Origin of the sequence: Streptomyces sp. Tu 3180 (genome assembly GCF_009852415.1) — a bacterium.
GTDB lineage: Bacteria > Actinomycetota > Actinomycetes > Streptomycetales > Streptomycetaceae > Streptomyces.
The window spans coordinates 8,026,470-8,083,105 of the sequence record NZ_WOXS01000002.1 but is presented as its reverse complement, the minus strand read 5'-3'; the positions used below and the strand labels follow the sequence as shown (position 1 = coordinate 8,083,105).

At 73.4% G+C, this 56,636-nt stretch carries 52 protein-coding genes and 4 pseudogenes (1 of these 56 only partly in view); 32 read left to right on the top strand and 24 right to left on the bottom strand.

What is annotated here, in order from left to right:
• The 4 genes and pseudogenes from GL259_RS36350 to GL259_RS36335 form a co-directional block, all read right to left on the bottom strand.
• Nucleotides 1–901: the 5' portion of a GH1 family beta-glucosidase gene (locus tag GL259_RS36350; protein ID WP_159537925.1), read on the bottom strand. It extends 539 nt beyond the left edge of the window; the window shows 901 of its 1,440 coding nt (coding positions 1–901); it begins with the start codon at nt 899–901; its stop codon lies off the left edge, out of view.
• 83 nt (nt 902–984) lie between these two features.
• Nucleotides 985–1,908 carry a carbohydrate ABC transporter permease gene (locus tag GL259_RS36345; RefSeq protein ID WP_159537923.1) on the bottom strand — a complete coding sequence of 308 codons (924 nt, stop codon included), beginning with the start codon at nt 1,906–1,908 and terminating at the stop codon, nt 985–987.
• A gap of 12 nt (nt 1,909–1,920) precedes the next feature.
• Nucleotides 1,921–2,918, bottom strand: a pseudogene (locus GL259_RS36340) (sugar ABC transporter permease).
• Nucleotides 2,919–3,013: 95 nt separating this feature from the next.
• A complete protein-coding gene (locus GL259_RS36335) occupies nt 3,014–4,321 on the bottom strand; it encodes an extracellular solute-binding protein (protein WP_159537921.1) in 1,308 nt (435 codons plus the stop codon).
• Nucleotides 4,322–4,623: 302 nt separating this feature from the next.
• On the opposite strand from GL259_RS36335, the gene GL259_RS36330 reads away from it, so the two are divergent.
• Both GL259_RS36330 and GL259_RS36325 read left to right on the top strand, forming a co-directional pair.
• Nucleotides 4,624–5,637, top strand: coding sequence for a LacI family DNA-binding transcriptional regulator (locus tag GL259_RS36330; RefSeq protein WP_159537919.1), 1,014 nt, complete (start codon nt 4,624–4,626; stop codon nt 5,635–5,637).
• Between the two features lie 74 nt (nt 5,638–5,711).
• Nucleotides 5,712–6,098: pseudogene (locus GL259_RS36325) on the top strand (transposase family protein); the annotation flags it as partial.
• Between the two features lie 63 nt (nt 6,099–6,161).
• On the opposite strand, the gene GL259_RS36320 reads toward GL259_RS36325, so the two are convergent.
• Nucleotides 6,162–6,887, bottom strand: a complete 726-nt coding sequence (locus tag GL259_RS36320) for an alpha/beta fold hydrolase (RefSeq protein WP_159537917.1) — start codon at nt 6,885–6,887, stop codon at nt 6,162–6,164.
• Between the two features lie 182 nt (nt 6,888–7,069).
• Between GL259_RS36320 and GL259_RS36315 the strand changes: the two genes are divergently transcribed.
• On the top strand, nt 7,070–7,468 hold the full coding sequence (locus GL259_RS36315; protein ID WP_159537915.1) for a helix-turn-helix domain-containing protein: 399 nt from the start codon (nt 7,070–7,072) through the stop codon (nt 7,466–7,468).
• 330 nt (nt 7,469–7,798) lie between these two features.
• Nucleotides 7,799–8,044: pseudogene (locus GL259_RS36310) on the top strand (hypothetical protein); the annotation flags it as partial.
• A gap of 402 nt (nt 8,045–8,446) precedes the next feature.
• Here the strand turns inward: GL259_RS36310 and GL259_RS36305 are convergent.
• Together GL259_RS36305 and GL259_RS36300 are read right to left on the bottom strand one after the other, a co-directional pair.
• The gene (locus GL259_RS36305; RefSeq protein ID WP_159537913.1) at nt 8,447–8,851 is read right to left on the bottom strand and encodes a Rid family hydrolase; all 405 of its coding nucleotides are present in this window, start codon (nt 8,849–8,851) and stop codon (nt 8,447–8,449) included.
• Nucleotides 8,852–9,063: 212 nt separating this feature from the next.
• Nucleotides 9,064–9,477 (bottom strand): SRPBCC family protein, encoded by a 414-nt coding sequence (locus GL259_RS36300; protein ID WP_159537911.1) that lies wholly within the window; start codon nt 9,475–9,477, stop codon nt 9,064–9,066.
• 312 nt (nt 9,478–9,789) lie between these two features.
• Here GL259_RS36300 and GL259_RS36295 point away from each other — a divergent pair, with 312 nt between their 5' ends.
• The 9 genes from GL259_RS36295 to GL259_RS36255 all read left to right on the top strand — a co-directional run bounded on the left by GL259_RS36295 (nt 9,790) and on the right by GL259_RS36255 (nt 22,849).
• Entirely contained in the window at nt 9,790–10,131 is a 342-nt protein-coding gene (locus tag GL259_RS36295; RefSeq protein WP_159537909.1) for a CU044_2847 family protein, read from the top strand.
• Complete coding sequence (locus GL259_RS36290; protein ID WP_159537907.1) at nt 10,128–12,224, top strand: trypsin-like peptidase domain-containing protein; 2,097 nt, start codon at nt 10,128–10,130, stop codon at nt 12,222–12,224. The genes GL259_RS36295 and GL259_RS36290 overlap by 4 nt, the downstream gene beginning before the upstream one ends.
• 160 nt (nt 12,225–12,384) lie before the next feature.
• On the top strand, nt 12,385–13,419 hold the full coding sequence (locus GL259_RS36285; protein WP_159537905.1) for a MoxR family ATPase: 1,035 nt from the start codon (nt 12,385–12,387) through the stop codon (nt 13,417–13,419).
• A 112-nt stretch (nt 13,420–13,531) separates the two neighbouring features.
• Nucleotides 13,532–16,597: an SAV_2336 N-terminal domain-related protein gene (locus tag GL259_RS36280; protein WP_279578644.1), complete on the top strand. Its 3,066-nt coding sequence runs from the start codon at nt 13,532–13,534 to the stop codon at nt 16,595–16,597.
• Between the two features lie 71 nt (nt 16,598–16,668).
• Nucleotides 16,669–16,890 (top strand): hypothetical protein, encoded by a 222-nt coding sequence (locus tag GL259_RS36275; RefSeq protein WP_159537903.1) that lies wholly within the window; start codon nt 16,669–16,671, stop codon nt 16,888–16,890.
• 129 nt (nt 16,891–17,019) lie between these two features.
• Nucleotides 17,020–18,294, top strand: a complete 1,275-nt coding sequence (locus GL259_RS36270) for an FxsB family cyclophane-forming radical SAM/SPASM peptide maturase (RefSeq protein WP_243762498.1) — start codon at nt 17,020–17,022, stop codon at nt 18,292–18,294.
• Between the two features lie 83 nt (nt 18,295–18,377).
• Complete coding sequence (fxsT, locus tag GL259_RS36265; RefSeq protein WP_159537899.1) at nt 18,378–21,362, top strand: FxSxx-COOH system tetratricopeptide repeat protein; 2,985 nt, start codon at nt 18,378–18,380, stop codon at nt 21,360–21,362.
• A gap of 18 nt (nt 21,363–21,380) precedes the next feature.
• A complete protein-coding gene (locus GL259_RS36260) occupies nt 21,381–21,563 on the top strand; it encodes a YxD-tail cyclophane-containing RiPP peptide (RefSeq protein WP_159537897.1) in 183 nt (60 codons plus the stop codon).
• A 26-nt stretch (nt 21,564–21,589) separates the two neighbouring features.
• On the top strand, nt 21,590–22,849 hold the full coding sequence (locus tag GL259_RS36255; protein ID WP_243762497.1) for an FxsB family cyclophane-forming radical SAM/SPASM peptide maturase: 1,260 nt from the start codon (nt 21,590–21,592) through the stop codon (nt 22,847–22,849).
• 78 nt (nt 22,850–22,927) lie between these two features.
• Here the strand turns inward: GL259_RS36255 and GL259_RS36250 are convergent, their stop codons facing one another.
• Both GL259_RS36250 and GL259_RS36245 read right to left on the bottom strand, forming a co-directional pair.
• Nucleotides 22,928–23,362, bottom strand: a complete 435-nt coding sequence (locus tag GL259_RS36250; protein ID WP_159537895.1) for an ester cyclase — start codon at nt 23,360–23,362, stop codon at nt 22,928–22,930.
• Nucleotides 23,363–23,591: 229 nt separating this feature from the next.
• Entirely contained in the window at nt 23,592–25,295 is a 1,704-nt protein-coding gene (locus GL259_RS36245) for an IclR family transcriptional regulator C-terminal domain-containing protein (RefSeq protein WP_159537893.1), read from the bottom strand.
• A gap of 226 nt (nt 25,296–25,521) precedes the next feature.
• Here GL259_RS36245 and GL259_RS36240 point away from each other — a divergent pair, with 226 nt between their 5' ends.
• The 5 genes from GL259_RS36240 (at nt 25,522) to GL259_RS36220 (ending at nt 31,054) form a co-directional block, all read left to right on the top strand.
• Complete coding sequence (locus GL259_RS36240; protein WP_159537891.1) at nt 25,522–26,268, top strand: aquaporin; 747 nt, start codon at nt 25,522–25,524, stop codon at nt 26,266–26,268.
• 28 nt (nt 26,269–26,296) lie between these two features.
• Nucleotides 26,297–27,766, top strand: a complete 1,470-nt coding sequence (locus GL259_RS36235; protein WP_159537889.1) for an aldehyde dehydrogenase family protein — start codon at nt 26,297–26,299, stop codon at nt 27,764–27,766.
• 284 nt (nt 27,767–28,050) lie between these two features.
• Nucleotides 28,051–28,674 (top strand): hypothetical protein, encoded by a 624-nt coding sequence (locus GL259_RS36230; protein WP_243762496.1) that lies wholly within the window; start codon nt 28,051–28,053, stop codon nt 28,672–28,674.
• 321 nt (nt 28,675–28,995) lie between these two features.
• Complete coding sequence (locus GL259_RS36225) at nt 28,996–29,565, top strand: hypothetical protein (RefSeq protein WP_159537887.1); 570 nt, start codon at nt 28,996–28,998, stop codon at nt 29,563–29,565.
• A 523-nt stretch (nt 29,566–30,088) separates the two neighbouring features.
• Complete coding sequence (locus GL259_RS36220; protein WP_159537885.1) at nt 30,089–31,054, top strand: YihY/virulence factor BrkB family protein; 966 nt, start codon at nt 30,089–30,091, stop codon at nt 31,052–31,054.
• A gap of 139 nt (nt 31,055–31,193) precedes the next feature.
• Here GL259_RS36220 and GL259_RS36215 read toward each other — a convergent pair whose 3' ends face one another.
• Nucleotides 31,194–31,433 (bottom strand): hypothetical protein, encoded by a 240-nt coding sequence (locus GL259_RS36215; RefSeq protein ID WP_208026565.1) that lies wholly within the window; start codon nt 31,431–31,433, stop codon nt 31,194–31,196.
• A gap of 76 nt (nt 31,434–31,509) precedes the next feature.
• Between GL259_RS36215 and GL259_RS36210 the strand changes: the two genes are divergently transcribed.
• The 5 genes from GL259_RS36210 to GL259_RS36190 all read left to right on the top strand — a co-directional run bounded on the left by GL259_RS36210 (nt 31,510) and on the right by GL259_RS36190 (nt 35,568).
• Nucleotides 31,510–32,391, top strand: a complete 882-nt coding sequence (locus GL259_RS36210; protein WP_159537883.1) for an NAD-dependent protein deacetylase — start codon at nt 31,510–31,512, stop codon at nt 32,389–32,391.
• 36 nt (nt 32,392–32,427) lie between these two features.
• Complete coding sequence (locus GL259_RS36205; RefSeq protein WP_159537881.1) at nt 32,428–33,036, top strand: TetR/AcrR family transcriptional regulator; 609 nt, start codon at nt 32,428–32,430, stop codon at nt 33,034–33,036.
• The gene (locus tag GL259_RS36200) at nt 33,033–34,094 is read left to right on the top strand and encodes an EamA family transporter (protein ID WP_243762495.1); all 1,062 of its coding nucleotides are present in this window, start codon (nt 33,033–33,035) and stop codon (nt 34,092–34,094) included. Before GL259_RS36205 ends, GL259_RS36200 begins: the two co-directional genes overlap by 4 nt.
• Nucleotides 34,095–34,428: 334 nt before the next feature.
• Nucleotides 34,429–34,842 (top strand): WhiB family transcriptional regulator, encoded by a 414-nt coding sequence (locus GL259_RS36195; protein ID WP_159537879.1) that lies wholly within the window; start codon nt 34,429–34,431, stop codon nt 34,840–34,842.
• Between the two features lie 288 nt (nt 34,843–35,130).
• Nucleotides 35,131–35,568, top strand: coding sequence for a glutaredoxin domain-containing protein (locus GL259_RS36190; protein WP_159537877.1), 438 nt, complete (start codon nt 35,131–35,133; stop codon nt 35,566–35,568).
• A 219-nt stretch (nt 35,569–35,787) separates the two neighbouring features.
• Here GL259_RS36190 and GL259_RS36185 read toward each other — a convergent pair whose 3' ends face one another.
• Complete coding sequence (locus GL259_RS36185; protein WP_159537875.1) at nt 35,788–36,345, bottom strand: hypothetical protein; 558 nt, start codon at nt 36,343–36,345, stop codon at nt 35,788–35,790.
• A 228-nt stretch (nt 36,346–36,573) separates the two neighbouring features.
• On the opposite strand from GL259_RS36185, the gene GL259_RS36180 reads away from it, so the two are divergent.
• Nucleotides 36,574–37,170 carry an NAD(P)H-dependent oxidoreductase gene (locus GL259_RS36180; protein ID WP_159537873.1) on the top strand — a complete coding sequence of 199 codons (597 nt, stop codon included), beginning with the start codon at nt 36,574–36,576 and terminating at the stop codon, nt 37,168–37,170.
• A 115-nt stretch (nt 37,171–37,285) separates the two neighbouring features.
• Here the strand turns inward: GL259_RS36180 and GL259_RS36175 are convergent, their stop codons facing one another.
• The 3 genes from GL259_RS36175 to GL259_RS39435 all read right to left on the bottom strand — a co-directional run bounded on the left by GL259_RS36175 (nt 37,286) and on the right by GL259_RS39435 (nt 39,616).
• The gene (locus tag GL259_RS36175; RefSeq protein ID WP_159537870.1) at nt 37,286–38,482 is read right to left on the bottom strand and encodes a cytochrome P450; all 1,197 of its coding nucleotides are present in this window, start codon (nt 38,480–38,482) and stop codon (nt 37,286–37,288) included.
• Between the two features lie 340 nt (nt 38,483–38,822).
• Complete coding sequence (locus tag GL259_RS36170; RefSeq protein WP_159537868.1) at nt 38,823–39,488, bottom strand: NUDIX domain-containing protein; 666 nt, start codon at nt 39,486–39,488, stop codon at nt 38,823–38,825.
• A complete protein-coding gene (locus GL259_RS39435; RefSeq protein WP_279578643.1) occupies nt 39,485–39,616 on the bottom strand; it encodes a hypothetical protein in 132 nt (43 codons plus the stop codon). The genes GL259_RS36170 and GL259_RS39435 overlap by 4 nt, the downstream gene beginning before the upstream one ends.
• 40 nt (nt 39,617–39,656) lie before the next feature.
• On the opposite strand from GL259_RS39435, the pseudogene GL259_RS36165 reads away from it, so the two are divergent.
• Nucleotides 39,657–40,400: pseudogene (locus GL259_RS36165) on the top strand (bifunctional helix-turn-helix transcriptional regulator/GNAT family N-acetyltransferase); the annotation flags it as partial.
• Between the two features lie 106 nt (nt 40,401–40,506).
• Here the strand turns inward: GL259_RS36165 and GL259_RS36160 are convergent.
• Nucleotides 40,507–41,376: an alpha/beta hydrolase gene (locus tag GL259_RS36160; protein ID WP_159537867.1), complete on the bottom strand. Its 870-nt coding sequence runs from the start codon at nt 41,374–41,376 to the stop codon at nt 40,507–40,509.
• A gap of 297 nt (nt 41,377–41,673) precedes the next feature.
• Here GL259_RS36160 and GL259_RS36155 point away from each other — a divergent pair, with 297 nt between their 5' ends.
• Entirely contained in the window at nt 41,674–42,555 is an 882-nt protein-coding gene (locus GL259_RS36155) for an alpha/beta hydrolase (protein ID WP_159537866.1), read from the top strand.
• Between the two features lie 114 nt (nt 42,556–42,669).
• On the opposite strand, the gene GL259_RS36150 is transcribed toward GL259_RS36155, so the two are convergent.
• Nucleotides 42,670–43,350, bottom strand: a complete 681-nt coding sequence (locus tag GL259_RS36150; protein ID WP_208026564.1) for a beta-glucanase — start codon at nt 43,348–43,350, stop codon at nt 42,670–42,672.
• Nucleotides 43,351–43,648: 298 nt separating this feature from the next.
• The gene (locus GL259_RS36145) at nt 43,649–43,891 is read right to left on the bottom strand and encodes a hypothetical protein (RefSeq protein ID WP_159537864.1); all 243 of its coding nucleotides are present in this window, start codon (nt 43,889–43,891) and stop codon (nt 43,649–43,651) included.
• Nucleotides 43,892–44,235: 344 nt separating this feature from the next.
• Between GL259_RS36145 and GL259_RS36140 the strand changes: the two genes are divergently transcribed.
• The gene (locus GL259_RS36140) at nt 44,236–44,628 is read left to right on the top strand and encodes a DUF393 domain-containing protein (RefSeq protein ID WP_159537863.1); all 393 of its coding nucleotides are present in this window, start codon (nt 44,236–44,238) and stop codon (nt 44,626–44,628) included.
• A gap of 192 nt (nt 44,629–44,820) precedes the next feature.
• Here GL259_RS36140 and GL259_RS36135 read toward each other — a convergent pair whose 3' ends face one another.
• The gene (locus GL259_RS36135) at nt 44,821–45,684 is read right to left on the bottom strand and encodes a hypothetical protein (protein WP_243762493.1); all 864 of its coding nucleotides are present in this window, start codon (nt 45,682–45,684) and stop codon (nt 44,821–44,823) included.
• Nucleotides 45,685–45,930: 246 nt separating this feature from the next.
• Here GL259_RS36135 and GL259_RS36130 point away from each other — a divergent pair, with 246 nt between their 5' ends.
• The 4 genes from GL259_RS36130 (at nt 45,931) to GL259_RS36115 (ending at nt 48,801) form a co-directional block, all read left to right on the top strand.
• Entirely contained in the window at nt 45,931–46,161 is a 231-nt protein-coding gene (locus GL259_RS36130; protein ID WP_159537861.1) for a hypothetical protein, read from the top strand.
• A gap of 230 nt (nt 46,162–46,391) precedes the next feature.
• Nucleotides 46,392–46,892 (top strand): N-acetyltransferase, encoded by a 501-nt coding sequence (locus tag GL259_RS36125; protein ID WP_159537860.1) that lies wholly within the window; start codon nt 46,392–46,394, stop codon nt 46,890–46,892.
• 316 nt (nt 46,893–47,208) lie between these two features.
• Nucleotides 47,209–47,766: a pyridoxamine 5'-phosphate oxidase family protein gene (locus tag GL259_RS36120; protein ID WP_159537859.1), complete on the top strand. Its 558-nt coding sequence runs from the start codon at nt 47,209–47,211 to the stop codon at nt 47,764–47,766.
• A 270-nt stretch (nt 47,767–48,036) separates the two neighbouring features.
• Entirely contained in the window at nt 48,037–48,801 is a 765-nt protein-coding gene (locus tag GL259_RS36115) for a sulfite exporter TauE/SafE family protein (protein WP_159537857.1), read from the top strand.
• 144 nt (nt 48,802–48,945) lie between these two features.
• On the opposite strand, the gene GL259_RS37835 is transcribed toward GL259_RS36115, so the two are convergent.
• The 6 genes from GL259_RS37835 to GL259_RS36090 form a co-directional block, all read right to left on the bottom strand.
• A complete protein-coding gene (locus tag GL259_RS37835) occupies nt 48,946–49,113 on the bottom strand; it encodes a hypothetical protein (protein ID WP_166461608.1) in 168 nt (55 codons plus the stop codon).
• Nucleotides 49,114–49,267: 154 nt separating this feature from the next.
• Entirely contained in the window at nt 49,268–49,843 is a 576-nt protein-coding gene (locus tag GL259_RS36110) for a DUF6328 family protein (RefSeq protein WP_159537855.1), read from the bottom strand.
• Nucleotides 49,844–50,017: 174 nt separating this feature from the next.
• Nucleotides 50,018–50,563, bottom strand: coding sequence for a 2'-5' RNA ligase family protein (locus GL259_RS36105; RefSeq protein ID WP_243762492.1), 546 nt, complete (start codon nt 50,561–50,563; stop codon nt 50,018–50,020).
• A gap of 153 nt (nt 50,564–50,716) precedes the next feature.
• The gene (locus GL259_RS36100) at nt 50,717–52,375 is read right to left on the bottom strand and encodes a SpoIIE family protein phosphatase (RefSeq protein WP_159539230.1); all 1,659 of its coding nucleotides are present in this window, start codon (nt 52,373–52,375) and stop codon (nt 50,717–50,719) included.
• Between the two features lie 841 nt (nt 52,376–53,216).
• Nucleotides 53,217–53,714, bottom strand: a complete 498-nt coding sequence (locus tag GL259_RS36095) for a hemerythrin domain-containing protein (protein ID WP_159537853.1) — start codon at nt 53,712–53,714, stop codon at nt 53,217–53,219.
• Between the two features lie 253 nt (nt 53,715–53,967).
• Nucleotides 53,968–54,426: an ATP-binding protein gene (locus GL259_RS36090; RefSeq protein WP_159537851.1), complete on the bottom strand. Its 459-nt coding sequence runs from the start codon at nt 54,424–54,426 to the stop codon at nt 53,968–53,970.
• Nucleotides 54,427–55,184: 758 nt separating this feature from the next.
• Between GL259_RS36090 and GL259_RS36085 the strand changes: the two genes are divergently transcribed.
• Nucleotides 55,185–56,630, top strand: coding sequence for a PHB depolymerase family esterase (locus GL259_RS36085; RefSeq protein WP_243762491.1), 1,446 nt, complete (start codon nt 55,185–55,187; stop codon nt 56,628–56,630).
• Nucleotides 56,631–56,636: the final 6 nt, after the last annotated feature.

The window sequence follows — 56,636 nt, the reverse complement described above, 5'->3', positions numbered from 1 at the left end:
GCGGCTGACGGATCTGCTCCAGGTCCCCGTCGCGCACGAAGGACCAGTCGGTCAGCGCGGCGGTGTCCTTGAGCAGGTCCTCCGGGTAGGCGCCCTGCAGCATCGGGCCGGTGAAGACCCGGTTGGCGAGCGCGTCGATCCGGCGGACCGCGTCGGCGTCGGCGTCGCTGCCGGTGAGCGGGCGGACGTGGTGGATGTTGAGCGTGACCGAGCACTGGGCGGCGGCGGGGATGCGGTCGCGCAGTGCCTGAACGGCCAGGCCGTGGGCCAGGTTGAGGTGGTGGGCGGCGCGCAGGGCGGCGACCGGGTCGGTGCGGCCGGGCGCGTGCACGCCGGAACCGTAGCCGAGGAAGGCGCTGCACCAGGGCTCGTTGAGGGTGGTCCAGGTCTTCACCCGGTCACCGAGGGCGTCCGCGGCGAGGGCCGCGTACTCCGCGAACCGCTCCGCCGTGGCGCGCTCGGGCCAGCCCCCGGCGTCCTCCAGCTCCTGCGGCAGGTCCCAGTGGTAGAGGGTGGCGACGGGCTGGATCCCCTTGTCCAGCAGTTCGTCGACGAGGCGCCGGTAGAAGTCCAGGCCCTTCTGGACCGCGGGACCGCGGCCGGTGGGCTGGATCCGGGGCCAGGCGAGGGAGAAACGGTAGGCGCCCAGACCGAGTTCGGCCATGAGCGCGACGTCCTCGCGCCAGCGGTGGTAGTGGTCGGTGGCGACGTCACCGGTGTCGCCGTTGCGGACCCGGCCGGGGGTGCGGGCGTAGGTGTCCCAGATGGACGGTGTGCGGCCGTCCTCGGCGGCGGCCCCCTCGATCTGGTAGGAGGCGGTCGCGGAGCCCCAGAGGAAGCCCTTGGGGAAGGTACGGGCGGCGTCCGGGGCGGACGCGGTCTGCTGTGCTGCGGTGACCACGTATGTCCTTTCTGGAGAGGGGCTGTTCGCGGGGGCGCGAAGGCCATGAGGGGTGCGGGTTCGCGCCAGGCCGGCGCGGCGGGTCAGCCCTTGACGGCGCCCGCCATGATGCCGCTGACGATCTGGCGGCCGAAGACGATGAACATCGCCAGCAGGGGCAGCGTGCCGAGCAGCGCGCCCGCCATGATCAGCGACTGGTCGCGGACATAGCCCGCGCTGAGCTGGGTGAGTGCGACGGGGACGGTCGGGTTGGTCATGTCGAGCACCACGAACGGCCAGAAGAAGTCGTTCCACGCGTGCACGAACGTGATCATGAACAGGACCGCCATGGCGGGCCGTGCGACGGGCAGCACGATGCTCCAGAAGATCCGCAGCGAGTGCGCCCCGTCCACACGTCCGGCCTCGACGAGCTCGTCCGGCAGCGCCTCGGACAGGTACTGCCGCATGAAGAAGACCCCGACCGCGCTCACCAGCGTGGGGAAGATGACGGCGGGCAGCTGCTGCGACCAGCCCAGCTCGGACATCATCATGAACAGCGGTACGACACCGAGCTGCGGCGGCACCATCATGGTGCCGATCACCAGCATGAGCAGGACGTTGCGCCCCTTGAACCGCAGCTTGGCGAAAGCGAAGCCGGCGAGCGTCGCGAACATCACCGTGGACAGGGCGATCACCCCGGCCACTACGAGGCTGTTCATCATCGCCTTGCCCAGCGCCGCCTCGTCCCAGGCCCGGGCGAGGTTGCTGAACAGGTTCGGGCCGGGCAGGAACGGCGGCGGTGTCTGGCTGACGCGGGTGTTGTCGGTGGAGGCCGCCACCATCGTCCAGTACAGCGGGAAGATCGACAGCACCGCCATGATGACGAGCAGGACGTAGGCGAGCGGGCCCGCGTGGTGCTGGCGGCCGGCGCGCTGGCGCAGCAGCCGGCGGCCGCCACGACCGGCCGGTTTCTCGACGGAGGTCCGGGCCGGGTCGTCCGTCCGGGCCGGGAGGCTGTGGGTGGTCATGACGACTCCAGGTCAGGACGTACGGGCGCGCAGCCGCTTGATCAGGCGCTGCACGACGAAGACGAGGACGAGCAGCAGGAACATCGCCCAGGCGACGGTCGCCGAGCGGCCCATCTGGTAGTTCTTCCAGCCCTCCTCGTACAGCAGCAGGCCCAGCGTCTGGTACTGGTTGTCCGCGCCGCCGGTGACACCGTTGGGCCCCTGGCCGAAGATCAGCGGTTCGCCGAACAGCTGGGTGGCTCCGATGGTGGAGAGCACGATGGTGAAGACGATGGTGGAGCGGATCCCGGGCACGGTGACGTGGGTGAACTGCTGCCACCGGGAGGCGCCGTCGAGGGAGGCCGCCTCGTACCGGTCGGCGGGATGGCCTGCATGGCGGCCAGGTAGAGCAGCGCGTTGTAGCCGGTCCAGCGCCAGATGACGATGGTGGAGATCGCTACCTGGGCGGGCCATTTGTCGGCCTCCCAGTCCACCGGGTCGATGCCGACCGAGCCGAGCGCCCAGTTGATCATGCCGAAGTCGCGCTCGAAGATCATGGTGAACACCAGGGCCGCGGCGGCGACCGAGGTGGCGTACGGGACCAGCGAGGCGACGCGGAAGAACAGCGACGCACGCATCCGGTAGTTGAGCAGGTGCGCCAGGCCGAGCGCCATCAGCAGCTGCGGCACCGTGGAGATGACGCCGATGGTGATGGTGTTCTGCAGTGCGTTCCAGAACCGTGAGTCGCCCCAGAGCTCGAGGTAGTTGTCGAACGCCACCCACTCCATGACGTCGAGGGTGGCGAGTTCGACCCGGTGCAGGGAGATCCACGAGGTGTAGACGAGGGGGTAGAAGCTGAAAGCGAGGAAGACGACGAAGAACGGCGCGACGAACGCGTACGGCGCGCCCTTGATGTCCAGGCGGTGCAGCAGCGCGCTGCGTCGCCGTGGGGCGCTTCCCTCGCCGTCCGTCTTGCGGGGCGGGCCTGGCGGCTCCTCGCCGGCCAGGGCCTTGGTGGTGGAGGTGGCCACCGGACTTCCTTCCTGAGAGCGGATGTGTGAGCCGGGCCCCGGGCCCGCCCGCCGGCGAAATGCGAGCGAGCCCGGGCGGCCGCGGGGGCGACCGGTCAGCCGACCGCCTTCTCGATGCGCTCCGTGGTGGTCTTCCACGCCTCGTCACGCGAAGTGCCCTGCTCGACCAGGGCCAAGCCCTGGGAGAAGGTGTCCTTGATCGTGCCGTCCTTGCGGCCGAGGACCTGCTTGTCCGGGATCTCCTGGGCGGCGGCGCCGAAGATCTGGCCGATCGGCGCGTTGTTGAAGTACTCCGACGTCGCGTTCTTCACGTCGGCGGCGTCCAGCGCCTTCTGCGAGGACGGGATGTTGCCCAGTTCCTTGAAGATGTGGGCCTGCTGCTCCGGCGCGGTCAGCCAGGCGACGAGCTTCTTGGCCTCCTCCTTCACCGGGCTCTTCTCGATCACGCCGAGGAAGGAACCGCCCCAGTTGGCGCCCTTGGGCGCCCGGGCGACGTCCCACTTGCCCTTGTTCGCCGCACCGGCCTTCTCGCTGATGTGGCTGAGCATCCAGGCCGGGCACACCGCGGTCGCGAACGTGCCGTTGGCGAGCCCGGGGTCCCAACCCGGCTGGAACTGGCGGAGCTTGGCGGAGAGCCCGTCCTCGGCGGCGTCGGCCGCGAGGTTCCAGGCCTCCTTGACGGCCGGGTTCTTGTCGTAGATCAGCTCGCCCTTGTCGTCGTAGTACTGCTCGGGGTAGCCGTAGACCGTGGCGTTGAACAGGCCGCTGGCCGCGTCCATGTACGCCACGCCCTTACCCTTGAAGTCCTTCTTGAAGGTGCGGCCGACCTCGACGTACTTCTTCCAGTCGCCCTCCCACAGCTTGGCGACCTCCTCGCGGTCGGTGGGCAGGCCCGCCTGCTCGAAGTAGTCCTTGCGGTAGCAGACGGCCATCGGGCCGATGTCGGTACCCAGGCCGAGCACCTTGCCGTCCTCGGTGCTGATCTGGGACTCCTTCCAGGGCAGGAAGTGCTCGGTGCCCGCCATGCCGGCGAAGTCCGCGAACTTGTCCGACTGGGTCTCGGTGATCTCCTTGGCCCGGCCGATCTCGATGCCCTGGATGTCCTTCAGACCGTTGCCTGCGGCGAGCCTGGTCTGCAGCGCGGTGTAGTACGTCTGCTCGTCACCGGCGATCTCGGCCTTGATGTCGACATCGGGGTTCTCCTTCTCGTACTGCTCGAGGAGGCCCGTCTCCTTGATGCCCATCACGCCGTACAGGCCCATGGTGATGACGACCTTGCCGTCCTTCTTGCCACCACCGGTGACCGCATCGTCGCTGCTGCTGCAGCCGACGACGAGCGCCAGCGCGCCGGTGGCCGCGACTGTTGCCACCGCCCTCGTGCGCAACGAACCGAAAGTGCCCATGGATTTCCTCCTAGCGACGGCGCTGACACATCGGAGTGACGAGGTCTGCGATGACTACAGCGGCTCTGACGATCAAGTGGGAACGTGCCCAATCAATAGTGGGCACGTTCCCACCGGCGCATCGAAGACTCGTAGTCGAGAGCCGATCTGTCAATAACTTGAAACCAACTCCTCGTCCGGCCCCGCTGTCCGGCACCCGGTTCGAAGACTTGGGGAGTGCTTCGCCCACGGCGGCATCTGCAACAATTGCCGCTGGTCACCCACGCGGCGGCACCGCCGCGGTTGCCGAGGGAGGGGAGCGCATGGCTGGGAATCGCCGGCCCACGATCAAAACGGTCGCCGCCCGTGCCGGCGTCGGCCGCACCACGGTCTCCCGCGTGATCAACGGCTCCGATCTGGTCAGCGCCGACGCCCGCTCCAGGGTCCTGGCGGCGATCAAGGAGCTCAACTACGTTCCCAACTCGGTCGCCCGTGGCCTGGTCACCAACCGCACCAACGCCGTGGCCCTGGTGATCCCGGAATCGGAGAGCCGTCTCGGCTCGGAGCCGTTCTTCGCCGCGTTGATCCGGGGCGTCAGCGGCGCCCTCGCCGAAAGCCAGACCCAGCTGCAGCTCATGCTCGTCCGGGACCAGGCCGAGCGGGACCAGCTGACCGAATCGGTGGCGACGCGCCGCGTGGACGGCGTCCTCCTGGTCTCCGTTCACTCCGAGGACCGGCTGCCCGGCATGCTGGAGGAGATGGGCCTGCCCACCGTACTGGCCGGCCGCCGGGACGCGGGCGAACAGCTGAGTTACGTCGACTCCGACAACTCGGGAGGGGCCGCCGAGGCCGTCCGGCACCTGCTGCACAGCGGCAGGACGAGGATCGCCACGATCACCGGTCCCCAGGACATGGACGTCGGCCGCAGCCGGCTCGCCGGCTGGCGCACCGCCCATGACGAGGCGGGTCTGGCGGCGGACGAACTCCTGGTCGAGACGGCGGACTTCACCGAGGAGGGCGGCAGCCGCGCCATGCGTTCGCTTCTTGAACGCGCCCCGGATCTGGACGCCGTGTTCGCCGCCTCGGACCTCATGGCGGTCGGCGCCCTGGCCGAACTGCGCCGCCAGAAGCGGCAGGTGCCCGGCGATGTCGCCGTCGTCGGATTCGAGGATTCCATCCTCGCCCGTCACACCAACCCGCCTCTGACGACGGTACGTCAGCCGGTGGAGGAACTGGGGCGGACGATGGCCCGCATCCTCACCGACATCACCCAGTACGGCGCGCCCCGGCAGCAGATGACGCTGGCGACGGAATTGGTGGTCCGCGAGTCGTCCTGAAGAGCGCTGCAGAAGGCCGTGAACTGGTCATCTCCGTTGTATGGCTGGGGTGTTGAAGGCCGAGCGGGTGTGGGTGGAGACGTTCACGGAACGCGCAGGTCATCGTGGACGCCGAGTTCCGCCTGGTGGTGGCTGCGGCCCGGCCGGTGCCCGGCACGACCGCGGACGCGAAAGCCCGGCGGGACTCCGGCCCGGCCGAGCACTGCGAGGGCGTGACGGTGCTCGGCGACGGCACCCACGTCAACACCGGACCGATCGTCCCGCACCGCAAACGCCCCGGACGACCCCTGCCCAAGGACGAGGAGGAGGACAACGCGCAGCATCGCGAGGTCCGCGCCCGCGTCGAGCACACCTTCTCCCCCATGAAGAACCACGAGATCCTCCGCGACCGCCGGCAACGCGGCGACGGCCTCCACCACGCCGTCCAGGCCGTCGCCCGCATGCACAACCTCGCCCTCGCCGCATGGACCGGCAGACCAGCCACCCGCTCCAGCCCGCGCGCTCACGGCCTTCCGCAACGCCCTTCAGGAGAGCTTGAGAAGCAGTTCGCTGAGTTCGCCCGGCATGGTGATCATGCAGTCGTGGCCGGTCGGCAGCTCCCATACCCGGGCGGCAGTGCCGTTGGGCTGGACCGGGGGGACGGGGCGACGGGTGACGCCCGCCGGCATGGCGCCGACATTGTGAATGTGCGTGCGCGGGATCGCGTTGACGGCCGGGTTGCCCAGGCGCACCGGCTGCCGCAGACAGCGCACCGGCTGGTCCGAGAGCATCCCGCGCAGCCAGGCCACGTCGGCCGGGTCGGTGACGCCGAACAGGCCGAAGGGCGCGGGCTGCTCGGGCATCGGCGGCACGCGCCAGCCGCTCCCGGACTTCTCGGCGAGCTCGATCAGACGCCGTGTCACGGGCTGGACGTCGACTGCGGACTCGCCGTCCTCCGGGACCATCGCGTCGAGGTAGACCAGGTGCGCGATGCGTTCCGGAATCCGGTTGGCCGCGGAGGAGATCACCAGCCCTGCGTAGCTGTGGCCGACGAGTACGACGTCGCTGAGGTTCTCCTCGGTGATCAGCCCGACCACGTCGTCGACGTGTGTATCGAGGCCCACCTCCGGACCGAGCAGGTGTGCCTTGTCGCCGAAGCCAGTCAGGGACGGCGCGAACACCCGGTGCCCGGCAGCCTCCAGCAGCGGTACCACCCGCTCCCAGCACCGTCCGCTGTGCCAAGCACCGTGTACCAGCAGAAACGTGGGCATGAGTGAATCGATCCTCCTTCGCAGGAGCAGAAGAGCACGGTCACGCGCGTGCCGCTGGTTCGCGGCCCTGGCGGTTATCTTTCGCGCCTCAGTACTGTTTGAGTACCAAGAGCATGCTGGTGCACACGACGCGCCGCGGGCAATGAGGCACTTTTCGGTGACCCGGTTCTCTGGAGGTAACCATGGACGCGGCACAGGGCGATCCGCAGTCGGCGGCGCGGTCCAGCGATGCGTGCCGGACCCGGGTGGTGCTCGACATCGTCGGAGACAAGTGGTCGCTGCTGGTCGTGCGCAGTCTCAGGGACGGACCGCGCCGTTTCACCGAGCTCAAGAGGGCCATCGACGGAATCAGCCAGCGCATGCTCACCGTGACGCTGCGCAGCCTGGAGCGCGACGGAATCCTGACCCGCACCGTCCACGACGTGATGCCGCCGCATGTCAGCTACGAGCTCACCGAGATGGGCATCACCCTGCGCGAGGCCACCGCGCCTCTGCTCGAATGGAGCGTCGCGCACCTCGCCCGGATCGACGATGCCCGCGCCGCCTACGACGCCCGCACGGATCCGCCGATGACCTCATAGCGGGACGGCAAACCGAGTGTCACCCGACAATCCCACTTCGAAGACACGGCCCAGGAGACGGCCGGCACCACGTCGAAGGGCCGAGCCGAACCAGCCCGCGGATCGGCGAGACAGACAGCGCGCAAGCTGCAGTAGCGATGGTCGCCGATCGTCTGCCATCACCCTGCGGCCCGGCCTTCATCGGCAACGCGGAGGAGCTGGCCGCCTACGAGAGATCACGGGACAACGGGGGGATACTGAGCCGCCGACTTCGCGCCGGCGGCTCAGTAGGCACCTTTGAAGACGGGCCCTGGAGTGAGACGGTGACCTCTCCGCAGGAAGATCCGTGGAGTGCGCCTGGACCTGTCCCGGGCGATCACCGAGCATCCGGTCGTCGACATCGAGCTGCAGCTCGGGACAGGCGGGGCCAGGATCACGGTGCCTCGCGATGCGGTCGTCGACGTCGGGGGTGTGCGCACCGAGTGGAAGGACCTGCGCCACAGGGCCCGGCGGCGTTCCCGCCCCGGCGGGCCGAAGATCCGGATCTCCGCGATCATGGGATTCGGACGGTTGAGGATTCGCCACGCCCGGCGTTGAGGCCCCGTCCGGCGAGCCGGTCGACGCGGGCGCGGACCCTGCGGCGGACGGCTCGTCCTCGTGCACGGCGAACATCCGCCGCACGCGTCGGCGCACGGTCCGGTCACGGCACGGCGCGTCGCGGAAGGACCCGGCGATGCCGGCGAACGGGTCCGGCGAGGGCTCATGGTCGAGGGCCCGCGCCCTCCGTACGGCCCAGGTCTGGTTCCGCACCTGAGCGATCCCACCGGTGGCGGCCCCTCCGCTGTGTGCGGCGGCTCAGCAGCCGCATCCCCGCCGCCCCGCCCCGGTGACCGCACGCCGGCCGCCCTCCTCCGGCGCCGCAGCGACGCGCCCCGTCGAAGGAGGGGATCACCTCGGCCGGGCGGGCCGGCGAGTACGCCGGCCCGCCCGGGAAATCCGCTACGGCCGCACCGCCACCGCGTCCACCTCGAACAGCATTCCCGGCAGCGCGAGCGAGGCCACGCCGCTCAGTGTCTGGGCCGGGAGCCTGTCACCGAAGCGGGCGTGCAACGCCTTGCCGAGGATCTCCAGCTTGTCGAGGTCGTGGTCGACGATGAAGGTACCGAGGCGGACCACGTGCTCATACCGGAGGCCCACCCCCTCCAGCGCCGACCGCAACCGGTCGAAGGCCAGGTCCACCTGGGTCGCGAAGTCGCCGGGCACCGGGGCGCCGGTGGCGTCGGAGGCGTACTGGCCGCCGATGAAGACGAGTTCGCCGGGTGCCGAGACCGCGTGGCTGTAGCCGAACGGTGTCGGGTCGTGAAGAGCGGCCGGGTTGGTGATGGTGCGCTGATCGTTCGTCATGTCTGTTCGAACACCCCGCGCCGGCTCGTCCATTCCGGGGGCATGGTGCCGGTCCGGTGCTCGGCTCCGGTGCGGCACCGGCCCGTCGGCGTCCGGTCCGGGCCCGGTGATCGGCCGACGGCTGCGGCGGTCGAGCAGGTCGTCGAGGTGTGCGGGTCCGGCGGTGCGCCGCAGCGGAGCTTCACGGGGGTGGTGCCGTCGACCGGGCCGGATCAGTGTTCGGCACGCTCCACGGCGGCCTTGATGCCGCGCAGGGCTTCCTGCAGACCGTGATCGACCTGGTCGCCCTCGACCTTCTGCGTGTGGAGTTCGAGGGCGAGCCGGGCCTTCCCCGGCTCGTCACCGGCTTCGACGTGCAGGCGTCCGCGGTAGTCGTGAGGGCCCGGTGCGCCCCACTCCAGGCTCTTCCCCTCTTCGACGACGTGGATCCAGGCCTCGCTGGTGACGTCCTGTTCGGGAGCGTCCTCGGGATCGATGTGAGCGGTGACGGTGACCCGGTCGCCGTCGTGGGGCCCGGCGGACGTCAGCCGGGGCAGGTAGGCGGGCAGGTTCTGGACGTCGGCGAGGTAGGAGAAGAGACGCTCCGGCGGAACGTCCACGGAGATCGAGTTGTCGTAGTCACCCATGCCTCCGGCTGTTCCCCCGGACGAAGGGCGGCAAAAGGGAATCCGGGGTCCGTCGCGCTGATGGCGGCTCGGGAAGGGTGTCCCCGGCCGGTTCGGACGGGGCAAGGACGACCCGTACGGGTGGTCATGGCCTACGGCCCGACGGGTGACCACGCGACCCGGGCGCCGGCCCGCGGGCCGGCGTGACGAGCGGACCCTCCACGAGTGGGCGGTGGGACGGCGGTCGCGCGAGAGCCCGCGCACGGAACTCTCGTGCTGCCGCCCCCCGAGAGGTAACCTGATCAGCCGTCAGTCACACGGGGGAGGTGTGTCATGGGGGACAACGTCGTACCGATCACACTGCCGGACGGCACCGCCGTACGGGCCAGGGTGTCTCGGCTGGTCGAGCCCGGCGACGACGACTACGGCACCCAGTGGGAGGACGTCGGCCTGTGGGACGAGGTCACCACACGGGTCGAGGGCCTGAGGAGCCTGGTCGACGGAGTCGCCACCTCCGTGCGCGAGGCGGCCTCGGCGGCCCGGCCGGACGAGTGGAGCGTCACCTTCGGCGTAGAGATCTCCGCCAAACCCGGCAGGGCGGTCGCCCTCCTCGCCGACGGAGAGGCCAAGGGCAATCTGTCGATCACGCTCACCTGGCGGGACTCCGGCCGGTGACCGCCGCCGCCGGAAGCGGGGAGGCGGTCGGCAGAGAGCAGTTCGACGAACTCCGGCGCCTGGCGCGGGAGGCGACCGTGGGCGTCCGGGGCCTGCCCGGCGCCGAGGGCGCCCGGCCGCGCGGCTGGGGCAGCGGCTTCCTCGTCGCACCCGGCTGGGTGCTCACCTGCGCCCATGTCCTGGTGCACGCGGACGGCCGGCGCCGGGGCACCGGGCCCGGGGAGGAACTGGGGATCGTCCACGGCGACCGGATCTACCGCGGCCGGCTCGCCTACCACCTGGCCGGGCCCACGGCCGCGGCACAGGCCCGCTGGACGGACGGCACGGAGGAACCCTCCGTGCCGTCCGCGCTGGCCATCCGGCCCGACCTCGCGCTGGTGGGACTGCTGGAGGAGATCCCGGCGCAGCCGTGCGTGTGGCTGACCGACCGCTCCGGCGTACCGGTCGGCGCGGCCCATCTCTTCGGCCGCCAGGACGGCGCACTCCCCGCAGCGGAGCACTGGAACGCCAGCTGCCGGCTCGTCGGGCAGGAACGCGAGCAACTGCTGCTGGACGCGGACGCCCGGGTGCCCCGGGGCATCTCCGGCGGCCCGTTGGTCGATCTGGAGCTGGGCGAGGTGTCCGGGGTGGTCAAGGCCCGCAGCGACACCGGCACCACCGTGCTCGCCGTACCGGTCTCCGCGCTGCGCGCCCTCACCCCCGCCCATCACCTCCCCGGCACACCGGACCTGGGTCCGCACCCCTACGACGCGCTCATGAGGCTGCACGACCGCTGGCACGCCGACCGGCAGCGGGCCGGCCAGGGCACCACGCGCACCTGGTCCGACGTACAGCTGAAACTTCCGGCCGCCGAGGGCCGCAAGCGCACCGTGCTCGACCGGCTGCGGGTCCTGGACCTGCTGGCGGCGCTGCCGTCCCCCCGGCCGGCCGTCGTCGGCCGGATCACGGCGGAGACCCTCGGCACGCCCGGCAGGACGTTCAGCCCGCGGCTGCTGACCTGGCGGGACGGCCAGGGCATGCTCTACGCACCGGACGCGGCACGGGAACTGAGGGCCTTCCTGCACTTCGCACTGCTGATCGCCGCCGAGTTGGACCGGACCCTGCGGGACACCGGCGACGCCGAGGGCACCCGGCACGTGGAGGCGCTGCGCGACTGGGCGCTGTGGCGGTCGGGGGAACTGGGGCCGGAGGACCGGAAGGCGCTCGGCACCGCCGCCCGGGCGCTGCCCTCGGCGGTCCTGGTCGAATTCCTGCCCGTGCCGTACGACGACGGCACCCCGGTGTTCGACTGGACCATCAGCCTGGGCTACGGCGGCGGCACCTGGACGCCGGCCGTGGCCGGGGACGACCCCTGGGGGCTGTCCTTCGAACGGGCCGTGTGGAAGGTCGAACGGCACCTCCTGGACGCGCTGGAGGACGCCGACGGCCCCGGCGGCACCTCCACCCGGCTCGAGGTGGCCCTGCCCCCGGAGCGCCTGGGCACCGCGGTGCACGACTGGCTCGCCGCCCGGGGCACACCGGTCGGCCTCGGCCGGGCGGTGGTGGTGCGGGACGCCGCACGCCGGGACAGCGGCGCGGACCCCTGGGCGGCCGGCCGTGACGCGGACGCCCGCCACCGCTGGCACGACCGCTGGCACCGGGTCACGCGCGCCCGCAGGCTGCACACCGTACGCCTGTCCGGTGAGGGGTCGGTGCTCGGTCTGGACGCGTTGCGCGAGCAGCCGGCCGGCGCGGTCCCGGTGCTGTGCCTGGCGATCGACTCCGGCCCCGGCTCCGAAGCCGCCTCGACCGTGCTGGAGAGCGGCTACGCGGTCGCCGTCTGGTCGGTGGACGGACACCCGCCGGGACCGTGCGGAAAAGAGTGCGACACCTTCCACACCCGGGTGTCCGATCTGCTCGGCCGCCGCGCGGGACAGCCGCCGGAAGCCGTGACCATACGTGAACTTCCGCAAAAGATAATGGAGTTGAGACGCGAAGCGCGAGGCGGGAACGCCGGGGCGGCCTGGGCCGGGCAGGTGGTGCTGCTCTATGACGATCCCGGCAATCCGCTGCCGCCGTCCGCTCCGCCGCGAGTAGAATTCCCACCTTCATGAGGCCGGTGGCGGCCGGATGGGGGAGTCGTCAGCACGGCCGTGAATGGGTAACGTCTTGGTGTCGCGTCCTGCCGGGGGCTGCTGGGAGCGGGGCGGGACCGCCCCGCCGTTCCGACCCGCGACGACAACCCGCCGGACTACCGGAAACGAGGAGAGCGACGTGAGCGAGTGGCTGATCTACCGTGGGGCCGGTGTCCCGCACGACGGGATCGCTGAACTTCCTCCGCCGCCGCCCTGGCGGGACTTCGACGGGGCCCCGCTCGTGCCGCCCGCCCCGGCCCTGGAGGCCGCCTCCACGCGCCGGCTCGGCGTACGCGGCCGCCAGGGAGCCCTGCACCGCCCCAGCACCCGGGAACAGGAACTGGTCAACGCGGCCCTCTACCTGCGCCGCCCGCTGCTGGTGACCGGCGAACCCGGCAGCGGCAAGAGCACGCTCGCCCACTCGGTCGCCCACGAACTCGGGCTCGGCCGGGTCCTCACCTGGCCCATCGTCAGCCGCACCACCCTGCGCGACGGCCTCTACCAGTACGACGCGCTGGGCCGGCTGCAGGACCTGCAGATCGAACGCGGTCTCACCGCCCCGCCGGAGCACACCGAGACGGACCCGCCGCGTGCGCAGGACATCGGCACGTACATCCGTCTGGGGCCGCTGGGCACCGCCCTGTTGCCCTCCGCACGGCCGCGCGTGCTGCTGATCGACGAGCTGGACAAGAGCGACATCGACCTGCCGAACGACCTGCTGAACGTGCTGGAGGACGGCGAGTACGTCATCCCGGAGCTGGAGCGGATCGCGGAACGCGCGCCCGAGGTGGACGTGCGGTGCGACGACGGCACGAAGGTGACGGTACGCGGCGGCAGGGTGCGCTGCCGGGCGTTCCCCTTCGTCGTCCTCACCAGCAACGGGGAGCGCGACTTCCCCGCGCCCCTGCTGCGCCGGTGCATCCACTTCCGGCTCGACCGCCCCGACAAGGAGCAACTGGCCGGCATGGTGCGGGCGCACTTCGGAGAGGACGCCCCCGGCCGCTACGAGTCGCTGATCGACGCGTTCGTGTCCCGTTCCTCCGGGGACGTACGGGCGGTCGACCAGCTGCTGAACGCCATCCACCTGATCGACGAGGCGGGCTGGACGGACGAGGAGGAGACGCGCGAGCGGCTCACGGCGGAACTGCTGCGCCCCCTCGACCGGACCCGGTAACGCCCGTGCCCGGCAGCACCGCAGGAGACGACCACCGGCCGCTGTCCGACCTGGTGGCCCGCTTACGGTCGGCCGGCGTGTCCCTGGACGCCCGGGGCCTGGCCGACGCCCTGTGGCTGGCCGGCCGCATCCCCCGCGGCCCGGCCCGCCGCCCGGCGGGGCCGGTGACACCCCCGGGACCGGCACACCACCGGCTGCACCGCCCTCCGGGGGAGCCGGGTCCGCCGTGCCGCCCGTCCGCGATCCGGTGACGGAGGCCGGGCCCGGGCGCGCCGCGGTCGATCTGCTGCCCGTACGGGAGGGCGTCGCGGCACGCACCGCGCCGCGCCAGGACATCGCCGTCCCCTCCGCGTCGGCCTTCCCCGCGCTGCTGCCCCTGCAGCGTGCGCTGCGTCCCTTCCGGCGCTACCGGCTGTCGGCCGTGCCCGGCCCCGGCGAGGTCGACGAGACGGCGACCGCCGACCGCGCGGCGGACTGCGGTCTGGTGTGGCCGGTGCTGCGCCCGGTCCACGGCCGGGAGGCGGACCTGCAGCTCCTCGTGGACTCCTCGCCTTCCATGACCGTGTGGGAGCAGATGGTGCACGAGCTGCGGGAGGTGTGCGAATGGGTCGGCGCCTTCCGCAGTGTGACGGTACGCCACCTGCGCCCGGACGGCACGGGTGTGGCCGCGAGCGCCCTGCCGCACCTCAACGCGCCCCGGGTGCCCGCCGAGCAGCTGCTGGAACCCGGCGGCCGGCGTGTGACCCTGGTCGTCAGCGACTGCGCGGGCCCGCTGTGGCAGGGCTCCGCCATGCGGGAGCTGCTGCACCGAGGAGTGCGCGGCGGTCCGCTCGCCGTCCTGCAGCCGCTGTCGCAGCGGCTGTGGGCGCGCACCCGGCTGCCGGCCGAGCCCGGCACCCTGCGCCGCCGCCCCGGCGGGTACGGCCCGCTGGAGTTCACCCCCCTGCGCCGCACGGCCCGGGACGCCGGCGCTCCGGCCGCGCTGCCCGTGCCGGTGCTGGCCGCCAGTCCCGGGGCCCTGTCGACGTGGGCGCGGCTGGTCACCGGGAACACCGGGGTACGGCTGCGCGGGGCCGCCGCCTGGGTCGGCGGGCCCGGCACCACGGGTCCGGGCGCCGGGCCGGCCCGCCCGGGCGGCTCCCCGGCGCGGGACGCCGCCCAGCTCCTCGCCGCCTTCGAGGCGTCCGCCTCGCCGCTCGGCCGCCAGCTCGCCGTGTACCTGTCCGCCGCCCCGCTCTCCCTTCCCGTCATGCAGCTCGTCCAGCGCGCCATGCTCCCGCAGACCGGCCCCGCCGAGCTGTCCGAGGTGCTGCTCAGCGGCCTCGTCGTCCAGGCCCCCGGCCCGGAGGGCACCGAGGCTCCGGGGGCGTACCGCGGCGAGCCGTGGTACGAGTTCCTGCCCGGCGTCCGCGACCTGCTCATCGACCGGCTCAGCGCCGGTGAGGCCGCCCTCGTCCTCAAGCACTGCTCGCTGTACGTCGAGAGGGCCTTCGGCCGCAGCGCCCGCAACTTCCCGGCCGTCGCGGTCGCCTACCTCATGGACGTCGGCACCGACCCGGAGATCGGCCCGGACGCCGTACCCGAGCCCTTCGCCCGGGTGTCGGAGCGGGTGCTGCGCCGCTTCGAGCCCGAACCCGCGCTGCTGCGCCACACGTCCGCCGCGCCCGGTGCCGGAGAACTGGGCCGCACCCTGCTCGACCGCTACGAGCGCGAACGCTCCCCACGCGATCTGCTGGCCGCCGCACGTCTGCTGCGGGCGGCGGCCGACACCGGCCCCTCCGGGGAGCTCCTCGCCCGGCTCGCCGATGCGCTGCGGCAGACCTGGCAGGAGTGGGGTGGTGAGGACGTCCTGGACGAGGCCGAACGGGCGGCACGCGGCGCGCTCGCCGCGGACCGCACCCTGAGCACCGGACTCGCGCTCGCCCGGGTCCTGGACGCCCGCGCCCGGGCCGCGCTCGCCGCGGGACGCGCCGCGCAGGCCGTCGCGGGCCTGCGGGAGACCGCCGGGCACTGCCGCACCGCCCTGGAGGAGGCGGAGGGAAACGGCGACGAGGCCCGCCTGGCGTGCGTCCTGCTGCTCGCCGAGGCGCTGCGCACGCTGTCCGCCACCGCTCCCGGGGGCCCTCGTCCGGCACTGCTGGAGGAGGCCCAGGAGGCGCTGACCGCGCAGGCCCGGCGGTGGCCCGCCGGCCGGGTTCCGCCGCCCCTGCTGCTCAGCCGCGGCCATGTGCTGCTCGACCTGGCCCGGCTGAGCGGCGAGCGCGGCTTCGCGCTGCGAGCCGCGGCCGACCTGGCCAGTGCCGTCGAAGGGCTGCGCGAGGACCCGGACGCGCGCCACGACAGCCTGCCGACCGCGCTGACCGGTCTCGCGGAGGCGCTGTCCGCACCGCCCGACGGGCAGGGCGGCGACGAGGCGCACGAGCTGCTGACCGAGGCCGCCGCGCTCGCCCGGGAGGCCGCCGACCCGCTCGCCGAGGCGGCCTGTCTGACCCTGGCCGCCCGCAACCGCCGCGACCACCACGACCGGACCGGGGACCTCGACGCCCTCCGGGCGGCCGACGAGGCCTTCACCCGGGCCCGCCGGCTGGTCCCGCCCGACACCCACCGGCACGTGGACCTGCTCACCGAGTCCGGTGAACTCGCCCTGCGGCGGGCGGAGTCGGAGCCGGAGTCGACCCAGCTCGCGGCCCGTGCCGTGCAGTTGCTGCGGGAGGCCAACGGCCGGACCGGTTCCGACGATCCCCGTGCCGGCCACCGCCGCCTGCTGTTCGGCCGCGCCCTGCGCCTGCGGCACGAGCAGCAGGGCGGGGTCGCCGACCTGCACGAAGCCGCCTGGACCCTCACCCTCGCCACGCGCGACGACGGCGGGACCGGCGCGCAGGCCTGGCTCGAACTGGGTGACGTCCAGGCCCTGCTCGCGCGGCGCACCGGTGTCTTCCACCACTACGCCCAGGCCTCCACCGCCTATCTGCGGGCCGCCACCGGCACCGGGGACGCCCTGACCGCGGCCCGGGCCCGGCACCGCCGCGGCGAGGTCCTGGAGCACACGGCGGGACCCGCCCGCGCGCTGGAGTCGTACCGCCTGGCCCGCGCGCTGTGGGAGGAGCTGGACGCGACGGACACCGAGGAGGCCCGGCGCACCATGGACCGGATCGCGCGGCTGGAGGCACGGCCGTGACCGTGGGCACGTTTCCGGCGCGGCCGGTACGGGCAGCCCCGTGCAGAACGACATCCCTTGAGGAGTGCAGAGTGCAGAGTCCTCCGCCGGGGCCGGAGACACGACCGCAGGACCGACCGCTCCCCGACCTGTCCGGGTACGACGCCGGGCTGCTGCGGACCACGGCCGGGCATCCGGTGCTGCGCGCCGTCGTGGCCGAGCTGCTCGGCCACTGGCCGGCGCCGGAGGAGGCGGCCGCCTACCACGACGACAACCCGCAGCCCAGACCGGCCGCACGCCAGGAGCGGTTTTGAGCCGGATTTGACCTGGTGGCGGGTGACGCACCACCCGATGCTGGAACGGCACGTCCGCCGCGAGACCACCGCCCCGGCGACCGTCCGGCGGGCGTCGCGGTCGGTCCGGACCGCATGAAGGGTGGCAGCGTGACCCGTGACCGCAGCACTTTCCCGTCCCCCGTCCCGCGGGCCGGGGCGGAGGTGAGCCAGCCCGCCCCCTGGCCCCTGGACCTGCTGGACGTCCCCGCGCTGCGGCGGTCCGGCACCCGCCCCGCCCCGTTGCGCCAGTTCGTGCTGAAGACGCACAGCCGCTGCAATCTGGCCTGCACCTACTGCTACATCTACGCGGGTCCCGACAGCACCTGGCGCGACCGGCCCGTGCACATGGCGGACGCCACCCTGCTCCGGACCGCCGAGCGCATCGCCGAACACGTCCGGCGGCACGGGCTGCGGGAGGTGCGGGTGGACTTCTTCGGCGGGGAGCCCCTGCTCACCGGACCGGACCCGCTGCTGCGCGCCGCCGAGGCGCTGCGCGGAACGCTCCCGGCCGGGACCGGACTGGACCTCGCCGTGCAGACCAACGGGGTGCTGCTGACCCGGCCGGTGCTGGACCGGCTCGCCCGGGCCGGGATCCGGGTGGGCCTGAGCGCGGACGGCGGCAACGCCGCCCTGAACCGCCGCAGGGTCGACCACGCCGGGCGCCCGTCCTGGCCGGCCCTGGCCCGCGCGGCGAGACTGCTCGGGGAACGCCCGGACAGCTACTCCGGTGTGCTGTGCACCATCGACCCGTGCAGCGACCCGGTGGAGGTCTTCACCTCGCTGCTCGACCTGCACCCGCCCTTCCTGGACCTGCTGCTGCCGCACGCCAACTGGTCCAGTCCGCCCCCGGCGGGTCCGGCCGGGCCCGCGCCCTACGGCCGGTGGCTGCGCGCTGCCTTCGACCACTGGTGGGACGCCGATCCGCCGGGCCCGCCGGTGCGGATCTTCCAGGAGATCATCGGGCTGCTGCTGGGCCGGCCGAGCGGCAGCGAGACGGTGGGGCTCTCCCCGATGGTGGCGATCATCGTGGACACCGACGGCGCCATCGAACAGGTGGACTCGGTGAAATCGGCCTACCACGGGGCGAGCGCGACGGGGCTGAACGTGTTCACCGACAGTTTCGACGCCGCTCTGGACCACCCCGGCGTGGTGGCCCGCCAGATGGGACCGGCCGCGCTCGCACCGCAGTGCCGCGCCTGCCCGCTGACGGCCGTGTGCGGGGGCGGCAACTACGCGCACCGTTACCTGGCGGGCAGCGGATTCAGGCACCCGTCGGTCTACTGCGCCGACCTCGAGCTGCTGATCCGGCACATCGCCGACCGGCTGCTCGCCGCCCTGCCCGCCGGGGCATCCGGCGCGCCGCCGCCGGGCAACATGCCGTGAGCTGCCTATTTTTGATGCCGCGACAGATGCTCTAAGGTGCCGAATGTCACATTTCCGCGGGGTCGTCCGAGGGAGACGGTTGTATGGCTGAGCAAGCCTGGCCCAGTGCCCCGGGCGAGCACTTCACCATCAGCTACGCCGGATTCAACCGCCCCTGGGCCGCCTGGATCTCCCACCAGCTGGAGCAGCTGGGGTACCGGACCACCACGCTGCGCTGGGACCCGGGCCCGGCGGGCCCGCTGACCGACGCGCTGCTCGATCTGCTGCGGGCACCCGGACGGGTGCTCCTGCTGCTGGACAACTGGTACTTCCGGCTCGGCCCGCGCACCAGGGCGGAGTGGACCGCCGCTCTGCGCGAGGTGGTGCCCTCGAACGTGGACCGGCTCGCCGCGGTGAGCGTGGCGACCGACCCCCTCCCCCCGACGGTCGCCGCGCTGCGCCCCGTCGACCTGCGGGACCTGGCCGCCACGGAGGCCCGTCGGCGGATCCTGCGCCTGCTCGGCATCGACCCCGCGCTGCAGGGCCCGGCGGGCACGGACGAGACCGGACCGCGCTTCCCGCACGACCCGCCGGCGATCCGCAAGGTGCCCCGCCGCAACGACAGCTTCACCGGCCGCGACCCGGTCCTGGAGGAGCTGCACGAGGCGCTGAGCAGCGCCGGCGACGAGGGCGCCCGCTGTTCGCTGTACGGCATCTCCGGGGTGGGCAAGAGCCAGATCGCCCAGGAGTACGCCCACCGCTTCGGCAACGCCTACGACGTCGTCTACTGGATCAACGCCAACTACCGGGGCACGGCCCGTGAGCAGCTCGCCGCGCTGGCCGCGCGGCTGGAGCTGTCCGTGGGCCAGGAGATCGGCGACCGCATCCGGGCCGTGCACGAGGCGCTGCGCACCGGGCGGCCCCACGGTCGCTGGCTGCTGGTCTTCGACGGCGCCGATTACATGGACCAGGTCGACGACCTCGTCCCCGAGGGCCGCGGGCACGTCCTGCTGACCAGCCTCACCCGCGACTGGTCGGCCGCCCGGCGCGCCCGGGAGATCCGGGTGCAGCCGTTCCTGCGCGAGGAGAGCATCGCCTACGCGCTGCGCCGGGCCCCGCGGCTGACCCGCCAGGAGGCGCACGACCTGGCGGACGCGGTCGAGGACCTGCCGCTCATCCTCGCCCAGACCACCGCCTGGCTGGACACCAACCCCATGCCCGCGCGGGACTACATCGCGCTGATCCGGCGCGGCGAGCCCAGCAAGGTCGGCATCGGGCTGAGCGAGCAGTACTCGATGAGCTTCCAGACCAGTTGGTCGATAACGCTGAACACGCTGCGGGAGCGGGCCGAGAGCGCCGCCGAGCTGCTCAAGCTGCTGGTGTTCTTCTCCCCGGAGAACATTCCCGTACGGCTGATCCAGTCCGCGCGGGCCCGGGACCTGCCGCCGCACCTGGCCGCCCTCGCCGCGGATCCCATCGGCTGGCACACGGCCCTGCGCCGGCTCTCCGAGGCGACGGCGGTCCGGCTGGACTACGAGACCTCGCCGGGTCAGGAGACGGTCGTCGACAGCGTCCAGATGCACAAGCTGTACCACGGCTTCCTGCGCAACGACCTCAGCGAGGCGGAACGCGACGTGCTCTCGGCGACGGCCTGCCGCATCCTCGTCGACGCCGATCCCCGTCAGCCCAACGAGCCCAACCACTGGCACCGCTACGCCAACCTCTTCCCGCACCTGAAGCACTCGGGGGCGCTGGACAGCTCGGACGGGGACGTCCAGGAACTGGTGCTGAACTGCATCAACTACGCCCGGGCGCGGGGCGAGTACCGGACCGGTCTGTCCCTGTGCGAGCAGGCTCTGGCCCACTGGCGCTCCTTCATGTCCCCCACCTCCCGGGTCATGCGGCTCGCGATGCTCCAGCACTCGAACCTGCTGCGCCGGTCCGGCCGCTACCAGGAGGCCGAGGCGGTGGGCCGGGAAGGCGTCCGCGCGTTCGACGGCCGTCCGCCGGACGATCCGGACCTGCTCAGCGCCCGCAACGCCCTGGGCGGCGCGCTCATGGCGCTGGCCAGGCTGGACGAGGCGTACGAGCTGTACGAGGACATGTACCGGCAGTACCTGGGCACGGTGGGCCCGGAGAACCCGCGCACCCTCCAGGCGCGCGAGAACCTCGGCAGCACGCTGGGGCTGCTCGGCCGGTACGACGAGGCCCGGCAGGTGTTCGAGGAGAACGCCGCCATCCGCACCCGCCTGTTCCGGACCGAGAACCTGGACACGCTGCGGTCGAACCTCAACGTCGCCAGGATGCTCCGCCTGCTCGGCCAGTACGTGGAGGCCACCTCACGGCAGGAGCTCAACCTCCGGCTGCACCGCGACCGGCTCGGCTCCAACAATCCCGAGACGATGCGCGCCGAGCACAACCTCGCCCTGTGCCGCAGGCGGCAGGGCGATCTGGCGGGGGCCGAGAGCCTGATGCGGGACGTGGTGACCCGCAGCATCCGCGTGCAGGGTCCCCGGCACCCCGACACCCTCATGGTGCAGGCCGACTTCGCGACCTTCGTCCGGGAGCACGGAGACCTCGTCGAGGCCCGGGCGCTGGCGGACAAGGTCGCGCAGCACTACCGGGCGCTGGTCGGCGAGGACCACCCCTACGCCATCGGCACCTACGGCAACATCGGCCTGGTGCTGTGGGAGTACGGGGAGCGCGAGGAGGCGGTGACGCTCGCCGAGCGGGCGTACGCCGGTATGCGCGCGGCCGTCGGCGAGGACCACCCGTGGACGCTGGGCACGGCCCTCAACGCGGCCGGCGCCCGGCACCTGGTCGGCGACGACGAAGGGGCCGTGGACCTCAGCCGCGGCACGCTGGAGCGGGCCGTCCACGTCCTGGGCGCCCTGCATCCGCTCACCCTGTCCTGCCGCGCGGCCCTGGCCGACGACCTGCGGGCGCTGCGCCGTGCGGAGGAGGCCGCCAAGCACGAGAAGGAAGCCCTGCAGGGGCTCACCGACTCCTTCGGAGCCCAGCATCCGCACACCCTTTCCGTCCGCCGCCGCGAGCGTCCCTACTGGGACTTCGAACCCCAGCCCATCTGAAAGGCCCTGACCCACCCCATGCACGACCGCCCCACCGTCGTCCCGTCGCCGGCCGACCTGCCCGACCTGTCCCACCTCGACGCACGCGCCCTGGCCACGCCCGGCGGGCACCCGGTGCTCGGCCCGGTCGTGGCCGCCCTCCTCACCCGGTGCGGAACCGAGAAGACGCCCGTCGCCTTCTACGAGGACGGCATCCTCTGAGCCGTACCGTCCCGCACTCCACGGCCGTGCCCGCCCCTCCCCCGCCGCCCCCGGAGCCGTCCCGGCACCCGTCGTGGCCGCACCGCGCCCTGGACGTGGCCGGCCTGCGCCGCAGCGGGGTGCGGCCGCTGCCGTTCCGGCAGTTCGTGCTGAAGGTGCACAGCCGCTGCAACCTCGCCTGCACCTACTGCTACGTCTACCGGGGCGCGGACCACAGCTGGCGGGACCGCCCGCCGCGGGTCCCGGACCGAGTGGTGCGCCGTGCCGCCCGGCGGATCGCCGACCACGCGGCCGCGCACGGCCTCGATGCCGTGCACCTCAATTTCCACGGCGGCGAGCCGCTGCTCGCCGGGGCGGCCTTCCTCGCCGAGTGCGCCGCGACCGTGCGCGCGGCGGTGCGCGCGCGGGCCCCCGGCTGCGCGGTGCACGCGAGCCTGCAGACCAACGCGACCCTGCTGACGGACCGGGCGCTCGCCGTGCTCGCCGCCGCGGACATCCGGATCGGGGTCAGCCTGGACGGTGGCAGCGCCGCCCTGAACGGGCGCCGGATCACCCACGCCGGACGGCCCGCGTGGCCGGCGGCGGCCCGCGGGCTGCGCCGGCTGAGCGCCCGCCCGGATTCCTGGGCAGGAATCCTGTGCACGATCGATCTGGAGTCCGACCCGGTGGAGGTGTACGAATCCCTGGCCGCGCTGCGGCCTCCCGCCCTGGACCTGCTGCTGCCGCACGCCACCTGGTCCTCCCCGCCGCCCGGCACGAGCCCGGCGAGGGAGGCGACACCGTACGCCGACTGGCTGATCACCGCGTTCGACCACTGGCTGGCCCGTCGCCCGGCCGGGCCGCCGGTGCGGATCTTCCGGGAGATCATCGGCCTGCTCCTCGGGCTGCCGGGCCAGGCCGAGGCGGTCGGCACCTCTCCCCTGGTCGCCGTCGTCATCGACACCGACGGCTCCATCGAGCAGGTGGACTCGCTGAAAACGGCTTACGCCGGGGCACCGGCCACCGGTCTGGACGTCTTCCGCCACTCCTTCGACGAGGCACTGGACCACCCCGGGATCGCAGCCCGCCAGCTCGGCCCGGACGCGCTCCCGGACGCCTGCCGGAACTGCCCGGTGGGCGAGGTCTGCGGCGGTGGGAACTACGCGCACCGCTACCGTCCGGACACCGGTTTCCGCAACCGCTCGGTGTACTGCGCCGACCTGTACCGGCTCATCCGGCACGTGGCTGTGCGGCTCGGGGAGACGGCCTGCGGGCCGGGCGCCCGGACCGGTCCGGACCGGCTCTGAACGGCGTGGACAGGCGGCGGGGCGAGCCCTCGGTCGTCCCCGCCGGTTCCGGTCGGCGCCGACGGCCCGCGGGCCCCGTCAGGACGGAAGGGCGCCGAGCTGACGTAGCTGTGTGAGGACGTCGACGACCCCCCGGACTTCGGCGATCCGCCCGTCGGCGAAGCGGAAGATGAAGATCTCGTCGTAGGTGACGGTCTTCCCGGTGGGCGGCAGGCCCCGGTACTCCCCCAGGTGGGTCCCGGTCACCGTGTTCCTGACGACGACCTTGTCGCCCTCCGTGACCGTCTCCTGAACGGCGACGTGGATGTCGGGGAACGCGCGCAGGAGCACCTCCCACACCCGCTTCAGGGCCTTCGCGCCCGTCTCGCCCACCGGCACCGGCGCGTGGAAGAGCAGGTCCGGTGCGACACACTCGTCGATGGCCTTCGAGACGGCTTCCGGATCGCCGCTGTTCACGGCGGAGTGAAGACGTTCGAGCGTCGCTGTGTGGTTCGTTGCCCCGGTCGTCGGCATGCGGTCTCTCCTCTGCTCCGTGCCGGACGGTGTCTCGGCGGTACGACGGCGCGGCCACCGCAAATGTGACACGGGGCGCGGTCGGGTGACCGGCACGGCGGGCCGCGGGGGCGACGGCGACGTGCGTCGTGCCGGCTCCGGGGGCGAGCAGGGCGGCGTCCGTCCCGGCCTCGACGGAGGAGAGAGGAGGGGCAGCGTGTCCTCGACCCTGCGCGGGCCGGAGCGGCCGTCAGTCCGTCTGCACGGGGGTGTCGACGAACGCGACGGCCAGGTCGGACTCGATGCGGGCGGCGCAGGCGCGCAGCGCGGGGAGCATGGTGTCCCGGGTGTGTGCGGGCGGCTCCGGGCCGGCGTGCAGGGCGACGTTCACGGCTCCGACGGCTCGCCCGCCGCGGTCCCTGACCGGTACGGCCAGCGAGCGCAGTCCCACCTCCAGTTCCTGCTCGACCAGGGCGTGTCCCGCACGGGCGGCCCGGTCCAGGGCGGCGGCGAGCGCGTCGGGCGAGGTGAGCGTGTGCGGGGTGAGGGACCGGGGGCGCAGGGCACGGATCCGTTCCAGCCGGTCCGCCTCGGGCAGGTCCGCGAGCAGGACCCGGCCCATGGAGGTGGCGTACGCGGGCAACCGGGTGCCGGGCGTGATCCGGGCGCTGGTGATCTGTTCGGTGGCGGCCCGGGCCACATAGCGGACCTCGGCGCCGTCGAGGACCGCGAGTGAGGCCGACTCCTTCACCCGTTCGGCCAGTTCGGCCAGATGGGGCCGGGCGATGTCGGCGAGGGTGAGGGTGGACAGCCGTGCGTATCCCAGCTCCAGGACGCGCGGGGAGGGCAGGAAGCGGCGGCCGCGCTGTTCGACGTAACCGAGTTGACGCAGCGTCAGCAGATTGCGGCGGGTGCTGGGGTACGAGAGCCCGGCGGCCTCGGCCGCCTCGGCGAGGGCGAGGCCGCCGGGCCGCCGGCCGAGCGCGGTCAGCACGGCGAGGCCCCGGGCCAGCGCCTGGAGGAAGGACGGGCCCAGTTCCGGTTTGGCGTCGGTGTAGGCGGGGGCGGCAGGCGGCGGAGCGGCTGCCGCCGGGGTGCCGTACAGCTCGTCCGCGATGTCCCGGGCCGCCTGCGTCAACGCGGTCAGCGCGTGCTCGCGCAGTTCGCCGCCGCCGTGGCGGCCGGCGTGGGCGAGCACGCTGATCGCGCACACGGGCCGGCCGCCGGGGTCGCGCACGGGGACCGCCAGTGCGACCAGGCCCGGGGCGACCAGCTGGTCGTCCAGTGCCCAGCCGTTCGCCTCGGCCGCCGCGGTCCAGGCGGCGAACTCGGCCTCCGTCCGCTCGGGGAGGGGGGCGGTGCGACGCGTGGGGACGGCCGGGAACCCCGCGTCGAGGGGGTCGGCGGCACGGCGGGCCCGCCACGCGTCGTACGTCTCGGGCCGCCATCCGGCGGCGAGTACGGCACCGGCCGCGCAGCGCTCGGCGGGCAGCAGGTCACCGACGCGGAAGCCCAGGGGAATCACCCGGCCGGGCGGGACGGCCTTGCCGACGATGCGCGCGTCGCAGCCGTCGGGGACGATCGCCGAGACCGACTCGTCGAGGGTGCGGGTCAGCCGCTCCAGGTTCGGCCGCAGCGCGCGGGACAGGCCGCTCGCGTCCAGATAGGCGTTGCCGCATTCCATGAGGCGGGGGGCGAGCACGAGTTCGCGCCCCTCGGCGCGCAGGTAGCCGAGGTGGGTCAGGGTCGCGGTGATCCGGTCGACAGCCGAACGCGCCAGGCCGGTCGCGCGGGCGAGGTCGCCCGGGCGCATGGCGTGGGGGGCGTCGGCCATGACCCGCAGCACGGCGAGTCCGCGCTCCAGCGGGCCGGTGGCTTCCGCCCCGGAGTCCCCCGGCGAGAGGTCCGCCGTCACCGGCTCCTTCGGTGCCGCCCTCGAAACGCCCGGCGCCATGGCTTCTCCTTCCGCGCTTCCGCTTCCCGGCGCATCAGGCCGTTCCCGTCCTCCGGAGAACGCTACCGGCCATTGACAGCCGTCATGACGATCACGCAGACTCTGCCCACTCACTCAATGAATATAAGTTCACTCAGCGAAAAATCAGTGATCCGGTGTGCTGCGGGACGCACCCCGCCGGGCTGCCCCTCCTCCCTCACCTCCGCCCCCGTCCCCGAGGACTCCCATGAGCACTTCCGCCCGGAGCCGCGCGGATCTCGTCCGGCACGGCGCCTGCGAATGCGCGCTGACCACGGTGCTTCTCTTCGTCGTGGTGAGCCTGGTCCGCTGGCTGGCCCTGCCCGGCTCGCCGCTGGCGATCGGCGACCCGCACACCTTGTTCGCCGTCGCGGGAACCGCGGTCGCCGCGCTGATCGCGGCGTTGATGTACTCGCCGCCCGGCCGCATGTCGGGAGGCCACCTCCACCCCGGTGTCACCGTCTACCTGTGGGCGAGCGGCCTCTTCCCCGGCCGCGCGGTCCTCCCGTACGCCACCGCGCAGCTCGCCGGATCCGTGGCCGGGACCGCGCTGGCCGGGCTGGTGTGGGGCGAGGCCGTGCGCCGGATCGGATACGCGGCCGTGCACCCCGCGCCCGGGACCGGAGCGGTCGAGCTGTTCCTCATCGAGGGCTCCGCGCTCGCCGCGGTGTTCGTCGTGGTGACGCTGGCGATGGCCGGACCCGCCCCGGGGGCTCTGGTCCCGGCGGTCATCGGCCTCGGCGTGGGCGCCGTCATCGCGGCCCTGGGCACCGTGACCGGCGCGAGCATCAACCCGGCGCGCGCCTTCGGCCCGGCCCTGCTCTCCGGTACGTACGGGCACTTCTGGAACTACATGATCGCGCCGCTGGTCGCCCCGGCCCTCGTCGGCCTCGCCCACCGCGTCTGGCGCACCCGCCGGGCCGCCGTCCCCTCGCCCTCGCCCGTCCAGGTCTGATCCCGACCTCCCCACCCCAGGAGCACCCGTGTCCCTCTCCCGAGGACTGATCATCGACGGCCGGGAGGTCCCCGCCTCCTCCGGCCGCACCGCATCCGACGTCAACCCCTGGACCGGCGCCGTGTACGCGGAGGTCGCCGCAGGCACCCCGGACGACGTACGCCGTGCCGTGGACGCCGCCGACGCCGCGTTCGAGACCTGGGCCGCGACCAAGCCCGCCGAACGCCGCCGGATCCTCCTGCGCGCCGCGCAGCTGATGACCGAGCGCGCGGAGGAGGTCGTCCGGCTGATGGCGGCGGAGGTCGGTGGCGTCGCGCCCTGGGCGGGCTTCAACGCCCGGCTGGCCGCCGACATCCTGCTGGAGGCGGCGGCCGAGGTCAGCCGCCCGACCGGCCAGGTGCTCGCCACCGACGCCGACGGCGTCCACTCCGCCCAGGTGCGGGTGCCCAAGGGAGTGATCGCCGCGATCTCCCCCTGGAACGCGCCGGTCATCCTCGGCGTCCGCGCGGTCGCGATGCCGATCGCGATGGGCAACACCGTGGTGATGAAGCCCAGCGAGGACGCGCCGATCGCCTGCGGTCTGCTGATCTCGGACGTGCTGCACGAGGCCGGACTGCCCGCGGGTGTGCTCAACGTCGTCACCAACGACCGTGCCGACGCCGCCGAGGTGGTCTCCGCCCTGATCGCCGATCCCCGGGTGCGGATGGTCAACTTCACCGGCTCCACCGAGGTCGGCCGCACCATCGGCGTCCAGGCCGCCCGGCACCTCAAGCCCGCCGTGCTCGAACTCGGCGGCAAGAACGCCCTGCTGGTGCTGGAGGACGCGGACGTCGACTACGCGGTGGACGCCGCGGTCTTCGGCTCCTTCATGAACGCGGGCCAGATCTGCATGTGCGTGGACCGGGTCATCGTCCACCGTGCGGTCGCCGACGCGTTCACGGCCGGGTTCGCGGCCCGTGTCCGGGCACTGCCCTGCGGCGACCCGGCCGACCCCGGCACGGCGGTCGGCCCGGTCGTGAACGAGGCCGCCGCCCGCCGGGTCTCGGCCCTGGTCGCGGACGCGGTCTCCCAGGGCGCCGAACTGGCCGCCGGCACCGGTGAGATCGAGGAGCCGGGCACGCTGATCCGCCCGGTCGTCCTCACCGGGGTCACCAAGGAGATGAAGGTCTACTACGACGAGATCTTCGGTCCGGCGACCGTGGTCCACGTGGTCGACAGCGTCGACGAGGCCGTCGCGCTCGCCAACGACACCCCGTACGGGCTGACCGCGGGCGTCATCACCGAGAACCTGGCGAAGGGCCTGGAGGTCGCCGGCCGTCTGCGGACCGGCATCGTCCACGTCAACGACCAGTCCATCGCCGACGAACCGCAGGCCCCCTTCGGCGGCGTGAAGAACTCCGGCTACGGCCGCTTCGGCGGACAGGCCGGCGCCGAGGCCTTCACCGACACGCGCTGGGTCACCGCGCAGGCCGCGGGCCACGCGCACTTCCCGATCTGACGCGACGGGCACCCGGACGCGAACCCGGGTGCCCGCGCATCCGCCGGGCGTCGGAAAGGGAGCCGCCCCGGGCGGCTCCCGCGTGACGCCGGCGGCCCCGGGCGGCTCCCGCGTGGCACCGGACGACCCCGGCCGCGCCCCTGGGCGCGGCGGTCCCTGCCGGACGCCGTCGGCCCGGGGCCCGTGGCCGGGAACCATCCGGCCGGAACGACTCGTCATTGATCATTGCCGCCGCTCGGAACGAGCGGGGAACACCACGAGTGAAGCAACAGCGGGGGGATCTCATGAAGCGTGCGCCTGCGGCGAGAGCGGGCCTGGCGGCCATGGCGGTGCTGGCGGTGCTGACGGCCGGCGGCTGCCGGGAGGACGGTGCGGGGCTTCCCGTCGCCTCCCCGAGCGGGCAGGCATCCGAGCCCGCGTCGCCGACGCCTTCGGCGGAGCGGAGCGGTCCGCGCACCTTGGTCGACGCCCCCGAAGCGGGCGGCCTGGACAAGCTGACGGGGGACGGCGCCCTGACGGACGTCCCTGTCGACCCGGGCGAGATGCGGGACGGCATGACGCTGGTCACCGGCAACTACGGGGAGCCGGACGGACAGGGCGCGCCGGTGCTGTTCGAGGGCGTCGATCACGTGCCCGAGGACACCAACGAGCGCCGCGAGCACCTGTTCCGGGGCATGCTCGAGCACATCCGGTGGGACCCGGAACTGGGCCACCCCGAGGCTCAGCCGGTGGAGCCGGGACCGCTCGGCGGCTCGGTGGAGTGCCTGCTCGCCTCGCTGAGCGAGGACGGCAACGTCATCTGCGGCTGGGCCGACGAGGGCACGGCGGCCGTCGCGCTCTTCGAGAACAGCACGCCCGCCGATGCGGGGAAGCTCTTCGTCGAGATGCGCGGGGACCTGGAGCGCTGACGGCCGGGGAGGGAGGACGCGTCGCGGCCCCGCCCCCCTTTCACGAACGTGTGCGGCCCTTCGGGGCCGGCGGCCCCTCCCCCCCCCCCCGACGTCGCGATGCCGGGACGGGGGGGAGGAGAGACGTGGGGGAAAAGGACAACAGCGTCGCACGGTGACCGGCGGCCGTCGCCTCGAGGCCGACCCGTCCGGGTGTTCTCCTCCACGGACTGCACTCGTCCGGTTCAGCCGTGATGGCGGCGGGGCCGGGGCCCGCCGATGGTGGAACGGTAACCGGCGTTTCTGTCCGCCCTCCCGTCCCCTTCCGTAAGGAGCACCGTCATGTCCGAACGCAACACCCTCATCCGCAGCCTGCACGACGTGGGCCTGGCAGCCTGGTTCGGCGGGGCGCTGATGGGCGCGGTCGGTCTCAACGGGGCCGCCAAGGACGAGGGCGGGACGGAGCAGGCCACGGCACGGATCTCCTCGTCGGGATGGGCGAAGTGGACGCCGGTCAACGCCGCCGCCATCGGCGCGCACCTGTTCGGCGGCGGCGGGCTGCTCGTCGCGAACGCCCATCGGGTCGCCGCGCAGAGGGGGGTGGCCGCCTCCACCACGGCCAAGACCGTCGTCACCGCCGCGGCCCTGGCGGCCACCGCCTACGCCCGTGTCCTGGGCAAGAAGATCGAGCTGGCCGCCTCCTCCGACCCGCAGGACACCGAGAAGGCGGAACAGCACCCCATCGACCTCGGCAAGGCACGGCGGCAGCTGGCCTACGCGCAGTGGGCGGTGCCGGCCCTGACCGGCTGCCTGGTGGTGCTCAACGCCCTGCACGGTGAGCAGCAGCGCCCCGTCGAGCAGATGCCCGGCATGTGGGAGCGGGCCCGGTCCGCCGCCCCCTTCCTGCCGTAGGGCTGTCGCAGGGCTCCTGAGGACGGGACGCGTCGGCCGCCCGCCCCGGCGACCCGCGTGCGGTCGCCCGACGCGGGGGCGAGCACGGCCACTCCACCCGGACGGCGACCCCCGCACCGCCGTCGGGCGGGGCGATCCCGGCCCAGCCCGGTTCGTCCTTCCGGACCGGCCGACCGGGCGGGCCCTGAGGGAACCGCGCCGGCTCGTGGGCGTGCGGCGCGTCGGGAGCGGTCGCGGCCGGCGTGAAACGCAGCGGGGGCTTCACGCAGCGCCGCTGCCCCGTTCCACCGCCCGAAGGCCGGCTTCGCCGCCGGAAGGCCGGCCGCCGCTCCGTCGGCCGCCGCCGGTACCGCGCGGCGCCCCGCCCACGACGCCGCGCTCCGCCGGTCGCCGACGGGAACGGCGTCCCCTGCGGACTCTCGCACACCGCTTTCCTGCCCGGGCATCCACACGAGGTGTGATGTCACGGAAAGGGGCGACCAATGAGTGGAGCAGACCCACTCGAGGCGAGGAGTGCGCGCGTATGGGAACCGTCGTCCACGTCCCGCAGACCCGGGACATGATCGGGGACGAGCTCTCCGGTGACGAGGCGTTCGCCGCGCTGCGGCACTACGGGGGCCTGCGGCTGCTCACCGACTCCTTCGCCCGCTTCCGTTACGCGGACGGGTTCAGCAACGCCCGGGCGCTCGCCTTCCAGGTCGTCCTCGGCCTGGTGCCGTTCACCGTGGCGCTGGTGGGCCTGGCGACCTCGGTGCACACCGAGGGCGTGGGCCGGGTCATCGAGCTCACCCTCGGCCGGATCGTGCCCGGTGCCAGCGCCGACCTCGTCCAGGACGCCTTCGACGGGACGCGGCGCAGCGCCCACGGCGACATCGGGGCCACACTGGCCCTGTGGCTCGGTCTGGGTTTCGCCCTGCTGAACCTCGCCTCCGCCATGGGCCAGATCGAGCGGGGCGCCAACCGCATCTACGGCATCGAACGCGACCGTCCCTTCCCCCGTAAGTACGGCAGGGCCATCCTCCTCGCGCTCTCGGCCGGCCTGCCGCTGGTGCTCGGTTTCGTCGTGCTCGTCGCCGGCGACGCCGTCGGCGACGCGGTGGCCCGTGTGGTCGGAGGGCCGGGCAGCGGCACGGGGTGGTGGGGCGCGCTCGACCTGCCGGTGGGACTGGCGCTGGCGTGGGTCGCCTCCGCGGTGATCTTCCGCTGGTCGCCCCGACGGGTCCAGCCCGGCTACACGTGGCTGGCCTTCGGCTCGGCCATCCATCTCCTGCTGTGGGTCGCGGCGACCTGGCTGCTCGCGCTCTACGTCGAGGGGAGCGGCGCGTTCGGCGCCCTGTACGGGCCGCTCACCGCCTTCATCGCGCTGCTGCTGTGGGCCAACCTCACCGCCGTCGCCCTCTTCCTCGGTATCGCGTTCGCGGCCCAGTTGGAGGCGGCGCGCGCCGGTATCGACGCCGCGGTGCAGCCGGACCCCGGGCCGGGCCGCTGACCGGTGAGGAGGGCGCGCCGGCGCGCCGGACACACCCCGGGGCGGATCGTGGACGGCCGCCGCGACGCACGCGGTTGCGCGTGCCTCCCCCGGCCGGGCGATGAGGCCGAAGCCGACGGTCCGGGCCGGCGGGACGGGGTCAGCCGAGTGCTTCCCTCAGCCGGTCGCGGACCCGCTCCGCCTCCGCCGCGTCGGGGAAGCGTCCCGCCTGCCCCATGGCCACCTGCAGTGCCGGGCCGAAGGCGTCGAATCGGGCCATGTCCTCCTTCCCCACCGGCTGCACGACGAAGTGGAGGTGGCCGGGAACCCCGCCGGCGTGCGACCACAGGCACACGTACACCTGCTCCGGGGCCGTCACCTCGGTGACAGCCGCGCTCACCCGCCGCAGCAACGGCCCCGGTCCGCCGGACTCCGGTGAGGGCGGCCGAGGGCGGCCTGTTCCGTACCCTGGCGGCATGCGCATGCGCCCCACTCTGAGCTGGACCCCCACCGAGGACCTGCCGCCGGGCACCACGGACCTGGAACCGGTCGCCGACGCGCTGAGAACCGGCGGTGTGCTGGTGCTCAGCGGGGCGGGCATCTCCACGGAGTCGGGCATCCCCGACTACCGGGGCGAGGGCGGGAGCCTGAGCCGGCACACCCCGATGACCTACCAGGACTTCACCTCCAGCGCCCGGGCCCGGCGCCGGTACTGGGCGCGCAGCCACCTCGGCTGGCGCACCTTCGGCCGCGCCCGCCCCAACGCCGGGCACCGGGCCGTGGCCGCGTTCGGACGGCACGGTCTGCTCTCGGGTGTGATCACCCAGAACGTCGACGGCCTGCACCAGGCCGCCGGCAGCGAGGACGTCGTGGAACTCCACGGAAGCCTGGCCCGGGTCGTCTGCCTCTCCTGCGGCACCCTGAGCCCGCGCCGTGAACTCGCCCGGCGGCTGGAGGAGGCCAACGCGGGCTTCGAACCGGTGGCCGCGGGGATCAACCCGGACGGTGACGCCGACCTGACCGACGAACAGGTCGGCGACTTCCGTGTGGTGCCCTGCGCGGTCTGCGGCGGCATCCTCAAACCGGACGTGGTGTTCTTCGGCGAGACCGTCCCGCCGCGACGGGTCGAGCACTGCCGCCGGCTGGTCAGCGAGGCGGCCTCGCTGCTGGTCCTGGGCTCCTCGCTGACGGTGATGTCCGGGCTCCGGTTCGTCCGTCAGGCGGCCCAGGCCGGCAAGCCGGTACTGGTCGTCAACCGGGACCCGACCCGGGGCGACCGGCACGCGCTCACCCGGGTCGCCCTCCCCCTGGGAACGGCCCTCACCACCGTGGCCGACCGGCTGGGCGTCCCCCTCTAGGTAGACTGGTCTACCTAGAGGGAAAGAGAGGACGTCATGAGCGAGACCGGCGCCGCGGCTTCGAGGCCCGGCACGCGGCGGGGAGCCGCGCGGGAGAAGCTGCTCGCCGCCGCCGCGCGCCGCTTCTACGCGGACGGGGTGGCCGCCACGGGCATCGACACGATCACCGCCGAGGCGGGCGTGGCGAAGATGAGCCTGTACAACAACTTCTCCTCCAAGGCCGACCTGGTGCGGGCCTACCTCGACGCGCGGCACGAGGAGTGGCTGGACCTGTACCGGCGGCGCCTGGAGGAGGCCCGGGACGCGCGGGGCGGGGTACTGGCCGTCTTCGACGCCTACGCCGATCATGCCGCCTTCGCCTACGAGCACGGGTTCCGGGGGTGCGGCCTGCTGAACGCGGCCGCCGAACTGCCCGCCGGGGACGAGGGCCGGGCCGTGGTGCGCCGGCACAAGGAGGAGGTCGAGTCCCTGCTCGCCGGGCACGTCGGGGAACTACTGCCCGGGCGGCCGGAGGAGGCCCGCACGGTGGCGGAGCACCTGGCGTTCCTGCTGGAGGGCGCGATGGCCCGCGCCGGCCTGGAGGGCGCGGGCACGCGCCTGGAACACGCCCGGGCGATGGCGGCCGACCTGCTGGACCGGCTGTGACGCGGCCCGTTGGACGCGCGGCCGGTTCGGTGGGCACGGGCTCGCTGTGCGTGCTCCTGGCGTCGGTGCTGTGGGGCACCACGGGCACCGCCGCGACCTTCGCCCCCGCGGTGGGGCCCCTCGCGATCGGGGCCGTCGCCATGGGCCTGGGCGGACTGCTCCAGGCCCTCGTGGCCGCCCCCCGCATCCGCCGGGAAACGGCCGCGCTGCGTGCGCAACGCGGCGTGCTGCTGCTCGGCGCCCTGTCGGTGGGGGCCTATCCCCTGGCGTTCTACTCCTCCATGCACCTGGCCGGGGTCGCCGCCGGGACGGTGGTGTCGATCGGCTCGGCCCCCCTCGCCTCGGCCGTGATCGAGCGCGCGGTGGACGGACGCCGCCTGACGCGCCGCTGGACGATCGGCGCCGCCCTGGGCCTGTCCGGCACGGTGCTGCTGTGCGCGGCGGAAACGGCCGATCCGCGTTCCGGTCCCGGCGCCCACTCCGCGGGGGCGACCGCGCTCGGCATGGCACTGGGCCTGGTGGCCGGTTTCACCTACGCCCTGTACTCCTGGGCCGCCCACCGCCTGATCAGCCGCGGCGCCGGCTCCGGCGCGGCCATGGGGAGCGTCTTCGGACTGGGCGGACTGCTGCTCATGCCGGTGCTGCTGGCCACCGGCGCGCCGCTCCTCGACTCCTGGACCAACACGGCCGTCGGCGTCTACATGGCCCTGGTGCCCATGTTCATCGGGTACGTCCTGTTCGGCTGGGGGCTGGCGCACGTCCCCGCGAGCACCGCGACCACGCTGTCGCTGCTGGAGCCCGCCGTCGCGGCCGTACTCGCCGTACTGGTCGTCGGTGAGCGCCTGCCCCCGTCCGGATGGGCCGGCATCGCCCTGGTCGTCGGCTGCCTCGCCGTGCTCACCACACCGGCGCGCACCGCTCCGAAGGGCCGGGCGGCCACCGCGGAGCCCGGTACCGGCGCCCTGCGGGACGGCGCGGTCCAACCGGATCGCACTCCCCGCCCGGACACCGCGGCGGACGCATCGGCGACCGAACCCGAACGAGCCCTCCCGACCTGACCACAGCACCGTCCGGGACGTCCGGACTCCGACGGCGGGGCAGTCCCACGGGTGAGGGTCGCGGGCGGCGGCGGGACCGGCGCGGGCGCCGCCCGCGACACCGCCTCCGGCCGGCCGGGTCCGGGCGCCCTCGACGCGCCGAACACGCTGGTCACAGCCATGCGCCCGCCGACCGCCGGTCCGGACGCACCACCCCGGGCCGGCAAAACAAACATTCTGGAAAAAGTGGACATCGCTGCGTACGATGGCATGCAACCTCTGCCGGGTCCGCGGCACCGCCATGTGCCGAACCGCCTTCTGGATCACTTGAGACGAGAACCGGCAGAGGTAGACGATGACCGACGTCCACGAACACGCAGCTACGTACGACTGGCGCGATGAGGCCGCATGCGTCGGTGAGGATCCCGAGATCTTCTTCCCGCTGTCCGACTCGGCCGCTCCCGGGTCGGAGGCCTCCCTGGCCCGGGCGATATGCCGACGATGTCCCGTGCTCCTCGACTGCCGCACCTGGGCGATCGAGCGCGGTGAGGACGACGGCATCTGGGGGGCCACCACGGCCGCCCAACGACGAGCCGTCCGGCGTGCCGCAACGGATGATCAGTACACCGCCCCCGCGGCACGACCGGCGCCCGGACGCCGCCGTGACGCCCGTCCCGGCGGCGTCGACGACTCCGACACCGGCGACGACGGCTGGCGATCTTCCACGATCCGTTCGGCACGATCCGTCTCCACCACCCGCTTCTCCTGACCGGTCCGACGACCGACCGGCCACGCGGGAGGTGGTGCCAGGAGCGGCGCGACGTGTCGTCGCGCCGCGTCATGCCCCCCGTACGGTCGCGGCCTTCCTCGGGCCCGGTGCCTTTCGCCCCACCGGGGCGTCGGTGTGCGACCGGTGGCCGGCCGCCACGGCACGGGGCCGACGGCGCACCGTCGGCCCCGTGCCGGTGCCGGGCGAAGACCGCTCCGGCGTCCGGTGAACGCCGGGTGAGCGGCCCGGCCCGAGGGGTGTTCCGGCCCATCGGTAGCCTGCGTCGTCATGATGCGCGCCTGGATCCCGCCGATGCTGTTCGTCCTCTGCGGCTCAGTCGTCGCGACGGGGCTGCTCTCCAGGGGGAGCCCCGGCGCGGCCGCAGCACTCCTGCTGGTGTTCGTGCTGCTCGCGGGCGTGAACCCGCCTCTGGTCCTCCCGAGGTCGATCAGTGCGCTGGAGGCGCGACGCCGCAGCGCGGCCGACGGCCGGCCCGTCGTCTTCTGGCGACCGGGCTGCACGTACTGTCTGCGACTGCGCATCCGGTTGGGCCGGAGCGCCCGCCGGCTGCACTGGGTCGACATCCGGCGCGACCCGGCCGCAGCGGCCGCGGTGAGGGCCGCCGCCGACGGCAACGAGACCGTGCCCACCGTCGTCGTGGCGGGTCGGCCGCACGTCAACCCCGACCCTGACTGGGTGCGCGAACAGCTCTCCCCTTCCGGGTGATCGGGAGCGGTCCGGACGGCCCGGCCGCGGAGGTGTTCCGACGCGCCCTCGACGCCCCGCTGCCCGCCGACCGGCGCGGGACGCCGTCCTGGGGTGAAGTCGTCATGGCGCTCGTGTGCGTCGCGTACGTCACGTGCCGGGGGATCGGGGACGCGGGTGAGCGCGTCCCCGGCTTCCCGCCGGTGAGGGCGCGGTTCCCCGCGGGCGTCCCGTCTCCTGTCAGCCCAGGTCGCTGATCAGCCAGCCCTGGGAACGGCGCACCAGACGGAGGGGGTCCGGATCCTCGTCGGTCATGCCCTCCGTGCCCGCGAGGCCCTTCAGGTCCGCGTCCTGGACCACGGCCTGGTCTCCGGTGACGGTCGCCCTGCTCACGGTTATCGACCGGAACCTCTGCAGCTCCTCGTCGTCGAACTGCGAGGTCAGCGCGGTGAAAACCTCCGGGCAGGGCTGGTTGAAGGCGAGCAGGTCGGCCATCGCCTCGCGTCGCGCCTCGCCGGTGAGCAGGCCGCACGCCGTGGCTCCGTCTCCGTCGGCGACCGCCCTGTACCAGCCGGTGACGGCGTCGCGGACCCCCTCCTCTCCCCCGGCGGCGCCGGGCAGCGGAGGCTCGCCGGGGTCGGCCGTCGGGGCCGTCGACGTCGGCGCGGGGCCGCTCGAGGAGGGGCCGGCCGGCTTGCCGGCGGTGGGCCGTGCCCCCTCGCCGCCGTCGTCGCTTCCGCAGGAGACGAGAGCGAGGGCGGCGACTGACGCCCACACAAAACTGGTCTTGCGTTTCACGGTTCCCCCATGCGACGGCAGGCCGGTGGTCGGCCGCAGTCTAGAAGGGACACCCCGGCCCGCGTAATGACCCCGGAGCGGGCCGCCGTGTCACGACGGCCGGCGTCTTCCCCCGGATCTCGTCGACCGGTCCCGCGAGCAGCGCCCCACCGGCCATGATGATCAGTCGAGCGGGACGGCTGCGGAGCCCCCGCGGATGCTGACCACCGATGTCTCCAGAGGGAATGAATGCCACGCATAGGGGTTTACCTCGCGCACCCACGGCCCGGCAGTTTCAATCACGCGGTGTTCGATGCCGTGGTGCACCAGCTGCGCGACCTCGGATGCGAGGTCCTCGCGCACGACCTCTGCGCCGAGGGATTCGCGCCCGAACTGTCCGCCGACGAGACGGAGACGGTCCGGCCCGCCACGGACGCCCACGATCCGCAGGTGGCGCTGCACCGGTCCGAGGTGGCCGCACTCGATGCCATGGTGTTCGTCCACCCCAACTGGTGGGGCATGCCGCCCGCGGTCCTCGCGGGCTGGATGCAGCGTGTGTTCGTGCCCGGCGTCGCCTACAAACTGGGGACGGCGGAGGGAAAGCCCGAAGGGCTGCTGAAAGCCGGCCGGGCCCTCGTCCTGAACACCTCCGACACCCCCGCCGACCGCGAGGAGGCCGAGTTCGGGGACCCTCTGCACAGGATCTGGTCGGCCTGCGTCCTGCCGTACGTGGGAGTGGCCGACGTCCGCCGGGTCGTCTTCCGGACGGTCACCGACTCCTCCCGTGAAACCCGCGCCTCCTGGTTGCGGGAGGCACGTCACCACGCCGCCGCGCTGCTGGTCTGAGCTGTACGGCGGGGTGCGCACCTCCGCGCGTACCGGGCCGGCGCCCGGGCGCGATCGGCCCTCGGTGGACGGAGGGCCGCCGGCGGACCGGGGAGGGCTCGCGGCCGTCCTCGGCCTACCGGGTGAAACGTACGGGCAGGCCGCGCGGACCGCGGATCATCATTCCCGGCCGCCAGGTGATCGCCGCCGGATGGACGTCCAGGGTCAGGTCGGGACAGCGCTCCAGCAGCGTCCTGACGGCGATCCGTGCCTCCAGGCGTGCCAGCGGAGCCCCCAGGCAGTGGTGGATGCCGTGGCCGAACGCCACATGGCCCCGGGCGTCACGGGAGATGTCGAAACGGTCGGGCGCGGGGAAGCGGGCGGGGTCGCGGTTGGCGTCGGCCATCGCGATCAGGACGAGTTCGCCGCCTCCCGGGACGACCGTGTCGCCGATCGTCACCGGCCCGGTGGTGAAGCGGAACGTGGGGGTCTCCACGGGGCCCTCGTAGCGGAGCATCTCCTCGACCGCGGCGTCGATCAGGGAGAGGTCCGCGCGCAGGGCGGCCAACTGCTCCGGATGGGTGAGCAGGGCGAGGACTCCGTTGGAGATGAGGTTCACGGTGGTCTCGTGGCCGGCCACGAGCAGCAGCCAGGCCATGCCCAGGAGTTCCTCGCGGGACAGCCGGTCGCCGTCCTCGTCGGAGTCGTGGATCAGCGCGCTCATGAGGTCGTCGCCGGGCCGCTTCCGCTTGCCCTCCACCAGGTCCGCCATGTACTGCGCCATCGAGGTCGCCGCGGCCTTGCGCTCTTCGGGGTCGACGGCGCCGAGGGCGTCGTTCGACCAGGTCCTGAAGGACTCGCGGTCCAGGTCCGGTACGCCGAGGAGTTCGCAGATCACGGATATCGGCAACGGGAAGGACAGCGCCTCGACGAGGTCGGCGCGCCCGTCGGGGGCGGCGAGCATCCGGTCCAGCAGCGCGTCGGTGGTCTTCTGGATGCCCGGGGCGAGTCCCTCCACCCGGCGCGCGGTGAACTCCCGGGCGACCAGTTTGCGCAGCCGCGTGTGGTCCGGCGGGTCGGCCCTGAGCATGTGCGGGCCGGAGGAGACGGCGCCCAGCGGCAGGGAGGGGGACGCCTTGCTCCAGTCCTTCGAGAGCCCGGGGTCGGCGAGTGCGGCACGCCCGGCCTCGTATCCGACGACGAGCCAGGCTTCCGCACCCCCTTCCGGCATCCGGATGCGGTGCACCGGCCCCCGGGCCCGTAATCCGGCGTACACGGGATAGGGGTCGCGGGTGAAGGACTCGCCCAGTGCGGCGAGATCGATGATGCTCATGGGGCTGCCATCTCGTTCGTAGGGACGGACACCGGGTCGGGTGACATCACGTGCGGTGGGGCGCCACGGGCCCCGGGCCGAGACCGCGGCCGGTGTGCGGCGGCGTCCCCGGCGTTGAGAGTGACCCATGGCGGGACGGCGCGCGTCAAGCACGCGGCGTGCTCGTCGATCGCCTCGCCGGGCGTGGCCGCGACACCGGGCGCGGCCACGGCAGCGCCGCGGCCGGAGCACAGGCCGCGGCCGGACGGGTGCGGCAGGTCATGGGTTCCCCCGTGGTGCGTCGGGGCGCGCGGGAGCGCCGTCGGCAGGCGGTCCCCGCCGCGGTCGGGCTGGGCGTCCGTCATCTGCGGACGTGCGTGAACGGGCCCTCCAGGGCCGCCCACTGCAGCAGCAGGACGGTCTTGGCGTCGACGATCCCGCGGTTGCGGATCATGGCCAGCGCCTCGGAGAAGGGAAGCTCCAGGACGGTGATGTCCTCCCCCTCCTCGGCGATGCCCGCCTGTGCGGTCGCGGTGGCCGCGGGGCGGTAGGGGGCGGCGAAGAAGTGCAGGCGTTCGGTGACCGAGCCGGGACTCATGTAGACGTCGAAGAGGTGCTCGGCCGCACCGATGTCGTGTCCCGTCTCCTCGGCCGCCTCCCTGCGGACGGCTTCCTCGGGGGTGTCGCCGTCCAGCAGGCCGGCCGCGCTCTCGACGAGCATCCCGTCGGGGTGTCCGTTGACGTAGGCGGGAAGACGGAACTGGCGGGTGAGCAGGACGGTTTCGCGGTCGGTGTCGTAGAGCAGGATCGTGGCGCCGTCACCGCGGTCGTAGGTCTCGCGCTGTTCACGGCTCCAGCGGCCGTCGGCGTGCCGGTGGTCGAACGTGGTCCTGCGCAGGACGTACCAGTCGCAGGAGAGGACCTCCACGTCGACGATCCGCACCCGCGGATTGCCCGTCAGGCCGCGGCCGTGCCGGTCCAGTCCCGTGCGTCCGCGCCGGTCCGGCGTGTCGATGCCCGCGGTCACCGGGCGGCCCGGACCACGTCGGGGCCGGTGTGCACGGCCGCGCCCCGGGCACGTGCCCGGGGCGCGGCCGTCCGGTCGGCGCCCCGGGTACGCCGCAGGGCCGGGTGGAAACGATCGGCTACATCCATACCCCCTTTCTAACAGAAAAATGTTCACTCGAACATTTATTTGTGAGAACGCCTCGGGCTCGACTCCGGGTACGTCAGCCGGCTGCTGCGCTCCCTCGAGGCCGACGGCCTGGTGAGCGTCGAGCCGCACCCCCGGGACTGACGGGTGCGCACCGTCCGGCTCACCGAAGCGGGCCGCGCGGAGCGCGCCGAACTCGACCGCAGGAGCGACGAGTTGGCCGGCCGCCTCCTGGAGCCGCTCGACACGGCCCGGCGCGCCCGGCTGGTCGCCGCCATGGCCGAGGTCGACCGGTTGCTGACCGCCGCGACGGTCACCCTGGACCCCGTCGCCCCGGACCACCCCGACGCCGAGCACTGCCTGCGGTGCTGCTTCACCGAGTTGCAGGAGCGCTTCGAGACCGGCTTCGACCCCGCGCGGAGCCTGCTGCCCGACGCCGGGGAAGTCCGTCCGCCGCAGGGCCTGTTCCTCGTCGCCCGGCTGCACGGCGAGCCCGTCGGCTGCGCCGGCCTGAAACTGCCCTCCGGGGCACCGGCGGAGGTCAAGCGCATGCGGGTCGCCCTCCCGTGCCCGGGGCCTCGGCCTCGGCCGCCGGTTCCTGGCCGAGCCGGAGGCGCGGGCCGCCCGGCACGGCCACGACACCTTGCGCCTGACACCAACGAGGCGCTCGACGCCGCGATCGGCCTGTACCGCTCCCACGGCTTCCGGGAGGTCGCCGCCTTCAGCGACGAGCCGTACGCCCAGCACTGGTTCGAGAAGCGGATCACCGCGCCGCCGGCGGAGTGACGGCGCGAAGGGGGCGGCCGGCACCTCCCTTCGCACACCTCGGCTCACGTCACCCCGGCGGCCCGCCGGTCAGCGCACTGCCTCCGGGACCTGGTCGTGGAAACCGTCAGCCGGCCTCTTCGAGGACCTCGCGCAACCTGCGCGCGAAGGCCTCGGGCTGCCCGGCGTAGCCGGACTCGCCGCCGAGGAAGCCGCCGTGGTGGCTCGGGAACACCGTCGCCCGCTGACCGAGCAGCTCGGCCGTGGCCACCGAGGCGCGTCCGGTGAGGACGTCCCCGGACTCCTCCCCCACGGCGATCACGATCCGGGTCGGCGCCGCGGTCAGCGCGTCGACGTCCGGCCGGTAACTGCTGACCGCCCGGGACCGGTCGGAGAACAGCGGATCGTCACGGGAGCCGTCGTCCTCGGCCGGCATCCCGAAGGCAGCGGGATCCGGCGCGGGCAGGGCGAAGTAGTCGTCGGTGAACTCGCCCCGCCACGACGTCATCGCGATGAAGGCCGCCATGCCGGCACCCCAGCCCTTCTTCTCGTAGACGTCCCGGACGCCGGCTGCGGCGCGCTCGGCGGCCCGGGCGTCGGGAAGCAGCGGAATGAGGGGCGGCTCGTGCGCCACCAGGGTGGTCACGTCCTCGGGGTGCGCCGCCACGAGAGCGAGCGCGGTCACCGCACCGCCGCTGCTCGCGAACATCTCGACCGGGCCCGCACCGAGCGCCTCGATGAGGGCGTGCACGTCGGCGGCCTGGATCCGGGGCACGTGGTCGACCCGGCCGTCCTTGCGGGTGCTGCGGCCGATGCCGCGCGGATCGTAGGTGATCACGGTGCGCTCGGGGAAGTGCGACACCAGCGCGTCGAAGCCGCGGGCGTCCATGGGCTGGCCGATCATGAACAGCGGTGGGCGCCCGTCGGCGGTCGGCAGCGGGCCGTGGACGTCGTAGGCGAGGTCGGCCCCGGAGGTCTTGAGTATCCGCGTCATCATGACCAAGTGGACCGCCCGGGCACCGAAAACTCATCGGGAGCCGGAACCCGGGACCCGGGCCTGCGGTGCTACGGCCGTGGGGCCGGGCCCCCCGAGGAGACGCGCCGGGCTCGGTCCGCGCCCCGGTCGCCGGCGGAGGCCGGGGAAGTCCCCGCCTTCGCGCGGCTCCACCGGTTCGGCGGTGGTCCCGGACACCGCCCCGGAAGCGCCGTGAGCGGGGCGTGCGGCACCGGAACGATCGTGTGGACGGAGTGATCCGGGGCAGGTGGACCACCACGACCGAGCGCAGGGGGCGGCATGTTCGACGGTTTCACGCTGGCGCGTCGTGCGGGAGACGGGGCCCGGCTCCGCGTGCGGTACGGCGGCGACGGTCCGGCGGTACTGCTCCTGCACGGCCATCCGCGCACGCACGCGACCTGGCACCGCGTGGCCCCGCTCCTGGTCGCCGCGGGTCACACGGTGGTCTGCCCCGACCTGCGAGGCTACGGAGAGTCCTCGAAGCCCCCGACCGACCGGGAACACCGTCCGTACTCCAAGCGCGCCATGGCCGGAGACTGCCTGGCCCTGATGCGTGGCCTGGGCCACGAACGGTTCGCCGTCGTCGGCCACGACCGGGGCGCGTACGTGGCCACCCGCCTCGCCCTGGACCACCCGGAGGCCGTCTCCGCCCTGAGCGTGCTGGACGCCGTCCCCATCGGCGAGGCACTGCGCCGGTGCGACGCGAAGTTCGCCGCGAACTGGTGGCACTGGTTCTTCCTCGGGCAGACCGACAAGCCCGCCGAACGGATCATCAACGCGGACCCCGACGCCTGGTACGGGGCCACCCCCGGGCACATGGGCGCCGAGGCGTACGAGGACTACCGCCGCGCCGTCCACGACCCGGCCACCGTGCACGCCATGTGCGAGGACTACCGGGCCGGTCTGGGCATCGACCGCCGGCACGACGACGCCGACCGGCGAGCCGGCCGTCGCATCGGGTGTCCGCTGCAGGTCCTGTGGGCCACCCGGGACGACATGGCCGACCTCTACGGCGACGTGCTGGAGGTGTGGCGGGACCGGGCCGGGGGCCGGCCGGACGGCGGTCCGATCGACTCGGGCCACCACATCGCCGAGGAGGCGCCCGAGGCGCTCGCCGTCGCGCTGCGTGAGTTCTGGAAGACCGCGGAAGGACAGACCTGAGCGCGTCCCCGCCCAGGAGACGGGCGGTTCCCGTCCCCCGCTCCCGGCATGTCCGGCCGGCCCGATCGGGCGCGCGTACGGAACACCCGGCCGGCCCGGCGCCCGACAGCCGGGTCACCCCGTCCGCAGCGCCGTCCCGCGCGGACCGTCGCGGTACACCACCAGGCTCTCCACCTCGTACGACAGCTCGGTGGTGGCGGCGTCGGGAGGCGGGTGGTAACGCCCCGCGCACACCGAGAGGTTGACGATGAGGTAGGCGTACCAGCCGGGTCCGACACCGCGTCCGTCGGCGAACACCCGTCTGCCGTTCAGCGACCAGACCACACTGCGCCCGCCGAACGTCACGCTCAGATCGACGAGGCCGCCGGGACGGACGGCGTCGTCGCGGACGTACCTCTGTCCCGGACGCACGTGGTTGGTGAACTCCAGCAGGTCGGGGTTGTCCGGGTGGTACTCGAACACGTCCACCTCGTTGCCCCCGTCCCGCCAGGTCCAGATCGCCGGCCACGCGCCCAGCCCGGTGGGCAGGCGCACCCTGGCGTCCAGGCGGTCTCCGGTACGGACCGTGAACCCCTCGGCGCTCTCCTCGGTGGTCAGCAGGCCCGTGTCCCACAGTCCGTCGGCCCGGCGCGTGGCGCGGAACGTGCCGGTGCGCGAGTGGCCGGGCTCCGCGGTGAGGTGGTCCAGTTTGTCGTCGCCCGGATTGGTGGGGCCGCCGTCGGGATAGGCCCAGGAACGCCCCGCGACCCACTGGTGGTCGGAGGCGAAGACGGCGTCGAGGACGACTTCGCTCACGCGTGGGCTCCCTCCGTCGCCGGGACGGCGTCGCATGCCGGGGTTCTCCCCGGGAGCGCGCCGGACATGCGGGCCGGGAGCCGACGGCCCGTGCTTTCACCCGTGCGGGTGACCGCCGCGCGCCCGCCCGCCCGGGCGGGCCCGGCACCGGGACGACGTACGTCCTCGTGCCCCGGTCCCCTCTCACCCGCTCCGGCCCGGCGGCGGGATCCCGGATCCCGGACGGGCCCGTCGGCCCTGAGCCCCGGGCCGGGGCTCCTTCCGCCCACGGGCCCGCACCGTGCCGGCCGTCGCCCCGCTAGGAACGCTCGACCTGCGCGTTCATCGTGCCTCCGGCCCGCTCCACCGAACGGCGCGTCCCGGCTTCCCAGAGGCACCAGGTCGACCACAGCAGCAGGACGAGGAAGACGGCGAGCAGCCCCAGCAGCACCACCGTCTGCCGTGCCGACCCGTCGCCCTGGACCATGGTCAGCAACAGGCAGAAGGTCCAGGCGACCACGCCGCCCGCGTACACAGCCCTGAGCTGCCGCAACTGACTCATCGAATCCATCGTCGCCCTCCCGACCCGCCCGTCATGCGTTGCCCTGCCGGTACCCCCGTCACGCGGCTTCACCGCACGCGACCGCGGTCGATTCCCGCGACCTGCTTCCGGCGGCGCCGAGGACCGCTTCCGGGCTCGCCCCCCGCCCCCCTTCGCAGATCCGTGCCGATCCCGATCACGGCCGGCGCCACCACCCTCCCGGGCCGCCGGTCGAGCCGGTGGCGGACGGTCACGCGGGGCCCACGACGCCCGGGCCGATGCCTCCGGGCGGGCGGGATCGGCGATCGTCTGCGCAACGACGGCCGTCCGGCCGCCGGGACGGCGGGCGCGGCATGATGGGGGGTATGCGAAACCGGCCGGTACTTGTCTTCGACGGGGACTGCGGCTTCTGCACCAGCTCGGTGCGTTTCCTCGAGCGAGTGGTGCGTCCTGGGTGCGAAGCCGTTCCCTGGCAGCGCGCCGATCTCGCGGCTCTGGGCGTCACCCGGGAACGCGCCCGGCACGAAGCACTCTGGGTGACACCGGTCGGAAGGGTGTACGGCGGCGCCCGGGCGGTGGCGAAACTGCTGCTGAGCGCCGGCGGCGCCTGGGCACTCGTAGGAGCGCTGCTCACCCTGCCGCCGGTGCGCTGGGCAGCCCACGCCGCCTACCGGCTCGTGGCGAACAACCGCCGGCGCCTGCCCGGTGGACCAGCGGGGTGCGCCGCACTGCCCGCGGACCGAACGCGCCGGACGTGACCCGGCCGACCGTGCCTTCCTCCGCTCCCCGGCTCGTCGGACCGTCCGCGGGCGTGTCCGGAGCGGATGCCCGGCAGGCCGGCGGCCGGAGAGCGGACGCCTCCACCGCGACCGGGCAGGCCCCGGAACCGCGCTGCGGCTCCCGTGCTCACCTGCTCACCGCCGTGGTCCGCGAGGCGACTCGTCGACTCGTCAAGGTGACGCGGTGCGGGGCGGAAGGCCCATGGGGTTGGGGAAGGGGATGATGCCGGAGGTGAGCACCCGGTCGGTCTGCGGGCGGAGCAAGCCGACGAGCCGGGCGGCCTCGGTCGCGCCGAGGCCGCGGTAGGGCCGGACGGCGAGGGCATCGGTGCGGACCTCGATGTGGGCGTGCAGGCTGCGTCCCTCGTCGGTGGGGTGTCCACTGCCCTCCAGCAGTCCCCGCGCGGTGAGGCGGTGCGCGGCCGCCTGCCAGTCCTCCTCGGACCAGCCGCGGTTGTCCCGCAGGACCGCCGCGGGCACCTCCTCGCACGCGGCGAAGAGGACATGGGCCTCGCAGCCGTCCAGGCCCTCGGCGGTCAGCACGGCGACGTGGCCGTCTCCGCGGTGCTCGCGCAGCGTCGTGGCGTCCTGCCAGAGGGCGCCGACCGGGTCCCCGGGTGCGGGCAGGTCGCGGTTGGCGGCGAACAACGGGCGTCCGGCGCCGTCCGCGAGGGCGACCACCCGTTCCAGCAGGGGGACGGCCTTCGCCGCCGCCTCCGGCACTGACGGCGCCACCCGGCGCAGTGCCGCGGTGGCCGCCTCGACGCGGGCGCGGAGCACGACCTCGGGCGCGGCGAGTCCCCACGCGTCGGGGATGGCACGCCGCACCATGGCGGGATGGAAGTTGAAGAAGGCCGCCGTCACCGCACCCGCCGCCACCGCTCCCAGCGGCGCGGCCCGGGCCGCGAAGTAGCCCGTCCAAAAGCCGCGCAGACCCACCGCGCGGTGGGCCTCGCGACTCTCGGGCGCGAAGTACGTGACCGCGTGCAGGGGTTCCAGGACCTGCCAGACCGTCCGGGCGAATGCTGCGTCCACGCGCGCCATCCTCCCAGACGACCCCGGCCGGGCCCGGGCGATCCCGGTGCGCACCCGTCGGACAGGCGTGGCACAAGACGTGCACGGGCTCTGGAAAGCCCTGGGCCGCGCGGAGCGGCTGGAGGACGGGACCGGGGTGAGGCTCGACGCCTTTCCGCCGGACACGGGGGCGAGGCGCGGGAAGCTCACAAAAGACAGAAACCGTTCGATCAGTAACGCATTTCGCTCTTTATCGTTCATCAGCGTATGAACACCAGATATCGCGCACTCGCCGCCCTGGCTCTCGTGGCGGCCGCTCTGACCACTGCCGGTACCGCTCACGCCGACACTCCCGACGGCACGGGCGGTCAGGCGACCGAACAGGCCACCGGCGCCGGTGCCCAGGAAGGCGGGGACGGTCTCCTCGGCAAGGCCAAGGAGACGCTCGCCCCGATCACCGGCCTTCTCGGCCTGGACAAGGGCGCTCAGTCCGGCTGAGGGACGCCTTGCCGATCACGGTGTGACCCGGACGGGTGTGCCGGCCGGGGTGACGGCGGCGCGGCAGCGAACGGGCTGTCGCTCGTGGCGGGCCACGCCGCCGTGCCGGGCGAGGTGTCGCCCTCCGCGGGGTGGCGCGTGGCGGGCGGGCGGAGAACCCGCGCGACCGGGCGGTGCGGCGGGGTCAAATCCTTTTGCCCGCCGTGCTCCGGCGTGGTTGGCTCGCGCCCATGACCTGGCTGCCGCGTGACTTCGTCCATCCCCTTCACATCGACATACCCGACGGCGGGGGCCACCGGCTGCGTCCGATCAGCGGTGCGGACGCGCCGCTCGACTACCCCGCGGTGATGGGTTCGCGGGAGCGGCTGTGGTCGATCTTCGGCCCCGCCTGGGGCTGGCCGCCGGCCACGATGTCGTACGAGGCGAACCACGCGGACCTGGAGCGGCACGCCGCGGAGATCGAGGCCCACCAGTCGTTCAACTACACCGTCGAGAACGCGGACCGCACCGCCCTGCGCGGCTGCGTCTACATCGATCCGCCGGAGAAGCGGGGGGCCGACGCCGAGATCTCCTGGTGGGTGGTGGACGAGGAGGTGGGCGGTGCGCTGGAGCGGGCGCTGGACGCGTTCGTGCCGCGCTGGATCGCCGAGGACTGGCCGTTCGAGCGGCCGCGGTTCATCGGACGGGACCTGACGTGGGAGGAGTGGCTGCGGCTTCCGGACACCGAGTGAGCGGCGGTTGCCGGATCGCCGCCCGTGAGGGGGCGGTCCGGCGGGCGTCCGGAGGTCACCGCAGAGATCCCCTCCCCCGCCTGAGCCTCCCTTTCCGCGTCCCCCGGGTGCGCATGCCTCCCCGCGGACCGGCCGTCGAGTTCGTCGCATGGTCCGGGACGACCGCCGTCAACTGCTGCGGGCGCTGCTCGCCGGTGCGGGCCGGGGCGGGCCACGACTGTGCCTCACCGGGCGCACGGAGGGACACGAACGGGTGCGGTGGTGGTTTCGGCTCGGACCGCCAGTGGTTAGGAGGGAGCGAGGAAGGAGATCCGCCATGCCGACTCAGGGACCCGCAAAGCAACCCACGGCCGAGCTCGACGCCCGCTACAGCTCCGCTCTCACCTCCCGGCCGGGCGCCGCGGACGTCGCCGCCACCGAGTGGGCCGAGGCCCAACGGCAGTTGGAGGCCGCAGAGATCTTCTGGGTGTCCACGGTGCGGCCCGACGGGCGGCTGCACGTCACGCCCGTGATCGCCGTCTGGCACGACGGCGTGCTGTACTTCTCCACCGGGCCGGGGGAGCAGAAGGCGAGGAACCTCGCTCAGGACGCGCACTGTGCGCTGACCACCGGCGGGAACTCGCTCACCGAAGGACTCGACCTCGTGGTCGAGGGCAAGGCCGTGCCGGTTGCCGACCCGGCGGTGCTGGAGGAGGTGATCGCGGCGCACGAGGCGAAGTACGGGTCGCACATCACCTCGCCCCAGGGCACCTTCCACGGGCTCGGGGACACGTTCCGCAAGGGGGACGCGGTGGTGTTCGCGGTGGCCCCGGTCACGGCGTACGGCTTCGGCCGGGACAACGGGGTCTACACCCATACGCGGTGGGTGTTCTGAACGACGGGCCCCCCGAGGCCGTGCCCGCCCCGCCACCGTCCCACCCACCCTCGCGTCCTCGTCCGCGACGAGACCGCCTCCCTCCTCGCGGTCCGCACCGTCCGGCCTGTTCCTCCGGCCGTCCCGGCCGTCCCGGTCGTCCCGGTCGCGTCGGCCCGCGGTCCAGGAGGCCCCCCCTTCCACCGGCGCGGACACCCCTCGTGCATGATCGGTGAGGCCCCTCGACCCTCAAGGGCGGGGAGGCGTCCGCCGAGCGCGAAGGAGAAGGCGTTGACCATCTGGGAGTCACTGGCGGTCTTCACCGCCGGCATGGGCGCCGGCACCATCAACACCATCGTCGGATCGGGAACGCTGATCACGTTCCCGGTGCTCCTCGCCACGGGGCTGCCGCCGGTGACGGCGACCGTGTCCAACGCCCTGGGACTGATTCCCGGATCCGTCAGCGGCGCCATCGGCTACCGGGAGGAGCTCAAGGGGCAGCGTTCGCTGGTCCTGCGGCTGGGCACCGCCGCCGCGATCGGCGGGCTGGCCGGAGCGGTGCTGCTGCTCATGCTCCCGGAGACCGCCTTCGAGACGATCGTCCCCGTCCTCGTGACGCTCGCGCTGGTCCTCGTCGTGCTCCAGCCGCGCCTGTCCGCGGCCGTGCAGCGGCGCCGCACCCGCGCGGGAACCGTCACGAGGACCGACGGCGGCCCGGCCCTCTTCGGCGGTCTCCTGCTCGCCAGCGTGTACGGCGGCTACTTCACGGCGGCCCAGGGGATCATCTACCTCTCCCTGATGGGCACGCTGCTCGACGACACCCTCCAGCGCCTCAACGCCGTGAAGAACGTCCTCGCGGCGATCGTGAACAGCATCGCGGCACTGTTCTTCCTCTTCGTCGCCGACTTCGACTGGACCGCCGTCCTCCTCATCGCCGTGGGCTCCGCGGTCGGCGGGCAGCTCGGTGCGCGGATCGGGCGCCGGCTGCCTCCGACGGCGCTCCGCGTCTTCATCGTCGTCGTCGGCACGTGCGCCATCGTCCAGTTGCTGCGCTGAAGACGTTCGCGGGCACACGGCGCGGCGACGGCCGACGAGGGCCCGCCCGGTCACGGGATCCGTCGGCCCGGGCTCGCTCTTTCCGCCCTTCCGGCTCCACGAAGGCCCGGTGACAGGACGTCACCGGGCCTTCGTGGAGCCGGATCAGCGTCTGCGGGGCCGGGCGGTCCCGATTCCCGCGACGTGCAGGGCCAGGGCGGTCAGCCCCAGCAGCATGACGTTCACCGAAGAGAACACGTCGTTGGTGCCGATCTCCGCCGCGTTGATCAGGAAGGCGATGAAGAACAGCACCGCCGCGGCTATGCCGAGCATGGGCGAACTCCTTTCCCAGGGATGAATCCCGTATGCCCGGGCATCGCCCTCGCAGACGCGGACGGAGCCCCGGGCTCGGCTCGTACGTGACCGGGAGCCCGCCCGGCGGCACGGCCACGGACCGGCAGCCGGAGTGACGCCCGCTGAGCTTCCGTCAGGACTTCTCCTGCTGTGCCGGCCGGCGGGCCGAGCGGTGGCGCAGCCACAGGGGGAGGGCGTACCAGGACAGCACGAACCACAACATCACGCCGCCGACGAGCAGTTTCGCCATGAAGCCCGGTACGACGACGTGCAGGATCAGGAGCAGGGTGCAGCCGATGGTCACGGCCAGCAGGACCATCCCGCACATCATGAGCCGGTGCGCCGCCCTCACCGTCTCGTCCTTCATGCGCTGCCCGGACAGGAAACGGTGGATCGACACCGGCGCTATCAGGGAGGCGGTCGCCGCCGCGCCCGAGACCACCGTGATGACGTAGACGACGTGGTCGAACGTCCCCAGGTCGTGGAAGAGGGGGGTGAAGGCGACGCTGAGCAGGAAACCGAAGAGGATCTGGACTCCCGTCTGCGCGACGCGTGTCTCCTGCATGATCTCGTTCCACCGGCGGTTGACCCGTTCGCGCGGGGTCTCCTCCGTCTCGTCCGCCTCGTCCGGCGAAGAGGTGGCACGACCGCCGCACTCACCGCACCGGCCGGTCTCCGCTTCCGCTCTTTTGGCCGTCTCCGTCGTCATGCTCATGTTTCCTCCCGTTCAGGACCTTCGTCTGCCCGTCCGAGTGCGTTGCATGCCCGCGGCGATCGGCGCCGTCCGGGACGTAGCCGCTGAGGGTGGAGCAGCCGGGAGGGGCCTCGCGGTATGCGGCCGCCGCTGTCGTGCCGGGCGGTGTCCGCCCCGTCGCCGGCCGTCTTATCCGGCCGGCGGGCGGGCCTCGCCTCCGAGGCTTTCGACGGTGCGCGTCGTGGAGTCGTAGCTGCGGGCGCCGGTGAAGGTCGCCTCCCAGGGTCCGCGCAGCGCGGCGGGCAGGAGGGGGGCGGGCCACTGCGCCGGCGTGCGGCGCGACCGGGCCAGGGTCAGGTGCGGGATCCACCGTTCCGGGGCGTGGAGCGGGTTGAGGTGGCCGGCGGTGGGGGCGAGTACGTCCCACACCCGCCGGTGCAGCTCGGTGAGTTCCGCGTCGGCGACGACGCGCCAGGCGAGCACACGGGTGCGTCCGGCGAAGTGCAGCAGCCCGTCCAGTCGGAACGGCGCGGGCAGACCGTTGCCGAGAACGGCCGCGAGCTCCGCCTTCGTCGAGGGAGGGATGTCCTCGCACGTCGCGAGGGTCACGTGGGGCCGATTGGTCGGGTGCCGGTGTTCCGCGAGACTGGGCAGTCCGGCGTCGGCCATCCTGCGCCACACTTCCCGAACGCGCAGCTCAGTGGCGGCGTCGGGCAGCAGTTCCACCGTGCGCACGGTGCCAGCCTACGTGGCCGGGACAGGGGTGGGACGACGGTGGGCACCGATGTCGTCCCCGGCCGCCCGCACCCGGCCCGGGGGAAGCGGACCACCCGGCTCAGCGGGGCCCGCTCCCCCGTGCCCGCCTGTCGGAGCACCCCGGCGTGTCCGTCATCCGGGCTGGGGAGGGGTGCCGACCCGCAGGACCAGAAGAGCGACGTCGTCGTCGTTGTCGGCCGGCCGCACCCTGCTGAGCAGCTCGTCGGTGAAGTCCTCCACCGGGCGGTGGGCGAGGGCGGCGGCATGCCGGCGCAACTGTTCCAGACCCTCGTCGATGGAGTGGCTGGGGGACTCGATGAGGCCGTCCGTGTACAGCACGAGGGTGGAGCCGGGCGGCAGTACGTCCGCTCCGTCCGAACGCGCCGGGTTCGTGCCGGTGCCCAGGAGCATGCCGTTGCCCCCCGTGAGGTAGCGGACCAGGCCCTCGTGCGTGACCAGCAGTGGCGGCGGATGACCCGCGTTGGTCCACCGCAGCTCCCAGTGTTCCCCGCCGCCCGGGGCGAGGGTGGCGAGCACCAGGGTGGCCATGGGGACGTCCGTGATGCGCAGCACCGACCGGTCCACGCGTTCGACGATGCGGCTGGGTGGTTCCTGCTGGGACCAGGCGTAGGCGCGAAGCACGTTGCGCAGCTGGGCCATGCCCGCTGCGGCGTCCAGGTCGTGCCCGGAGACGTCGCCGATGGCGAGGGCGGTGGCGCCGTCGGCGAGGGTGAAGGCGTCGTACCAGTCACCGCCCACGTGGGAGGCGTCCGGCGCGGGCAGGTAGCGGGCCGTCATCTCCAGCTCCGCCACTCGCGGAAGCTGCGGCAGCAGGTACCGCTGCATGGTTTCGGCCACCTTGCGCTGCCGCTGGTAGAGACGGGCGTTGTCCAGGGCCAGGCCGGCGCGCCGGGTGATGTCCTCCAGAAGGGTGAGATCGGCGGCGGTGAACTTCTCGGGGCGTTCGGAACGGCCCAGGGTCAGGGCCCCGAGGACCTCGCGCAGTCCCCGGATCGGCGCGATGGCCGCCGAGTGCATGCCCGTGGACCGGAACAGACGACGCTGCTCGACCGCGATGCCCGTGTCGGGGGACCGCTCGTAGGTCTGCGGTTCGGCGATCGTCGAGGCCACGCCCCGCAGGGCCCGTGACAACGGCATCGGTGACTCCGCGGGCACGGGCGCCATCGGTCCCTCGAGGTCCCGGTGGGGCACCAGGACCTCGTTCTCGACGTGCACCACCTTAGTGCGCCACACCTCGTCGCGTTCGGTGATCAGGTCGATCACCGCCCAGTCCGCCAGCCGGGGCAGCACGAGGGACACGAGGCGCTGCAGCGCCTCGTCGACGGACAGGGTCGAGGTCAGCTGCGTGGTCATCTCGGCCAGCAGCGCGAGCCTTTCGAGCTCCTGGAGCAACCCGCCGCTCGGCTCCGGCTGCTCGGCGAGCCCTTCGGGGTCGCCCCGGGTGTGGAAGAGGACGAGCACGAGGGTGTCGCCGTCACCGATGTCACAGGGAGTGAGCGACCACGAAACGGGGAGCAGTGATCCGTCGCCCCGTTCGAACCACTCCAGACCGGCCTGGGCCGGACGGCCCGCCAGGAAGGCCGGCCGCATGCGGCACTGCGCCCTGGGAACCGCCTCCCCGCGGGCGTTGCGGTGCAGCAGGTCGTGCGCGTCCTCTCCGACGAGCTCCTCGGCGGACCGGCCCAGCATCCGCTCGGCGGCGGCGTTGACGGCCACGATGCAGCCCCGCGCGTCCACCGCGTAGGCTCCGGTGCCGAGGGCCGCGAGCATCTCACCGACCGCCTTGCCGGGAACCGCCGCGGCCCGCTCGTCGCCAAGGGCGTCCCCACCACCTTCGGTCACCGTCTCCCCTCCTCTCCGCTCGGTCGGACAACGGACACGCCGACGGAACCCACCGCTTCATGTTCTCAGCCGGGCCGTGGCGAAGCACCGGAGACAGCCGAGCATCATCCTGATGATCACATGTCCGGCACCCGGGGCGACGGGCATGTGGGGAAGCCGCCGCACCGTGGATGATCAGCCCGGAGCGGGGCGGGGAGCGGCCGGCGCCCGCCCGTCCCGGAAGGGTGGCCGGGGACGCGCGCGCCGGTCGGTGAGGCGGGCGCGGACGGCGGCCGGGAAAGCCGGGTGCCGCGGGCCCTGGACGAGAGGACGGGCGGGCCGCACCCCGGTGGGGGCGGCCAGACGCTCCGGGTCCGGCGGTGAGGCGGGCGACGTCGGTCCAGTGTCATGCGCAGGTCTGTGATCAGGTCCGAGTCGAGCGTGCGCGTTCCTCCCGGGTCACGGAGTGGGCGCGTCGTCCACGTCCCCTCGGCACGGGCGGTCCGTGCTCCCGGGGCCGCTGCCGCGGCGCCGTACGCCGCACCGGTGCCGGAGGCGGCGGAGGCTCCGGGCGGGGCGTCCGCCCTGCTGCCGCCTCGCTGTCGCCGGTGTCGCTGCCGTCGGTGTCGCTCCCGGCGGCGAGCGCGACCACGGCCGGCACGCGTCGTCAGGGGCCCCTCGTGCCGGCCGGCCCCGGCGCCCCCTCCGGCTGCTCACGGCCACGGGCCGGGCGGGCCCGTGCGACGCCCTCCGGCGCCCCCGGCCGCGTCGCCGCCGGCCTGAGGGGACGTCAGTCACCGTCCTGGGCGAGGAGTTTGCGCACGTTCTCGACGCTGCCGCAGCCGTCCTTCAGGTACTGGGCACGTGACTCCTCGAACGCCCTGCCCAGTTCGGCCCGGCGATCGTCGCTGACGTTCTCCCGGGCGTCGTTCAGGAGCGTCCGCTCCTCCTCGTCCGCGTGGTGGTTGACCGCCGTGACCAGCTCTTCCAGCTTGTCCTGCCATTCCTCCGATGCGGTGTCCTCCACCTCCAGGAGGGCGAGCAGCGCTTCGTCGGCTTCCCGGTGCTCGTGGACGCTGTGGTCGACATCGTCGTCGTCGACGTTCTTGTAGCGGCGCAGCGCCGGGTAGACCTCCTCCTCCTCGGCGCGGGCGTGAGCGATCAGCAGGTCCGCGAACTCCGCCAGGGCGGCGGCACGATCGGCTTCGACGTTGCGCATGGTGCGGAAGAGGTCCTCCATGCGGCGGTGGTCCTGCAGGATGAGCTCGACGACATCGGCGGACGACACGGTGACTCCTCACTCGGGACGACGGTGATCCGCTCTCGCGGATACCCCGGTTTCCACAGGTGAGACGTGTGCGTTTCCTCCGCCGCCGGCCGCCGGCCTCGCTCCGGACCTCGGCGCGCCGCCGGGATCGTCCGGGGGCACGGGGGCGAACGCTCAGGCCGACGGCATCGGTGCGGCGGGCCGGAACCCGGGCCGCGGCGGAGGAGACCCGCGCCACCGTCCGGAACCGCGGAACGGACCGGTCGCCACAGGCCTAGCGCACGGCGAGATGCGCGGTGACGCGCTTTCCGGCCGGCTCGCGCCGGACGCCGACGTCCCGGCACAACGCGAGGACGATCTCCAGGCCGTGCTGCCCGACCCGGCCGGGGTCCGTGGGCTTCGGTGACGGCAGGGTCGTGTCACCGTCCCGGACGGTGACGGTCACCGTGTCCGCCACCAGGGCCAACGACAATTCGATGGGATCCGAACCGTACTTGACCGCATTGGTGATCAGCTCGCTCACCACCAGCTGCGCCGCGTCCACCACTCTGTCGGGCAACGCCCGTCCCCGGTCGTCCCGCAGCGTGGCCAGGTACCCCGCCGCGAGGCGACGTGCATCGGCGATGCGGAAGGCACCTCGTTCGAAACGTACCGAGTAGCCCTCCGGACCGGCACCGGACGGTGCCTGCCCGGCGGACGCACCGCCCAGCCCGATGTCACGTATGCCGCTCAACCTTCAAGCAACTCCCCCGTGATGCGCGGCACGCCGGTGCGCACCGCATGTTCAGAACACGTGCGGTCCCTACAGTAGTGTCCGCTCCCCCACGCCCGATCAGCGCGTCGCGTGCGTGCCGGTCCCCGGGCGTGCCCTCCTCCGGCACCGTCCGCTGCCGGAGGAACGGCCTCGACGACTCCCGCGCGTCCCTGGACGCCGCCGCCGGCGGATCCGGCGTCTTCGGCATCCCGGTGGTGATCCCGTCGGCCCGCACGGTCGTCGTCACGATGCACCTTCCCCGTCCGGCGACTCGACCATCGGCGGACGACAAGCGCGTTCCCCGAGTCCGGCCGCGCATGCCCGCAACGGGACGGACGGTGCCGGGTTCCTCGCTGCGGGCGCGGGAACCGGCCCCGTGCGAACGGGCCGTCACCGTGCTCGTCCCCGTCGGCGCGGAGCCGCCCGTGTCCTCGCGTCCGGGCGCGCCTGCCCGCGTCCGGATAGCAGACGGCGTGCGGCGGCACAATCCGCCCGTGCGCACGTCGTGCCGGACGGGCTGTGGTGCCCCACGCCATACCGTTGCTCGTTGAACCACCCCTACGGTGCCGGGCACCGGGCCGCTCCCGCCGTTCACGCCGGCGGAGTGGTCCGGTGTCCCCCGAGCGCCCGAGGGAGCCGCCATGCAGTCGCCGCCGTCACGGGGAGCCGCCGCCCCGCCGTGCCCCGTCCCTTCCACGCCACCGCCCGCCGATCCGCCGCCCCGCCCGGCGGGACACGTGTGGCGAACCCTGCTGTCCCGCCTGGCGGCCGTGGTCGCCCTCGCGCTCGGAGCGGCCCTGGCCGGTCCGGCACCGGCCGCCCACGCGGCGGTCGGACTGACCAGGGTCACCGGCTTCGGCACCAATCCCGGTCAGCTGAACATGTACGTCTACCGGCCCGCGTCCCTGACCCCGGACCCGGCGGTGGTGCTCGCGCTGCACGGCTGCACGCAGAACGCCCAGGGCTACGCCGACAACTCCGGGCTGCCCGGACTCGCCGACCGGCACGGGTTCCTGGTGGTGTTCGCGGAGACCACGACCGCGAACAACCTCAACAAGTGCTTCAACTGGTTCCAGCCCGGCGACAACCGCAGAGGCCAGGGCGAGGCCGCCTCCGTCCGCCAGATGGCCGCGCACGCCGTCTCCGCCTTCGGCGCGGACTCCCGGCGGACCTACGTCACCGGCCTGTCCGCCGGAGGCGCCATGACGTCGGTGATGCTCGCCGCCTACCCGGACGTCTTCCGGGCCGGCGCGGTCGTCGCCGGGCTGCCCTACGGCTGCGCCGACGACGTCCTCAGCGCGTACTCGTGCATGAGCCCGGGAACCGACCTCACCCCCGCCCAGTGGGCCCAGCGGGTTCGTGACGCCCATCCCTCGTGGTCCGGCCCGTGGCCGCGCGTGGCCATCTGGCACGGCGACCGGGACACCACCGTCGTCCCGCGCAACGCCGACGAACTCCGGGACCAGTGGACCGCGCTGCACGGCCTGCCCCAGACACCGGGCCGCACCTCGGTCATCGGACCGAACTCCACCCGGCACGAGGAGTACCCGGCCGGGGACGGGTCGGTGGCCGTCGAGGTGAACCGCGTCCCGGGCATCGGGCACGGCACCCCGGTCGATCCGGGCAGCGGCACCCAGCAGTGCGGCAGCACCGGAGCCGCGTACTTCCTGGACTCGATCTGCTCCAGCTACTGGATCGCACGGTTCTTCGGCCTGGAGGACGCCGGCTCCCAGCCCGGTTCGCCGCCCGCTCCGACCGGCCTGGCCGCCACCGGCACCACCGACACCAGCATCAGCCTGGGCTGGAACCCGGTCGAGGGCGCCACCGGCTACGTCGTCCACCGCGACGGCGCCCCGATCGCCACGTCCGGCTCGGCGTCGTACACCGACACCGGGCTGTCCCCCGGCTCCTCCCACACCTACGCGGTGGCCGCCCGCGGCGCCGACGGCCGGACGGGGCAGCTCTCCGGTGCGGTCACCGCACGGACCACCGGTGCCACGGCCGCCTGCTGGACCGCCACCAACTACGCCCACGTCCAGGCGGGACGCGCCACGACCGGCGGCGGCCACGCCTACGCCGTGGGTTCCGGCCAGGACATGGGTCTGTACAACACCTTCGTCACCCGCACCCTGAAGGAGTCGCCCGTCGGCTACTTCACCGTTGCGGACGGCACCTGTCCCTGAGGGAGG

Coding starts and splice junctions, on each gene's coding strand:
- GL259_RS36345 (WP_159537923.1), bottom strand. CDS start 1,908: ATGACCACCCACAGCCTCCCGGCCCGGACGGACGACCCGGCCCGGACC.
- GL259_RS36335 (WP_159537921.1), bottom strand. CDS start 4,321: ATGGGCACTTTCGGTTCGTTGCGCACGAGGGCGGTGGCAACAGTCGCG.
- GL259_RS36330 (WP_159537919.1), top strand. CDS start 4,624: ATGGCTGGGAATCGCCGGCCCACGATCAAAACGGTCGCCGCCCGTGCC.
- GL259_RS36320 (WP_159537917.1), bottom strand. CDS start 6,887: ATGCCCACGTTTCTGCTGGTACACGGTGCTTGGCACAGCGGACGGTGC.
- GL259_RS36315 (WP_159537915.1), top strand. CDS start 7,070: ATGGACGCGGCACAGGGCGATCCGCAGTCGGCGGCGCGGTCCAGCGAT.
- GL259_RS36305 (WP_159537913.1), bottom strand. CDS start 8,851: ATGACGAACGATCAGCGCACCATCACCAACCCGGCCGCTCTTCACGAC.
- GL259_RS36300 (WP_159537911.1), bottom strand. CDS start 9,477: ATGGGTGACTACGACAACTCGATCTCCGTGGACGTTCCGCCGGAGCGT.
- GL259_RS36295 (WP_159537909.1), top strand. CDS start 9,790: ATGGGGGACAACGTCGTACCGATCACACTGCCGGACGGCACCGCCGTA.
- fxsT (WP_159537899.1), top strand. CDS start 18,378: ATGGCTGAGCAAGCCTGGCCCAGTGCCCCGGGCGAGCACTTCACCATC.
- GL259_RS36260 (WP_159537897.1), top strand. CDS start 21,381: ATGCACGACCGCCCCACCGTCGTCCCGTCGCCGGCCGACCTGCCCGAC.
- GL259_RS36250 (WP_159537895.1), bottom strand. CDS start 23,362: ATGCCGACGACCGGGGCAACGAACCACACAGCGACGCTCGAACGTCTT.
- GL259_RS36245 (WP_159537893.1), bottom strand. CDS start 25,295: ATGGCGCCGGGCGTTTCGAGGGCGGCACCGAAGGAGCCGGTGACGGCG.
- GL259_RS36240 (WP_159537891.1), top strand. CDS start 25,522: ATGAGCACTTCCGCCCGGAGCCGCGCGGATCTCGTCCGGCACGGCGCC.
- GL259_RS36230 (WP_243762496.1), top strand. CDS start 28,051: ATGAAGCGTGCGCCTGCGGCGAGAGCGGGCCTGGCGGCCATGGCGGTG.
- GL259_RS36225 (WP_159537887.1), top strand. CDS start 28,996: ATGTCCGAACGCAACACCCTCATCCGCAGCCTGCACGACGTGGGCCTG.
- GL259_RS36220 (WP_159537885.1), top strand. CDS start 30,089: ATGGGAACCGTCGTCCACGTCCCGCAGACCCGGGACATGATCGGGGAC.
- GL259_RS36210 (WP_159537883.1), top strand. CDS start 31,510: ATGCGCATGCGCCCCACTCTGAGCTGGACCCCCACCGAGGACCTGCCG.
- GL259_RS36205 (WP_159537881.1), top strand. CDS start 32,428: ATGAGCGAGACCGGCGCCGCGGCTTCGAGGCCCGGCACGCGGCGGGGA.
- GL259_RS36195 (WP_159537879.1), top strand. CDS start 34,429: ATGACCGACGTCCACGAACACGCAGCTACGTACGACTGGCGCGATGAG.
- GL259_RS36190 (WP_159537877.1), top strand. CDS start 35,131: ATGATGCGCGCCTGGATCCCGCCGATGCTGTTCGTCCTCTGCGGCTCA.
- GL259_RS36180 (WP_159537873.1), top strand. CDS start 36,574: ATGCCACGCATAGGGGTTTACCTCGCGCACCCACGGCCCGGCAGTTTC.
- GL259_RS36175 (WP_159537870.1), bottom strand. CDS start 38,482: ATGAGCATCATCGATCTCGCCGCACTGGGCGAGTCCTTCACCCGCGAC.
- GL259_RS39435 (WP_279578643.1), bottom strand. CDS start 39,616: ATGGATGTAGCCGATCGTTTCCACCCGGCCCTGCGGCGTACCCGGGGC.
- GL259_RS36160 (WP_159537867.1), bottom strand. CDS start 41,376: ATGATGACGCGGATACTCAAGACCTCCGGGGCCGACCTCGCCTACGAC.
- GL259_RS36155 (WP_159537866.1), top strand. CDS start 41,674: ATGTTCGACGGTTTCACGCTGGCGCGTCGTGCGGGAGACGGGGCCCGG.
- GL259_RS36145 (WP_159537864.1), bottom strand. CDS start 43,891: ATGAGTCAGTTGCGGCAGCTCAGGGCTGTGTACGCGGGCGGCGTGGTC.
- GL259_RS36140 (WP_159537863.1), top strand. CDS start 44,236: ATGCGAAACCGGCCGGTACTTGTCTTCGACGGGGACTGCGGCTTCTGC.
- GL259_RS36130 (WP_159537861.1), top strand. CDS start 45,931: ATGAACACCAGATATCGCGCACTCGCCGCCCTGGCTCTCGTGGCGGCC.
- GL259_RS36125 (WP_159537860.1), top strand. CDS start 46,392: ATGACCTGGCTGCCGCGTGACTTCGTCCATCCCCTTCACATCGACATA.
- GL259_RS36120 (WP_159537859.1), top strand. CDS start 47,209: ATGCCGACTCAGGGACCCGCAAAGCAACCCACGGCCGAGCTCGACGCC.
- GL259_RS37835 (WP_166461608.1), bottom strand. CDS start 49,113: ATGCTCGGCATAGCCGCGGCGGTGCTGTTCTTCATCGCCTTCCTGATC.
- GL259_RS36110 (WP_159537855.1), bottom strand. CDS start 49,843: ATGACGACGGAGACGGCCAAAAGAGCGGAAGCGGAGACCGGCCGGTGC.
- GL259_RS36100 (WP_159539230.1), bottom strand. CDS start 52,375: ATGCTCGCGGCCCTCGGCACCGGAGCCTACGCGGTGGACGCGCGGGGC.